The sequence below is a fragment of the Ochrobactrum sp. AN78 genome (assembly GCF_029909885.1).
GTDB lineage: Bacteria > Pseudomonadota > Alphaproteobacteria > Rhizobiales > Rhizobiaceae > Brucella > Brucella quorumnocens.
In genome coordinates, this window is sequence record NZ_JASAMU010000006.1 from 284,887 (window position 1) to 342,557 (window position 57,671).

Here is a 57,671-nt window from a genome sequence, read left to right on the forward strand (position 1 = left end):
TTTGTGTCCGAGAACGATCTTCTTCTGACTTTCGCGCTCGACATAGATCACTTGCTCGATACGCACCGAGCCGTCCTTACGTTCTTCCCAGCGTTCAGTTTCTACCGTCGAGGAATAAGGCAATTCTTCATGCAGGCGCAGATAAAGCTTTTCGCGGGTAATTTCCGCCGCAAGCTGGCGCATCGGCATGTCCGAAATCTGGTCTTCAGGATAATACCATGGGCCGTTCGGAACGGTCTCCGCCAGGAACTTTGCGAGGTCCTTGCAGCCCGAACCATTGAGCGCCGAGATCATGAAGGTGCGGTCAAAGGCGACCTTTTCATTTGCCTTCTGCGCAAGTTCAAGCAGCTTTGGCGGCTCAACACGGTCTACCTTATTCAAAACCAGCACTTTCTTCTGGCGCACGTTGACCATGCTTTCGAGAAGTGCTTCGGCGTTCTCGTTCAGGCTACCCTGCGCGTCGAGGATAACGAGGATGATATCTGCATCCTTCGCGCCCCCCCAGGCCGTTGTGACCATCGCGCGGTCCAACCTGCGCTTAGGCCGGAAAATACCGGGCGTATCAACGAGCACGATCTGTGCGTTGTTCTCGATGAAAATGCCGCGTACCAGTGCACGCGTTGTCTGCACCTTATGCGTGACGATGGAAACCTTCGTACCCACGAGCTGGTTGACCAGCGTGGATTTTCCGGCATTTGGCGCACCAATCAGCGCAACAAAGCCTGAACGGGTCTGTCCGGTTTCAGTTTCGCCGGCTGACGGCGTCGTCGGAGTGTTCATTGCTTATCCTTTTGAGAGCGGACTTGTTCTTGAAAGAACAGGCATCGCCCTATCTTTTGTTTTGCGCAATTCCCGGCGTAAACCGGTCCCCACTTTCGCTGGAATTGCTCTATGTAATCTTGGCAGCAGGAAACGGTCCTCGCCCAAACCGCTCTGCCGATGCGACGGCCCACCACTGTCGCTGTTGATCCGATTATAGCCGAATTTCACTTACTGCATAATTCCTTAAACTCGGATCAGTTTAGGGTAAAATTATGCGGCAAAATTAACTGTTAGAGCGACCTTTGTGCACCCGGCAGAGCACAAGGCGCTCTAAAAGAATGCTGATTCACGCGTCACGCAGAACTGTCCCGCTTCCAGACAGTTTCCCTGTAAAGCATTGCTTCTGCGGCAGCCTGCTCAGCAATGCGCTTGGAACGCCCCTCGCCTGTTTCGGGCGCAAATCCCTTCACAGCCACTTCAACTGTAAAAAGCGGATCATGATCAGGGCCACTGCGGCTTACAATTGCGTAGACAGGATGCACATTGCCTTGCTGATGCGCCCATTCCTGTAGTTCTGTTTTTGCGTCGCGACGTGCGGCTCCGGTCTCGAGAGACCGCTTCTGCCAATAGCGTTTGATGAAACCGCGTGCTGCTTCTAGTCCGCTGTCCATATAAATGGTCGCAATCAATGCTTCGACGACATCGGCACGAACATTAAGCAGACGCTTGTCATTGAGGGATTTGATGTCGGAGCCGGTATGGATCAAATCGGCAAGACCAATCTCATCGGCAATTGCGGCGCAGGTTTCGGCATTGACCAGCGCATTAAGGCGAACTGACAATTCCCCTTCCGGCGCATCTGGAAAGGCTTCGAAAAGCATCTCAGCAACCACGAGACCAAGCACGCGGTCGCCAAGAAATTCCAACCGTTCATAATTGGCACGTGAAGGTGCCTGGACGCTCGAATGGGTGAGCGCACGTTCCAACCGTTTCAGATTGAGAAAACGGTGTCCCGTGCGCTCCTCCAGAATTGCTGCTGTTTTATTCTCGGAGACCATTTCAGTTTCCGGTTACGGCAGTATGCGGCTCACCACTCACCCAAGAAATGAGGCGGCTAAAGCGAACATCAGATGGCCATTTCCAGATTTCGAGCGGGCTCGACTTGTCTGCAATCGAGAAGAAAATAATGTTTGCACGACCGACCAGATTTTCAAAAGGCACATAACCAACGCCAAAACGGCTATCGAGCGAGTTGTCGCGATTGTCGCCCATCATAAAATAATGACCGGCAGGCACTTCGAATACGCGCGTATCGTCACCGATAGAATTTGGTGCCAGATCAAGCGTATCGTAAGTCACACCATTCGGCAGTGTCTCGCGGTAGACTTCAACTGGACGATTGACTTCGGTCACATCAGGATTGTCGATTGTGCCAACCCGCTCGCGCTTAACAGCCACATCATTGATGTAGAGAACGCCGCCACGCATCTGCACGCGATCACCTGGAAGACCGATCACACGCTTGATGTAATCGACATTGGTGTCGCTGGGCAGCTTGAACACTACGACGTCACCACGCTTGGGCTCAGTTCCCCAAATACGACCGGAGAAGAGGTCAAGACCGAACGGCAGTGAATAGCGCGAATAGCCATAGGCATATTTCGATACGAACAGATAGTCGCCTTCCAGTAGCGTTGGGCGCATGGAGCCGGACGGAATACTGAAAGGTTGGAAAAGCAGGCTGCGAATAATCAGTGCCAGCAGGAGAGCTTGCACGATAACGCTGACGGTTTCGCCAAGGCCGCCTGATTTTTTAGTTTCACTTTTGCTGGACACGCTCATTGTATCTCCGCTTGCCGATGTGCGATCTAATAACGGCTAAGGTTGCTCGAAGCAATCCAATCACCGCTACCTCGCACGATTATGAGCAGGAGTTTACCTGCCACAATCGCAATTGTTTGGCGCATGCCGCTATCGGAAAGGCGTTTTCGCTTTTCCGCAGCATGCATTATTCGGTTTCTGGCAGCGCTTCGATAATGACAAAAGCCTGCGCAAGAGGAAAATCATCGGTAATTGTCAGATGTATGGCAGCGCGTTTGCCTTTTGGCAGCATGCGTTTCAGTTGCTCAGCCGCGCCGCCGGTGAGCTGCATGGTCGGCTTGCCCGAAGGTGTATTGACAACCCCCATATCACGCCAGAAAACGCCATTCGAAAGGCCAGTGCCAAGCGCCTTGGAACAAGCTTCTTTTGCGGCAAAACGCTTTGCATAGGATGCAGCGCGCTGTTTGCGGCCATCTGATTTAGCTTGTTCTAGCTCGGTAAAAACCCGTTGGGTGAAACGATCACCGTGCTTCTCAAGGGTCTTTTCGATGCGGCGGATATCAATCAGATCACTACCAATGCCGATGATCATATTTTCTGCGGCCCCCGGACATGGTGCTTGTTGTGCTTTTCAGCAAGTCGTTCGAGCCTGCGACGACGGAAAGCAGTGACCGCAAAGCGCGTCACAAAATAGGCGACCACCGCAAAAACTGCGCCCAATATGGTCGAGCCGAACAACATCGGCTTGAGTAGAGGTGTCCAGACTTCTCCGAACTTCATCGTCTGAAGAGCATGTCCCAGATGCAAAGGCGGCGCGCTTTCAATATCGCCGCTGATGACAAAGCGGCCAAGCTCATAAGTGCTGCCCCAGATGAACGGGAGCGTCAGCGGATTGGCAAGCGTGGTTCCCAGCGCTGCTGCAGCAATATTACCGGCCAGAAAATAAGCCAGAACAATTGCTATAATCAGATGAAAGCCAAAAAACGGCGTAAAAGCCGAGAAAACGCCAACAGCCAGACCTGCAGCCACCGCATGTGGAGACGCAGTAATGCGTAGCACGCGCTTGCCGCCATATTTAAACGAGCGAGCGAATGAACGACGCGGCCAGACCAGCAGCCTTAGGCGCTCTTTGCGGGTCGGCGGATTTCGACGTTGGAATAACATAAACTTCTCATACTGTTCTCTACGCACCGAGACAATTGTTATTATTGTTCAAGAGATGCAGCAGAGATCCTATCGCTGCGCTCAAACGGCGCTCCATCAAGACGCGGCAAATAGAACTTCGGTGATACACCCAGCATACGGCGAAACATTGTCGTAAAGGCAGAAACACTGTCATAGCCCAGATCAAGCGCCACGCTTGTGACCGCTTCGCCTTCCGTAAGGCGCGGAACTGCTGCAAAAAGGCAGGCCTGCTGGCGCCACACTGACAAGCTCACGCCTGTTTCGCGCTGAAAGTGGCGGGTGAATGAGCGTCGGCTCATCGCCATACGATCCGCCCATTCATCAATTGTCGCGCGTGCTGACGGCTTTTTCACGAATTGACGACAGAGATTTTGCAGACGCGGATCGGCCGGGAAAGGCAGTCCGAGCGGCCTTTGTGGCAAGGTGTGCAAGTCTCTGAGGATCAACTCAATCACCAGAGCATCCCGACTGCCCGGCTCAGGGATGCTGTCGACCGACGTCGCATCGATGATGAGGCAACGCATCAGGTCCGTCATGCCAACCACGTGCAAATAGTCGGGCACACCCGAAATGGCGTCGAGCGCAATATAGATTGAGCGCATAAAGACATCGCCGACAATTTCGACGGAATGTTTTACACCAGCCGGAATCCACATGGCATGATCCCCAGGGATCAACCAGCGACCGGCATCCGTCGTGACCAGAACCACGCCTTGTGAAGCACACAAGAGCTGCGCTCGACTGTGGCTGTGACGCGGTACAAAATAGCCATCCGGATATTTCGTCGGCAGCGCGATCACCGGTCCGCTCAAGTGTTCCAGCATCTCAATGCGCTGTTCATGGAACTTTTGCAGGTCCTCACTGCCCGGCAACAAGAGCCCCGGTGGCGATTTCAGCTTCATCTGCTTTGGCCCACTCTCGAAAGTAATGGACCAAATCACGAAAGCAGGCGCGAAACAATATAATTATGAAGGGGTCAGGTTAGAAATATTCGAAAACATTCGAATTGGGTTCCCTGCCCAACCAACGCAAATTATGAGGAAATTTCCCTCACGGATTATCTTCGGAGTAGGACTATGAGCATGAGTGCTGCCGAGCAGCCTTCAAACACTGGCGCAAACAATACGGTTCTCGCCATTATTCTGGCCACGAGTATGGGCCACTTCCTGAACGACATGATGCAGTCGCTCCTTCCGGCCATCTATCCGATGCTCAAGGACAATTACAGCCTGTCGTTCTGGCAGATCGGCTTGCTCACCTTCACCTTTCAGGTCACGGCTTCAATTTTGCAGCCAATCGTCGGCATCTATACCGACCGTCGTCCTATGCCCTATTCATTGCCATTCGGTATGGGCTGCACGCTGATCGGTTTGATCCTACTTGCGTCCGCGCATCACTATTCGGTTCTGCTTCTCGGTGCAGCCTTCATTGGCTTCGGTTCATCTGTGTTCCATCCGGAAGCCGCTCGCGTTGCACGTCTTGCATCCGGTGGTCGTCATGGTTTCGCACAATCGATGTTCCAGGTGGGCGGCAATTTCGGCTCGTCCATCGGCCCGTTGCTTGCAGCTTTTATCGTTCTGCCCTTTGGACAAGCCAGCGTGTCGTGGTTCTCGATCGCAGCACTGATTGGCATGGCGCTGCTCTGGTATGTCGGAAACTGGTACAACCAGCACAATCTCGCCAATAAGAGCAAGCCGAAGCCTGACAAGACACTGCCATTGCCGCGCAACAAGGTTATTGCGTCGATCTCTGTGCTCGCCATGCTGATCTTTACCAAGTATGTCTACATGGCCAGCCTCACGAGCTACTACACCTTTTATACGATCAGCCATTTCGGCGTGACCGTTCAGGCATCGCAGTTGCTGCTGTTCCTGTTCCTCGGTGCGGTTGCAGCGGGCACAATTGTCGGTGGTCCTATCGGCGACAAGATCGGTACGCGCACCGTGATCTGGGTTTCAATCCTCGGCATCGTTCCGTTCACGCTGGCATTGCCTTATGCGAACCTCGAAGTAACAGCCGTTCTCACTGTTATTATCGGTTTCGTGCTGGCTTCCGCCTTCCCTGCAATCATTGTTTTCGCACAAGAGTTGCTGCCGGGACGTGTGGGAATGGTGTCAGGACTGTTCTTCGGCCTTGCATTCGGCATCGCCGGCATTGCGGCAGCGGCGCTGGGTGTGGTGGCAGACCGGACGAGCATCGAGTTTGTCTATCAGATATGCTCTTATCTTCCGCTTCTCGGATTGCTGACTATCTTCCTGCCGAAGATCGAGAAAGCTCGATAAGGACGCATCGATAGTTTAAAAAAGTGGAGCACCGTTCATCCCCCAACGAACGGTGCTCCTGATGCCACTGACCTTTTGACGGCCCGGTGCAGCGGCAGCTCTGAATAGAGTGAAATGCACCCTACTTCTTTGTTCTGGCGCACATTGCGATGCCTTTGCCGCAAAGTGCGCAATCTCTCACACGGCGAAGCTGAAGCCGTGCATGCTCTCTCTGCGAAACTCATCAAACGTCGCTGCTACCAAGCGGATCAGCGGCTTTCCATCTTCTGTTGCGCTGATGACGCCGTTGCGCACTTCCACCAGACCGTCAGCCACCAGTGGGCGCAACAAGGCCAGCTCGTCGGAGAACTCGACGCCCGGAGCGGCTATGTTCAGATCAACGCGGAAGTTGCACATAAGCGCGGTGATAATACCTGCACGAAGTCTGTCAGTGTCGCGCATTGTATAGCCACGCACAGTTGCAAGATCCCCCGCCGCGACGCGCTTGCTGTATTGCCCGACATCGGAAATATTCTGCGTGTAACCAGCTGGATATTGCGAAATCGATGAGGGGCCAAACCCAATCAACGTATGACAACGATCCGTCGTGTATCCCTGAAAGTTGCGATGCAACGTGCCATTTTCTGCTGCAATGGCCAGGGTATCGTCCGGTAATGCAAAGTGGTCTATGCCAACCGGCTGATAGCCGAAGCCAAGAAAACTTTCAGCAACAGCACTTGCCTGTGCGAACCGTTCGTCGGCATCGGGCAGAATGCTTTCATCAATCAGTCGCTGATTGGCACGACGCTGTGGCAGATGCGCATAACCAAAGCAGGCAATGCGATCAGGTGTCATCGCCGCAACGCGCTCGCAGGTTTCGCGAAGACTTTTCACCGTCTGAAGCGGCAGACCATAGATCAGATCGAAGTTCAGTCTATCAATGCCCACTTCACGCAGCAGCGTCGCGGCTCTTATTACCGTTTCAATAGGCTGAATGCGGCCAATAGCCTTTTGCACATCGGGATCGACATCCTGCACGCCAAGGCTGGCGCGGTTTACGCCTATCAACGCCAAGGTCTTCACCAGAATAGGATTGACCGTACGCGGATCGAGCTCAATCGCATGTTCCATATCTGGATCGAAATCGAACGCCAGACTCAAAGCCGCCATAATGCGCTTGAACTGCGTGGTATGCAGAATAGAAGGAGTGCCCCCGCCCCAATGTAGATGCACAACCTTTGGACGAGCTGTCAGGCCTGTGTTTACTGTTTCAATCTCGCTTAACAGCGCGACAACGAAATTCTCGATGACATCTTCGCGGACCGCCATTTTGGAATGACAGCCGCAATAGTGGCAAATCTCTTTGCAGTACGGCACGTGGATGTAAAGCGAGACGCTTTCTTCCGGGCCGATCTGGCGCAACCAACTGCGGGTGCTGTCCGGCGTGACTGGCGCGAAATCTGCAGCGGTCGGGAATGATGTATAGCGCGGAACAGCAAGTGCTGCATAACGTCTTATCGTGGCTTCATGCATGATGATTCCGCCCCGCGCGTTTTGCGTTCTGGTGATAACCTGTCGCTACTACGCGTACTGGACGAGGACGCAAACGGGCATTCTGCGGGGCAAGTCGGCATGATGCGGCAAGGAAGCCCACATACTTGACAGCCGATATTGTAATTGCCAGCCACAATGACACCTGTTCACCTCGTTAAGACAGAGCAGCATTTGACTGTGCTGCGTCAATTTCCACGATCAGGTGTAGTGGCGGTTCAAGAAACCTTCATTGATTTAAATCAACGAAATGAAAACAAATAAATGGCGATCAGAGCGGCTTGGTTTACGACTTAAGTTTTGGAACCGCTCTATCTATTCTTTTGAAACATTCTCCAAGTGGAGAAATGCTCAGACGGCTTCAATATCCATACCGGCAACGGCTGCAAGTGAGCGACGCGATAATATCTCAACGGTGTTTGCATCAAGCAACTGAATCAGGCCCTGTGTCTTTAGCTTGGTAAAGCTGCGGCTGACAGTTTCAATCGTCAGGCCGAGATAATCGGCAATATCCGTACGGTTCATCGCCAAATGAACGAGATTGGCCCTATCGCCTCGCTTTTCAGCACGCGCGGCCAAAACCAAAAGAAAGCTCGCAAGCTTTTCCACCGGAGCAAGACGCCCCAGCACAAGCTGGTTGTCGCGCGCAGTGCGCAGCGCTTCACGCGTCATCTGGTGAAGACGTTCCCTGAGCTTCGGAAAGCTAACCATCAATGCTTCCATTTCCTTGGAAGAAAAGGCGCAAAGGACCGAAGGGACAACAGCCTCCGCCGATTGCGAATAGACATCATCGTCAGCCAGACCGAGATAGTCGCCAGGAACCAGAAAACCGGCAATCTGGCGGCGCCCATCAGGCAGCGACGTATAGATGCGCAACATGCCCGAAGTCAGGCTGAAAACTCGGCGTTTCGGATCGCCCTCTTCCACTAGCATTTCGTTTGCATCAAGCTTCTTGGAAGTCATGATAGCTTCAAGCGCGCCAAGATCGCCGTCATCGAGTGCAGAGCAAACCGCCATACGACGTACATCGCAATCAACGCACACACCGCATGGAGCCCGATATGGAGATTTTGGATCAAAAATTAGAGGCGCAACAGCCACGACATATTCCTAAACAGGGGGATGGGCATGGGCTTGCCCTTCCCCCTAAATTAAGGGTGCAAAACAAATACCGCAAAGCGCAATTTCGCCGCAGGGTGGAAATCGCGTCTAGTAAAATCAATACAATAGTAGGAGCCGCTTAAATATTGCGACTACCTGGCTTAATCGCAGGGATTGCAGCCAATTCTGGCGGCAAATTGTCTGGCGAATAGGCTGGCACTTCATATTCGGCAAGTGAGATAAGCTTTGTGCCGACGTCTGCCTTGCCCGCTGAACGATCCACGATACAAGCGGCGGCTACGACTTCGATGCCAACGTCCTTCATGCAATCAATGGTTTCGCGAATCGAAAGCCCCGTGGTGACGATGTCTTCCACGATCACGACGCGCGATCCTTTCGGCACATCGAAACGACGTAAACGGAATACACCATTCTCGCGTTCCACCCAGACCGACGGCACCCCAAGGTGCCGCGAGGTTTCGTAGGACGGAATAAGCCCGCCGATTGCAGGTCCAACGACATAGTCGATCTGTCCGAGGCCAGCCGCCTTGATCTTCTCGGCTAATGCCTTGCAGAGCTTTTCGGTCTTGTCGGCATGCATGAAAACGCGTGCCTTCTGCAAGAAGATAGGGCTGCGCAGGCCAGAGGTTAAAATAAAATGGCCTTCAAGGATCGCTCCCGCTTCGCGGAAGACAGCAAGGACGTCTTCGGTTTTCATTGTGCCTTATCCGTTCACGCGCCTTGCGCCACTGACGCTCGCGCTTTCTTTCAATTGAGAAATAATACGATTGAGGTGTTTAAGGTCCCACACTTCAACGTCAATAATCATTTCAGTAAAGTCGGGCGCTGTCCGCACCATTGAGAGATTATGAATATTGGCGTCGTTCGACGCCACGATCTGCGCGATTTCAGCCAAAGACCCGGGCGAATTGATTGCAGACACACTGATCCGTGCCGGGAAGCGTTCATGCATCCCCTCATCAATGTCCCAGCGCACATCAATCCAGCGCTCCGGCTGATCATCATAAGCGGTCAGTGCGGGTGACTGAATCGGATAGATCGTGATCCCTGCTCCCGGCTGCATGATACCAACGATACGGTCGCCCGGCACAGCGCCTTCCGGTGCAAAACGCACAGGCAAGTCGGAATTGGTGCCACGGATCGGCAAGGCCTTGCGCTTTGGCCTTTCGCCATCAGCCACAGCTTTTTGCGCACCTTCAGAACCTTCCGGCACCTTGAAGATCATGCCAGCGGCGTTCTGAATATTAAACCAGCCCTTTTCGCCGGTCTTGGTAGGGTTGTTCTGCGAGGTAACACGCGTATCCTGATAGTCAGGATAAACTGCTTTCACAACGTCGGTAGATGGCAGTTCACCGCGACCAACTGCGGCCAGAACATCTTCAACTTCCTTGCGAGCCAGACGCGGCAGACCAGGTTTGAGAATATCCTTGCTGAAAGGTTTTCCTGCACGCTCGAAAGCGCGCTCAAGAATACGCATACCGAGGCCGGAATACTGTTTGCGAACCGCCGAGCGCGTTGCGCGACGGATTGCGGCGCGCGCTTTGCCCGTTGCAACAAGCGACTCCCATGCGGCAGGTGGGACCTGCGCTTTGGAACGAATGATGTCGACTTCGTCGCCATTCTTGAGCTCTGTCATCAACGGCATAATACGGCCATTGACCTTGGCACCAACACAGCTGTCGCCAATATCGGTATGAACCGCATAGGCGAAATCGATTGGCGTCGCCCCGCGCGGAAGCGCAATGAGACGACCTTTGGGTGTGAAACAGAATACCTGATCCTGAAACAATTCCAACTTGGTATGTTCGAGAAACTCTTCAGGGTTATCGCCCTCGGAAAGCTGCTCGATAGTCTGGCGCAGCCAAGCATAGGCATTGGTTTCGGTTGATATCTGATGCGGATTACTGGCACTGCCGCGATCCTTATAGATCGAATGGGCCGCCACACCGAATTCTGCAATTTCATCCATGACACGCGTGCGGATCTGCAGTTCGATACGCTGGCGTGATGGGCCAATGATCGTTGTATGGATGGAACGATAGTCGTTCTGCTTAGGTGTCGAAATGTAGTCTTTGAACCGACCTGGAACCATCGACCAGGTGGTATGGATCAGACCGAGTGCGCGATAGCAATCCTGTGTCGATTCAACCATGACGCGGAAGCCGAAAATATCGGACAGTTGTTCAAACGACAGGCCCTTGGTTTCCATTTTACGGAAAACCGACCAAGGCTTCTTCTGACGGCTCTTAACGCTCGCCTTGATACCGTTCTTTTGGAAAATCTCAGACAAGTCTTCTTCGATCTTCTGTAGAAGACCACGGTTCTTTTCAAGAAGCTCTGCAAGCCGATCCGTTACCGCACGCCATGCATCCGGGTTGATATAGCGGAATGCAAGTTCTTCGAGCTCTTCGCGCGTGTCCTGCATACCCATGCGGCCAGCGAGTGGCGCATAGATATCCATGGTTTCTTCAGCAATGCGCAGACGCTTGTCTTCGCGCATCACGCCAAGAGTACGCATATTGTGCAGTCGATCTGCAAGCTTCACCAGAAGCACGCGCACGTCTTCGGAAATAGCCAACAACAGCTTGCGCAAGTTTTCCGCCTGCACTGCCTTCTTGGAAACCAGATCGAGCTTCTTGAGTTTGGTCAGACCTTCAACGAGCTTACCAATCTCCGGGCCAAACAGCTGATCGATTTCCTGACGGGTAGCTGTGGTGTCTTCAATCGTGTCATGCAGAAGAGCAATCGCAATCGTTGCTTCATCCAAATGCATATCTGTGAGAATTGCTGCGACTTCGAGCGGGTGGGAAAAATATGGATCGCCGGACGCACGCTTCTGGCTGCCATGCTTCTGCATGGCGTAAACATACGCCTTGTTGAGAAGCGCCTCATTGACGTCAGGCTTGTATCGCTGAACACGCTCTACAAGCTCATATTGGCGCATCATTTACAGAAACTCCCTACCAGTCACGTACGCAGCGGTCATTTTGACCGGAAATCACTAAAAAATATAATAATTTGCGAGTTTCCGGACCTGTTTTCTGCCAACAGGCTTAATTTCAGTCACAAACGTCTCAGTGGCAAGCCAAAAGCTAATCTCAATTCCCAGCCTGCCATGCACATAAAAACGTGCGCCACAGCCTGGAAGCCGAAGCGCACGCAAAAAACCAAGGCCTGTTTGTATTCAAGTATTCAATGAGGCAAAACTCATTTCGACGTTTGCCTGAAATACTTGATCAGCAGAGCGACGATTAGAAGTCGTCGTTCTTTTCTGGAGCAACGAGGCCTTCAATACCAGCAAGCAGTTCTTCTTCCGACATACGGTCGAAGGAAACGACATCGTCTTCACCAGCTTCGGCAATCCCTTCAGCCAACGCATCGGAAGCATCGGTGATCTGGGCAGGAGCAGCAGCTTCCGGTTCGTCAACTTCAACGTGCTTCTGCAGCGAATGGATCAGGTCTTCCTTCAGATCATCCGGTGAAAGTGTCTCGTCAGCGATTTCACGCAGCGCGACAACTGGGTTCTTGTCGTTGTCGCGGTCGATCGTGATCTGGGCGCCCTGAGAAATCTGGCGGGCACGGTGACCGGCCAGCAGAACCAGTTCAAAACGGTTCTCGACCTTATCTACGCAGTCCTCAACGGTGACGCGGGCCATAGGCGGTCCCTTTCATTTCTTAAACTTTAACGGAATTTTTCTTGCACATAACGCTTGTGAGCCGAAATTACAAGCAAAAGCGCAAAACACCAACGACAAGGCTCAGAAATCTAGGCTAAGATACAACTGTTCATTAATCTGTCTGACAAATACACGATCTGGATCAAATTGGAACAATAGATTTTGATCGATTATCGATTGCTATATCGAAATATCGCGTAAAAGTAATTAAGATTGATCAAATAACAACCATCAGTTGCTTGTTTTTCTATAATATCTCCGTAGAACGCAATAAACGTCATTGGTAAAAATGAATACCCCCGCCGTTTAAGAAACAAATCTGAATACGCGGTCGCAGGCCCACTCCCTACCGGCCGCAGAGTGGATATATTGCACGATGTTCGATTCTCGTGAAAAAATTGCGCTATTTATTGACGGCGCCAATTTATACGCAGCTTCAAAAACACTCGGTTTCGATATTGATTACCGTAAACTTTTGAAGGCATTCCAGAAACGCGGCTATTTGCTGCGCGCCTATTATTATACGGCTCTGGTTGAGGATCAGGAATATTCATCGATCCGTCCACTCATCGATTGGCTCGATTACAACGGCTATAAGGTTGTCACGAAGGCAGCCAAGGAATTTACCGACTCGACAGGCCGCCGCAAGGTAAAAGGCAACATGGATATCGAACTTACCGTCGATGCCATGCAGCTCACCGACACCGTCGATCATTTCGTAATCTTCTCTGGCGATGGCGATTTCCGTTCGCTTGCCGAAGCATTGCAGCGCAAGGGTCGTAAGGTATCCGTCGTTTCCACTCTGACGACACAGCCTGCGATGATATCCGATGAATTGCGCCGTCAGGCCGATCATTTTATCGATCTGGTTTCGCTGAAAGCTGAAATTGGCCGCGATCCTTCGGAACGCCCACAGCAACAGCAGCGCCGTCAGGACGAAGATCTTGACGAAGACTACTGATATGCGCAATCGTCCGGTTCGTGCAGCTTCATAATTTCGAACTTCATGAACCCTTTTGCATCATTTATAAAAAGAGCGCCTTTCAGCGCTCTTTTTCTTTGAACAGTATTTTCGCCTCAGCCACGATCGCGCAGAAGACGGGATTTCTCGCGATTCCAGTCGCGCTGCTTCTCAGTCTCACGTTTGTCGTGATTCTTCTTACCGCGCGCCACGCCGATTTCCAGCTTAGCTCTACCACGATCGTTGAAGTATAACTTCAACGGAACGACGGTCATGCCTTCGCGTGAAACCGAATTGAAAATCCGTGCCATTTCGCGACGGCTAATCAACAGCTTACGCAAACGGCGCGGCTCGTGATTAAAGCGATTGCCCTGCGTATACTCCGGAATATAGGAATTGATCAGCCAGAACTCACCGTTTTCAAAGCTTGCATAGCTTTCAGCAATGTTGGCCTGATTGGCGCGCAAGGACTTAACCTCGGTGCCGGTCAGAACCAGACCAGCTTCGAGCGTATCAGAAATCTCGAAATTGTAGCGCGCTTTACGGTTTTCAGCGACCATTTTGCGGGCGGGAGAGTTTTTCGGCTTATTCATAATGGCACCATATAATGCTCATTGCCGGAAATGAAAACGCTCTCGCATGAGCAAGAGCGTAAAAATCACTCAACCGGGCAAAATTAGCAGCCTTAGAGCGTATTTTCTGCTGATGGATCGCATAGAAACACGCTCTGAAAGCTCGTTTAAACACATTATCCAACATCCAACGCAAAACCGCTTCGCACTTTGGCTGGAAATACTCTAATTCGTGAGACCGGCGTGCTTCATGGCCTGATCGATCTTCTCAGCGGTTGCTGCTTCGATTACAACCATTGGCGAGCGAAGAACATTTTCAACGCGACCAAGGCGCGACAGAGCATATTTCGGACCCGAAGGATTGGGCTCGATGAAGAGCGCCTTGTGCAATGGCATCAGACGATCCTGTAGTTCCAGTGCCTTGGCATAGTCACCAGCCTGGCAGGCATCCTGAAATTCTGCGCAAAGACGTGGCGCAATATTAGACGTCACTGAAATACAGCCGACGCCGCCATGTGCATTGAAGCCGAGAGCGGTCGCATCTTCGCCGGACAGCTGGATGAAGTCCTTGCCACACGTGCCGCGCTGTTCGGAAACACGCTCAATCTTGCCTGTCGCATCTTTCACACCGATGATGTTCTTGTGATCACGCACAAGCGTGCCCATGGTTTCCGGAGTCATATCAATGACGGAGCGGCCCGGAATGTTATAGATAATGAGCGGTATCGAGATCGAACGTGCGACCCGTGAAAAATGCTCATAGAGGCCGCGCTGGTTCGGCTTGTTATAATAGGGAGTGACGACAAGAACTGCATCTGCGCCCGCTTTTTCGGCATGCTGAGCAAGTTCGATTGCTTCGACAGTATTATTGGAACCTGCACCCGCAATCACCGGCACGCGACCTGCTGCTACTTCAATGCAGGCCTCAATGACGCGCTTATGCTCATCATGGGACAAAGTCGGCGTTTCGCCCGTTGTGCCAACGGGTACGAGACCTTTAGTGCCTTCTTCAATCTGCCAGTTCACGAAGTCACGAAAAGCTTTCTCGTCGAACGCTCCTTCACTATCGAATGGCGTGACAAGTGCAGTAATCGAGCCTTTCAGCATCAGTGAACTCCTGAGAAATAAAGACAGAACCTGACAATACCACACTGGCTTTTAACCGCGCCAGAATAGCTGCAAGGCGATGCACCATAGTCTCGCAGTGCAAATCCGGCAAGCGGGGGGCTAGCCCAAATCAGCTTCCAAATGACAGTTTTGCGAAAAATTCCTCTGCTTTTTTGTCAATCTAATCGACCTGATCGCATAGCATTTGCTCAAAGGTCATGGAGCTCTTAGGTAAATGATCGAAAAGAAAAACATAACCATTTATTAACCAATGCTTCACGCATCGGCATCATAGTCTTATACAGAACAAACACCCTATCGATCAGGCTTAGAAAAGCCAGATTTGAACAATATTTTACCCGCAATCAGGCACTCTATTCTCGTTAGATCATGTGTAAGAAAAATATAGATATGCCAATAAAGCAAAGAGCGCTCTTTTCGAGTGGATTGATTATTGCTGCTTCGCTTCTTGCGGGACAGATGGGGGCTGCCTATGCCCAGTCATCTTTGCCAACGGATGTTCCCACACCGCTGGTACGTCCGTTTGCGCCTACTGCCACACATGAATCTCCGATCAATCTGGTTACGCCAAAAGCACGTCCCGCCACCCCCGATCCGGTTATCACGTCTTCCTTCAATCGTGTTGAGAACCCGGCGACAATCAGTGGAACATTGAGAAGCGGCCTTGATGCGCTCTATTCACGCGATATTCCGGGCGCGATCGCCTATCGCAACGGCATGACAAAAGGCTCGCTTGACCGTCAGATATTGACCTGGTCGATAGCGGCATCTGGAATGGATGGCGTGCCGAGTGCTGAAATTGCAATGGCTGCCTCGGAACTGCCGGGCTGGCCGGGTATGGGCGCATTGCGTCGCAATTCGGAACGTGCACTTTTCAAGGAAAATGCGCCTGCTGCAACTGTAATTGCCACTTTCGGCACTACACGCCCGCAGGCAACTGAGGGTATGATCGCGCTTGCACGGGCATACTTGGCCACTGGAAACAACACAAAAGCACATCAACTTCTCGCCCCATGGTGGGCAACCGAACGCCTGTCGGCTGATGTCGAGACGCGAGTGCTGAAAGAATTTGCGAGCGTTCTCACACGCGATGACCATCAACGCCGCCTTCTGCGCTCCCTTTATAACGATCGCATGCAGTCGGCTAAACTTCTGGCGGGCCCCGCGCAAGCGCAGTCACTCTATAATGCTTATGCAGCATTGGCACAGAAGTCACCGAACACAGCAAAGGCTATCGCCGACGTAGATCGCTCGTGGCACTCGAATCCTGCATACATGTTCTTGCAGATTCGTTTTCTGCGCCGTGCAGATCGTTTCAGCGAAGCAACAGACTTGATGCTGAAAGCTCCGAAAGACTCCGCGTCACTGGTTGATCCAGACGCGTGGTGGGTGGAGCGTCGCATCCTGTCGCGCGAGCTTCTCGATATTAACAAGCCACAGCTCGCCTATAGGCTAGCGGCGGCACATGCCGCAGAATCACCGACAATGGCTGCTGAAGCGGAATTCCATGCCGGTTGGTATGCATTGCGTGCATTAAAGCAACCGAAGCTTGCAGCACCGCATTTTGCCAAGATAGCCGAGATTTCCTCACGTCCAATTTCCGCTTCGCGCGCCTATTACTGGCTCGGGCGAGCAGCAGAGGCGGGTGCTGGTGGTGATGCGAACGGTTATTATCGCCGCTCTGCACATTTTGGCACCACATTTTATGGACAGCTCTCTGCAGCCAAGCTCAGTGAGAAAGCGCCCGAGCTCGCCTATCCAAGACCATCCGATGCCGAACGTGTGCGTTTCTCCGGCCGCCCCGCAGTACAAGCCATCAAGCGTCTTGAACAGATCGGCTACGGAAACCGCGCAACCGCTCTTTATACGCAGCTATCGCAAGAACTCAGCAGCGTGGGAGAATTGGCGCTCCTCGCTGTGATGGCGGAGAAGAACGAGAATCATTATCTCGCTCTTCGCGTCGGCAAGACCGCCGCCTTCCGTGGACTGGACGTTGGTGCGCTATCACACCCGATCGGCGCCATTCCGGCACATGCAAATATCAGTGGTTCCGGCAAGGCGCTTGCTTATGCAATTGCTCGCCAGGAAAGCGAATTCAATGTTGGCGCGGTTTCAAAAGCTGGTGCACGCGGGCTGTTGCAGCTAATGCCAGCCACCGCGAAGAGCGTCGCAACCCGCAATGGAATGGCCTATTCTGCGCCCAAACTCACAACCGATGCGGCCTATAATGCGACGCTTGGCGCACATTTTCTTGGCGAACAGCTCGACCGATTCAATGGATCTTACGTACTAACCTTTGCCGGTTATAATGCCGGGCCCCGCCGAGCTGCCGATTGGGTGGAAAAATATGGCGATCCGCGTGGCAAACCAATCGAAGAAGTTGTCGACTGGATTGAGCGCATTCCATTTTCTGAAACGCGGAACTACGTTCAGCGCGTGATGGAGAATTATGAAGTTTATAAAGCACGCCTTACAGGCAGTGCCGATATACGCACTGACCTGATCTATGGCCGACGTTAGAGCGCCGAACTGATTCAACCGACCCAAACGCGCTAGAATTCAACTTTTCATGTGGAAGTAGCAGTAGGCTTATTCTAAGCCTGCGTTTTTTTGGTGCGAGTTGGAGCCTTCGATTTCGAAGCAGCTTTCTTTGGCTTTGCGTTCTTCTTGAGCACTGCGCGCTGTGTGGCCTCGGTAAGTTTGCTTGCTTGAACAGTCCAGTTTTCGCGAGCAACACGTCCGGAAAATCCAATATGGCGTTCAATCCAAGCAGATTCTTCCATATTCCACTGGGCTATCTGCGCATAATGAAATACGCCGAGCTTTTGCAGCATTCCTTCCACTGCCTTGCCAATACCGTTGATTGCAGTCAGATCGTCCGGCTTTCCGCGCAAAGGTGTATCAAGCAGCTCTGGACGATCAGGATCTTGGAATTCCGCGATCGGCTCTTCAACCAGAACTTCTTCTATAGATTCTGGATCGGATTCGAGCTCTTCTGTTTTTGCCTGTGGCATAGGTTCTTCGACCGCTTCCGCCACTACTTTGAACTTATCTTTCAAAGGCTCTTCCGCCACGACGGCTTTGGTCGACGCGACCGGCTCTGGATTTTCGTCGACCGCGGGCTTTGAAAGCGCTGCCGCGATAATGGTGTTTTCCTTATCGGTGTCCGCAGCTTTCTTGCCTCTGATAAGGCGTCCCAAAACGCAGCCAATTACAAAAGCAACTGCAATAAGAATCGCCAGTTGAATGATCAACATCGGCATATAGGTTCCCTCATACTCTACGCACTTGCGTGCGGCCACGACGGCCACAGCGGCAAATCAAAAACCCCGCACCCATTGGCAAGTCCGCCCAGGGACCACCAGAAATCTGTCCGTTCTTGTTCACTTGGCAGCGGTAAGCCAACCCACTGCCACACCAATCACCGCCGAAAGCAAGAGAACTGGCCAAAACATCTCCGCTAGATAAAGCATATGGAATCCGCCTGCCATTCAATCCGAAGCACCTGTCAATATATACAGGAAAGGCAGCGAAGCGCCCGGTGTCAATTGGATAAAGAGAAGAAACGGGGGATGAGGCCGCATATTGGCAAAATGATATCAAGGCTTTGTAATATTGGAGCTCGATAATTGCAGCCCATGGGGTAAAGGCGCATTCAGAACAGCATTCAACTCACTATACGTCGCATCGTTGAGTGCAGCCCCCTTGACCGAGAATGTCGCTTCTGAGATTTCGATTTCAGCCTCGGAAAATCTCTTGGCTAGATCAATCACGAAGTACACACAATCCTCGAACTCGGGCTGAGCGCCGCGTGCAAGCGCCATTTCATCGTCAACCAATCGGCCTTGTCCTGCCGTTTCAGCTGCACTCATGATCAAATCACGCATCGCATTGTCGGGAATGAACCCCGAGAGAACGATGCCCTCCCCGCTTTTGGTTAGTTTAAAAACGTATGGAGTTGCTGCCTGAAGAATGGTTGTCAGATCGGAAAAATCGCCGACGCCATTGACCTGTTGTACAGACTTAACCGCGACCTTCCGCGATTCTGGGTCTGGAGCCATGCCTTTTAAGATCACATCACGGCCATCGACATCAAAGCCAGTCCAGGCATAAGGCGCGAGCGCGTGCCCCGTGCGTTCAGCTATATCGGCTTCGACCCGGCCTGCACCAAACCATAGCGCCAATGAAGTTAGCGCCGCAGTCCATGTCACACCTGGCCAAAACCACTTCAACATAAGTCCGCTTCTCCAACTAAATAGATCCGTCTTTATCGATGCCACCAGAGAAACCGTCATGTCTCAAAAAGCAAGACCTATGCTGAATTTTGAGCAATTCCCACAAAAGTGGAAGCCGACTTTGCGTAGGATTATGGGTGGAAACAACTGATTGTTCCAACGTTTCCATCTTAGCGGAATCGTTTTGAAAATCGCAGACAACAAAAAACCCGGCAGCCATGCTGCCGGGTTTCCTGTAACCAATCCGTAAGGATTAGAACGAACGCTGGAAGCGAACCATACCCTGCCAAGCGTCCTGACCGTCGAGGACAGAATTCTTGTCGTCCCACTTGGTGTAGGAAACTTCTGGAGTAATGGTGAAGCCTGGAACCAGTTCGTAAGCTACGTTTGCAGTAGCTGCGAAGGTCTTTGCGTCTTCGTAAGCGAGCTGAAGGTTAAAGGTAGCCTTGTCGGTTGCCTTGAACTTCGCGCCACCCCAAACAGCCCAATCGCCACCCCAGGTGCCGTAGAAGCTGTCGATTACGCGAATGCCACGGAAGTTGCCGTTTGCATCAACAGCGCCGTAGTAGGTGTCGTCATTCGACTTGTAGCCGCCCTGTACCCAAACCGAGAACTGGTCAGTTACGTTTACGTCCAAACGAACCTTACCGGCCCATTCTTCGTTAACTGCATCGTATGCGCCAACAGCTGCGATCGAGCCCCAGCCCTGAGCGTACTTCAGGCCACCAACAACGTGTGGTGTGTAGTCATCGATAACGCCGTTGAAATCAACGTCTTTGTCGTTACCCTGTTCAAGAGCGATTACAGCCGAGAAGCCGTTGCCGCCAGTGAAAGTGTAGCTGATTGCGTTGGTGCGGTAACCGCCAGCAAGGATCACGTCGTCGTTGATGACGTCGCCGAGGTAACCAGTGAAGGTTACGAAGTTCGACTCATCGAGACCGAGGCGCAGGCCGCCGAGCTGGATGTATGCGTAACGAAGATCGCCCGACGAACCGTTGGTGCCGTCGTTCCAGTCGTAACGAGTTTCAGCAAAAGTCTTGAGGGTACCGAGTTCGGTTTCCGAAGCAGTCGAGAAACGAAGCGTGAAACGTGCCTTCTGAGCGTAGGTGTCACGATCCTTGCCACCGAGGGTGATCGAATTACCATCAACACCGCGGCTGATGCTACCGCCACGAGCGTAAACGTCATCGCCACCAGCAACGTCGTAACGAACATAGCCCGATACGCGCAGGCAGGTTTCGGTGCCTGGGATGTAGAAGTAGCCAGCGCCGTAAGCATCGCAAACGCGGACATATTCAACTGCTTCTGGCTCTGGTGCGACGATTGCGTCGGCAGCCTGAGCGCCGGAAGCTGCAACCAGAGCTGCAGCGGAGCCGAGGAGAAGGCTCTTGATGTTCATTTCTGACCTCCAGTCAAAGTTAAAAATGGGTCTGGGCATTCTGATTTGGCTGAAGGACAACCTGTCCCCATCCCCTGATGAAAAAGTCGCCCCGAAGCGCTCCTTCTTCTGGATGTGAAGATACTCGCCAACTTTTTCGTTTCAACATCGAATATCACTCCCAACCTTTCTGGAGCCTCTATGAGGGACGGTTGTTGCAGAAATGACACGAAATTGCCCCCTTTGGAGTGTGGATTTTAGGTTTTGTTAATGTTTGTAAACGCCAATTAACGGGTCTTAATGATTGAAAACATGTATTTTTTGACTCTTACGCACAGATTGGCGCCCGAATCCTGCTGCTACTGAGCCAAATATGGCATCCGTCCCCACTTAATAAGCGCGATAAATCCTGCGACTGCTTAAAACCATCCGAATCTCTTTCTGGACACGGAGTGTGCCCGTTGTTTCAGATGAGGGCAAAAGCCCGTAATTCCGGCTTATTCACACGCGCCTATATATAAAAGGTGAAATTATGCTGGGAATTTTACGGTTAGCTGCGCAAATCGCTTGAAATGATGAAGCGTACCGGCTATCTCGCCTCTACCGGAGAGGTGGCCGAGTGGTCGAAGGCGCTCCCCTGCTAAGGGAGTAGACCTCATAAGGGTCTCGTGGGTTCGAATCCCATCCTCTCCGCCATCGCCAAACCGGCGACCTTTGACCCTCCAGGCAGTGTTTTTCCCTTAGAATAGCTTACCATTGCCCGCCTAACAGCGCATGAAACCTCCGTTTTGAGGCTTGGCCGATTCTTGTCATTTTCTGATTCAAAAACCTGAAATCAATCAAGGTATTGTATTTATTTCCCTTTTTTGACCGCGGTCGATTCTTGACTGGAGGTCAGAAATGAACATCAAGAGCCTTCTTCTCGGCTCCGCTGCAGCTCTGGTTGCAGCTTCCGGCGCTCAGGCTGCCGACGCAATCGTCGCACCAGAGCCAGAAGCAGTTGAATATGTCCGCGTTTGCGATGCTTACGGCGCTGGCTACTTCTACATCCCAGGCACCGAAACCTGCCTGCGCATCCATGGTTATGTTCGTTACGACGCAGCTGCTGGCCGCGATCCATACAACAGCCACGACGCAAAGACCTGGAGCAAGAACACACGCTTCACGCTTCGTACGTCGACTGCTTCGGAAACCGAACTCGGCACCCTTAAGACCTACACTGAAAACCGCTTCAACTTCACGAACGGCGATCAGGGCGATCACACACTGAACTTTGCTTACATTCAGCTCGGTGGTCTGCGTCTCGGCCTCGATGAATCGGCATTCCACACCTTCACCGGCTACCTCGGCGACATCATCAACGATGACGTGGTTGCTGCTGGCGTCTACCGCACCAACCTGATCAGCTACACCTTCACTGGTGGCAATGGCTTCTCGGCAATCGTATCGCTTGAACAGGGTGGCGGCAGCTACGACGATCATGGTGACTTCGACGGCGACGGCGATTTCTCTGAATCGAACGTAATTGACGACTACATGCCACACGTAGTTGGCGGCCTGAAGTTCGCTCAGGGCTGGGGTTCCATCGCCGGCGCAGTAGCATACGACTCGCTGCTCGAAGAATGGGCCGGTAAGGTTCGTTTGGACGTAAACGTCACCGAACAGTTCTCCGTCTGGGTACAGGGCGGCTACTCTTCTTATGAAGACGACATCGGCATGTACGGCAACTGGGGCGGCGATTGGGCTGTCTGGGGCGGCGCAAAGTTCAAGGCTACCGACAAGGCAACCTTCAACCTCCAGGGCGCTTACGAAGATTGGGGCAAGACCGCAATCGCAGCAAACGTTGCGTATCAGCTGGTTCCTGGTTTCACCATCACGCCAGAAATCAACTACACCCGTTGGGATAGCGATCATCCACTCCGTCAGGCTGGCATTATCGAAAACAAAGATGCGTTCGGCGGCATCATCCGCTTCCAGCGTTCGTTCTAATCAGAACTACGCTTAAGCATCTGACGCCAGCGGGAAACCGTTGGCGTCAGTCATTCGGGGAGCGTTCACGAAAAGGTGAACACTGATTCTTGTGAGATGGGGATCTCGACGGAATCGGAATGAGGGAGTTGCGGGGACGAACAATGGGGGGCAATGGGTTCTAATTAAGGATCGAAACATGTCTCCACATAAAGTTAGCTCACTTATCTTGTACTCGATGAATTATTTCTTTATGCATGCTTCCCATAAAAAAGTGGGGGACTTGCTATGATCGTCGTTGGGGGCACGAGGATCGATGGAGGCGAAGGTTATTCGCCGGTTATCGATTACAACCTTGAATATACATCCGTAAAAAGCCTGAAGCACCGGCTCGTAGAGCAGTTTTCTTTGGCAGAATTAGCCGGAAAGTATATCAACATCCTTTGGGATGATGGCTCACACAAGTATAATGTGAAATCGTTCCTTGGTGAGATCGACGAAATTTTGAAAGGCATTCGCTTTTCTGGTTTCGATCAAGAAATGCTCGACTCCGTCATAGGTTCGCTTCGTGAGCGCGGCAACAGCAATGCAACCATCAATAGAAAGATGGCTGCGCTGAGCAAGCTGCTGCGAAAGGCGCACAAAATGGGGGACGTTTACAGTCTGCCGGAGTTTGTCCGACAGAAAGAGCGGGCGGGACGCATCCGTTTTCTCGAACATGAAGAAGAGAAGCGCTTATTTGCTGCTGTCAAATCGCGTTGCGAGGATAGCTACCGCCTGTCGGTTTTCCTTGTCGACAGCGGCTGCCGTCTTGGCGAAGCAATTGGCCTCACCTGGAATGATATTCAGGAGCATCGCGTTACATTCTGGCTGACCAAGTCAAACCGCAGTCGCACTGTTCCACTGACTAAACGTGCACGAAAATCTACTGAAATTGCGCATGAGCGGCTGAAGGGGCCCTTCTCCATGCTCAATCAGGTGCGGTTCCGCCAAATATGGAATGATGCGAAAATCGAGGTAGGACTTGGCACTGATGACCAAGTCGTTCCACATATTCTGCGCCATACATGCGCGTCGCGTCTCGTTCGCGGCGGCATAGATATACGGCGTGTGCAGATGTGGCTCGGTCACCAGACTCTGCAGATGACAATGCGTTACGCCCACCTTGCCACACATGATCTCGATTCCTGCGTCAAGGTTCTGGAGATTCGCTAAGGTAAATCTCCCAAAGAGAGGGTTTCGCGACATACGCGCGAAATCAAGTAACGAAGCTATGTTAAGTTATGTGTATTCATGTGCCATCGATACATGAATAATGGACTATGTCGGTTTAGTGGAAACATCGATTGCTGACCTATGGAGCATCACGAGCACGTTTTTCTCCGGGCACGAGCGCGTCGTTCGACTGGTGATTGACGATAAGAGCTCGCACAGTTCTTGATGACAGGCAGTCGTGTAATTTCTGCGAAGAACAGCTGCGCGCCACCGACATTGAACCATTGCAACAGATACTCGCGCCGTAATATTTCGATACGACATACGTTCGGCTTGAGAACCGTCTCTAGCGTTAGAGATGTTCTTGAAAGCACTCACAGCAAATAGTGTGAAGCGGCTTTCGCAAGGGCAATACGTAAAAACAAACATTTACAACGGTTCCGACGATTTAATCTTAACTGGAACCGCTTTAAACGATCAGCTAAACGCTAACTCCCTCCGCAAATTTTCCAAATGCTGCGATCTTGTCTTTGAGACGAATACAGGTGAGCCGTTTTTGCATTTGATGCAGATAGAGATCGTGTGACACGTAATCATAAATTTCGAATAAGCGATGTGGCAAGGCTTGTCACAAGTTGCTATGCCTGTCTGATCCTTTATCGGGTGCCGGGGCACTGAACCAGTCGGTGAGATCGCATCGCTGTTACCATTCTGCTGCTCTGTCCCATCAGACCAAGTTGACCGGAAACACTATGGCATCGCCTCGTCTTACGCCGCTTGTTGAAAGCCTCCCCTCCACTGTCCCTTTTGTTGGCCCAGAAACGCTCGAACTTCAGCGTCGCAAGCCTTTTTCGGCTCGTATAGGCGCAAATGAAAGCAGCTTCGGCCCTGCTCCCTCTGTCATAGAAGCCATGCGACAAGAGGCTTCCGAAGTCTGGAAGTATGGTGATCCGGAGAACTATGCGCTGCGTCATGCAATTGCAGCTCATCACAATGTAAAAGCCGAAAATGTCATGCCAGGTGCAGGCGTCGACGCTTTACTTGGTCTTGTGGTGAGGCAATATGTTCAGCAAGGCGACAAAGTCATCAACTCGCTTGGCGGCTATCCGACATTCAACTATCACGTCGCAGGTTTCGGCGGAACATTGCTGACGGTCCCATATAATCAGGATAGGCCTGACCTAGACGCATTGATCGAAAAGGCGCGTAAGGAAAATCCGGCGCTGCTTTACATCGCCAACCCAGATAATCCCATGGGTACTTGGCACGACGGGTCGGATATTCAGGCGTTTATTGAACGCATTCCAGAAACCACAATGCTTATTCTCGATGAGGCCTATTGCGAAACTGGCCCCGCATCTGCATTCCCAGCCTTTGAACTGGATCGCCCGAACATTCTGCGCATGCGCACTTTCTCAAAAGCTTATGGACTTGCAGGGATTCGAGTTGGCTATGTTCTGGGCTGCGCCGATGCGATCAAGTCTTTCGACAAGGTTCGCGATCATTTTGCCGTTAATCGGATTGCCCAAGCTGCAGCAATCGCGGCGTTGAAAGATCAGAATTATTTGCGTGGTGTGGTCAATAAAATCCATGCTGGACGAGATCGAATCGAAATTGTTGCGACGCGTCATGGGTTGAAGCCTATCCCCTCAGCTACAAATTTCGTCACTATTGATTGCGGGCATGATGGAACTTTCGCAACTGCCATTCTCAATGGGCTAATTGAGCGCGATATTTTTGTCCGCAAACCCGGTGCTCCGATGCTGGATCGTTGCATTCGTGTGAGCGTTGGCATCGATAAGCAGATGGACATATTTGAAGCAGCACTGCCTGAAGCAATTGCTGACGCCCGAAAAGCCCTGAACATCGCCTAACTGCGGAGAACCCAATGTCTGATCAACACGATACCCAACCTCGCAATGTTCTGTTTGGTACACTTGCCGGCCTTTGTGGTGCTCTCGCAATAGCCGCGTATGCGGGTGCGGCGCATGGAGGTGAGAATCATTTAGGTGCGATAGCGCCGCTGCTTATCGGCCACGCTCCCGCCCTTCTGGTGTTGTCATTGATTGTTCCTAACAGCCGTATTGCGAATATTGGTGGTGCGTTATTAGTGGCTGGACTGGTGCTATTCTGCGGTGATCTGTTCATGCGAGACATGACAGGCAACCGACTTTTTCCAATGGCAGCCCCTACTGGGGGAAGTTTGATGATTTTGGGCTGGCTTGTGGTTGGCATCAGTAGCTGGTTCAAGAAAGCCTGAAACCGTCTCACTTCGCAGGAACACTGCTACTTAGTTAAACGTTACGGCAACGGCGCTCTAAAAGAAGAAGGGGCCTTGCAGATCTGCAAGGCCCCTTCTCTCTAAAACGGTGTAAGTTCAAGCCGACTTATAAGCCGTCCCAGATTTAAAATTTTTAAGCAGAACACGGTTTCCGTCATTTCATTTAACAGGAAACGCTCCGAAATTACGAGTTGCCCTTTAGCCGTGCGTTGCAAAGGCTGTAGTAACCGCCGCCCTTCTGAACCCACTTCAGACCGCCCAATGCATTTGCATCCTTGGCTGCATGATACTGCTCAAGGCAGGTATGCATGCGGGCCTTGCCTGGAGATTCGCTCGAAAACTTCGACGAAACTGCTGTCGGAAACTTCACGCCGCGTGGTGCGGCTGCGGTTGGTGCCGCAGGTTCCGAATTACCGTCGGTGGTCAGAGCAACTGGATCAGCGCCTGGGCCACATTCCGATTTGCGGAAATCATTCCATTTCGTGCCACCATCGGTACCGGCATCTTTAGCTGCCTGATACTTGGCGCTGCACTGCTTCATTGTGAGGCTCTTCGCCCCATCATCCGCTGCTGGTGCGGCTGCATTTTTAGCTGGTGCTGCCGCTTTCTTCGCTGGCGCTGCAGGTGCCGCTGGAGTGGCTGCGGCATCGTCACCGCATTGCGTCTTGCGGAAATCATTCCACTTAGCATCGCCCAGTGTTCCAGCATCTTTGGCCGCTTGATACTTCGCACTACATTCTTTCATAGTCAGCGCACTTGCCGGTGATGAAAAAACAAAGGCAGATGCGCTCAAAATGATTGCTGTGCCAGCCAAGGCTGTGATGGTACGAATAGACATCTCGTCGCTCCCTGTCGGATACGGGCTATTGAATTCGTTGCTCTTGAGCGCATTTCGATCTGATTTTTCAGATCTGCGCGCCTCAACTCTTTGCTTCAATGCGCATCTTTTCCGAAAACCGTTTCACACTTTTCGGGATGCACTCCAGAACGGCTCAGTTAAGATTGAAACGTCCTAACCGTTCCGCCTCTACGCATTATCCTTACGCAAAATTGCCGCGCAGTTTTGCCGGAAATGCTTTTTTGGTTCATTCGCAGATCGCTTATCGCGACAATCAAAACATCAGTCTGCTTTGCCGGTCTTTATACCTTTTAAAGTTTCGCATCCACCGACTAGCTTGATGCCAGGCAAGTTGACTGTCAATCAGTTGCTTAATATTACCACTGTCTACAATACAAAATTTCTAACTGTCATTCTTTAGACGTTACGTAAATTTGAATGACACAAAGTAAATATATAGTAGTTCCAAACTCTTGTCCTGTCTTTATTGGAACAGAGTTAAAATGCGGGGACATCCAAGTGACACAACGGATCATGATCATTGGCGGCGCTGGCTCGGGGAAGTCTACCCTTGCAAGCATGCTCGGAAAAATCAGTGGTCTACCTGTGATTCACATCGACACCATTTACTGGGAAGCCAACTGGGTTATGCGCCCGCGCAACGAGATCGGCCGTCTTACGAACCAGGTTGCTGATCGCGATGAATGGATATTCGAAGGCAATCATAGCGAAACAATGGCGCACCGCGCATCACGTGCCGATATGCTCATATTTCTCGATATTTCGACGCCGCGACGGCTCTGGCGAATCATAAGGCGAACGTTTCGACATTACGGCCGGTCGCGCCCGGATATGGCTGAAGGCTGTGCAGAACGCTTTGATTGGGAATTTTTCAAGTTTGTCGCCAATTATCGTAAAAATGGCCGTATTCGGGCGCTTTCTTTTGTTGAAGAGGCTTCTTCCCATCTGCAAAAATATCATTTGCGCACGCCGGGCGATGTGAAGCGTTTTCTCGTTAAAGCACAACACGAAATATTCTTAAAAAATTGACGCTTAGGAATTGCGTGAAATCAACAAAGCCCCACCTAAAATAACAATATTTCAAGCAGTGCGGGCATGTTCTCTGAATGCTATATCTGCGATGTCTCCCAAGACTTGACGCTGGCGCGTGGAGCACTCGCCCATCAGTACAGCGCGAATTTACATGCACTCAGATGGCGGAACTTTAGTTCGAGCCATTTGTGCAATCTTGTCCGGATTACCGGTTTTCGCAGCTCTGGAGTTAAACGTGGCCGATATCGCAGATAGCGCCTCCCCGCTTGCTGATGTTACCAGCGCAATGGGTTTCGATCGTCACCGTCTTTACGAAGACGCGATCGCCATGCTGATTGGCACTTCCTTCATTGCGCTGGGCATTACGCTCTATAGTCAAGCGACGCTGATGACGGGTAGCACCGCTGGCATCGCCCTTTTGATCCAGTATGCCACCGGCATTGGATTTGGCCTGCTTTATTTTCTGATTAATTTGCCATTTTATTATTTTGCAGCAAAGCGTATGGGCTGGCCATTCACGATCAGGACATTCATCGCAGTCGCGCTGATGTCGTTCTTCGCAAAAGTCATTCCGTTATGTGTCGATTTCAGTTCGATCAACCCGCTCTTCGCAGCACTAATGGGGGGAACCTTGATGGGAATGGGGGTATTGGCATTGTTCCGTCACCGCTCCGGTGTTGGTGGCGTCAACATTCTCGCCCTTTATCTGCAGGATGCCTACGGCATTCGTGCTGGCTGGTTTCAGCTTGGACTCGATGTCCTCATCATGTTTGGATCGCTGTTTTTCATCCCTCTTGAAAACATGCTGCTTTCACTGGTGGGTGCGATAGCGATGAACGCCATCATCGCGATTAACCACAAGCCGGGGCGTTATCTCGGTATTAGCTAATAAAAAAGCCGCCTGATAAGGCGGCTTTTTTGTCAGTAATCAAGCAATCTTAGTGCGCAGTCATCCATTCGCGCGCACCGCGAAGAGCTGCAGCAAGCTCTGTCTTGCTCATGGTCGCCGCCACCTGATTGCGCATGCGCTCAGCTTTCTGATTACCACGAATGGCTGCGATGTTGAGCCACTTATGCGCTTCGACCACATCGATTTCACAGTCACGACCGATAGCGTATTTCAAACCCATCTCCAGCAGAATGCGATCCTGGGAACCTGCTTTGTCGTGCTGCGTAACGCTCTGAAACTGTGTCATTTTTCTTTGTCCCTGTTAAATCCCGAGAACCGTCCGCTCTTTGTTTCCGAGACTGGCTTTCACCGTCTTGGAACTGTCGGATCTGTCGTTCCGTTCATGGTCTTTAAGATAAGCGACAGGATTAAAATGCGCGTTAAAACAGATGCTTAACAAGGGGACAACGAAATCCCAACAAGGAGTAAACTTGGGAATTCGTTAAACATCCAAACCATCTGAATTACAGCGTTTTTCGGAAATAGGGATGTTTTTCACCTTCTCGCTTGGAAACCAGATGATAACCATGGTGCAGATTGATGTGCCAAAGCGTGTTCAGAACTGAATGAATGAGATCGATGTTCTAGCTTTTATTTACCCCGTATTTGGCTTCAAAGCCGCTTCACACTTTTGGCGATGCATTCTGGAAACATTGCTATCAGCGAATTCGAGCACGCAAATTATCCCTCTTCCGCTCCGACCAAAACTCGATTACGTTTACGTTTGCGTAAGTATTCTGCAAGGCCTGAAACCTTGTGGCATTTTGGGAGGAATGCATGATCCGCAATTTTATTATGGGAATGACTGCAGCTGTTGCATTGACGGCGGGTCTGTCTGCTCCAGCATTTGCCGATGAGGCAATTGTAGGCACATGGAAGCGTCCAAACGGCACGATCATCAGCTACGCTGCATGTGGTGGCGGCAAATACTGCGGCACCGTGCAGACCGGTGAGTATAAGGGCAAGTCAATCGGCTCGATGTCCGGTAAAGACGGCACCTATAAGGGCGAAGTCAACAAGCTTGATGAAGGCAAGACCTATACCGGCAAGGCCAGCGTTAAAGGCAACACGCTATCGCTATCCGGATGCGTTATGGGCGGATTGATCTGCAAGAGCGAAAGCCTGACACGCCAATAAGCAATGCATGAGAGCAGCAATTAAAGCACCGATCTGACAGAAGCAGATCGGTGCTTTATTATTTTTCCGCGCATCTGAACCGAGAGGCCGTTCGGGATGCGCTGTAGAAACCGCTATTTAGCGAGCCTTCTGGCCGAACAGGATTTTCTGAGCTTCCTTGTCATTTGCCAGATTAGACTTTTCTCGCTCTTCTTTGCCGACCACAAGGCCACGCTGCACAGCCGGACGCGTGTTCATCGTTTCATGCCAGCGCTTGAGGTTTGGGAAATCTTCCAGATTCTGATCATAATTCTTGTAAGCATTGATCCAGCCGATACTCGCCATGTCAGCAATAGAATATTCGCCTGTAATGTATTCCTTACCTTCAAGCTGACGGTTCAGGACGCCATAGAGGCGATTAACCTCATTGGTGTAGCGATCAATACCGTACTGCACCTTTTCCGGCGCATAGACACGGAAATGTCCGGCCTGCCCCGACATCGGCCCAAGTCCGCCCATCTGCCACATCAACCATTCATCGACGGCCACACGCTTGCGTTCATCGGTCGGATAAAACTTGCCGAACTTTCGACCGAGATATTGCAGAATGGCACCCGATTCAAACACCGAAATTGGCTCGCCGCCCGGGCCTTCAGGATCAATTATGGCTGGCATACGATTATTCGGCGCAATTTTGAGAAAATCCGGCTGAAACTGATCACCTTTGCCGATATTCACATATTTGACTTCATAAGGAACACCAAGCTCCTCCAGCATAATGCTAATCTTGAAGCCGTTCGGTGTAGGCCAATAGTAAAGCTCAATGGGTTTTGTCTGTTCAGCCATGGGTATCTGTCTCCCGCTTTCTTGGCTTTGTCCGCATTTCCGATGCGGGCTAACATAGGCTCCGTGTAGCCCGGCACAAGAGCGAAGCGATCAAGTTAATGAAACATCAATATTTTTGAACGCCGGATGAATGCGGCTCTCAGGAGCAGTTCAGGTGAGACCCGTAAACTCAAACCCGTAGAACGAACAATTTCGATAGTCGGGGGAACCATGCTGCTGTGGCGCGTTACAATAGTCTGTTTGATGATCGCGGGAATTGCGATCATTGCTGGCCTTTTTGTTGATCGAAAATATGACGTTTATCGTGATCAGCCAGTCGTTGCCCCCGTTACAGCGATGCACCTCAAGCATATGAGCGGGGGCCAACAATTATGATGTCCCGCTTTCGTATCTCCGTAAGTATTGCACTTCGCGTTCTGCTGTTCACTGCCGTATTCACTGGGCCTGCAGCAACATTCGCCTATACGCAAATCGGCCAGAAAGCACATATGAGCGGGGCCGGTCTTGTGCTTTATGTGAGCCTGCAAAGAAGTGCGTAAACAGGGACATGCGACTGTCATGGAGTTTGCTATACTAAGCCATGACACAGCGAATCGAACAAACTTTCATCCCTGATATCAAAACCCCTCCCTTTGTGGAGCCGGAAGTTTTTACCGATGCAGGCGCGGCGGTTGCCGCGCTGCGCAAGCTTTATGATCGCAATACCGAATTTCTGCGCAAGGCTTTTGAGCAACTTGCACGGGGTGAAGTTCGCCCGCAACGCTATCGCGCATTTTATCCTGAAATCTGCCTATCTACTTCCAGCTTTGCCCACGTGGATACGCGTCTCGCTTTCGGTCATGTGACCACACCCGGAGACTATTCGGCCACGATCACGCGGCCCGATCTCTTCGATCATTATCTCAACGAGCAAATCCGCCTTCTGATGCGCAATCATGGCGTAGCAGTCACGGTTCGGGAATCGGCCACGCCACTTCCTATTCATTTTGCTTTCATTGAAGGTACTTATGTCGAGGCATCGGTTGCCAATGCCTTCACGCATCCGTTGCGCGATCTGTTCGATGTACCGGATCTGGCGGCAACCGACGACAAGATCGTCAATGCAGATTTCGATCCAATTCCCGGTGAACCAATGCCGCTGGCACCTTTCACCGCGCAGCGCGTGGACTACTCGCTGCACCGCCTTGCGCACTATACGGCGACAAGCCCCAAGCATTTCCAGAATTTCGTCCTGTTCACCAACTACCAGTTCTACATGGATGAGTTTTGTGATTATGCCCGTAGGCTTATGGCAGAAGGCGGCGGTGGATATGAAAGCTTTGTCGAGCCCGGCAATGCGATAACGCGCGCAGGTGAATCGGCGCCCAGCAGCGGAATTCCACTACAACGCATGCCGCAGATGCCAGCTTATCATCTGCAACGCGCTGATCATTCTGGTATTACAATGGTCAATATTGGCGTCGGCCCTTCCAATGCCAAGACCATCACAGACCACATCGCGGTGCTGCGTCCACACGCATGGCTAATGCTGGGTCATTGCGCAGGTCTGCGCAACAGTCAGCAGCTTGGTGATTATGTGCTGGCGCATGCTTATATGCGCGAAGATCACGTCCTTGATGACGACCTTCCTGCATGGGTTCCTCTGCCAGCGCTTGCCGAAATTCAGGTGGCACTTGAAGAAGCTGTCGAAGAAATCACCGGTCTTGAAGGCTATGATCTCAAGCGCATTATGCGTACCGGCACGGTCGCGACAATCGATAACCGGAATTGGGAACTTCGCGATCAGCGCGGTCCGGTTCAGCGTCTTTCGCAAGCGCGTGCGGTTGCGCTGGATATGGAATCGGCCACGATTGCCGCCAACGGCTTCCGCTTCCGCGTTCCTTACGGCACACTTCTCTGCGTTTCCGACAAACCGCTCCATGGCGAACTGAAACTGCCTGGCATGGCGACAGAATTCTATAAGCGTCAGGTCGCTCAGCATTTGCAGATCGGTATTCGCGCGATGGAAAAGATCGCGGCAATGCCGGATGAGAGACTGCATTCACGCAAGCTCAGAAGCTTCTACGAGACAGCCTTCCAATAAAAATAAGTCAGGAGGGCAATAGGTGAGTGGGGTAGTATGTTTTTCGCGAATACATACTGCCCTCTCTCCATCATGGCGCCGTAATCAGCGACTAGATGCGTATCATGTCAAAACGCCGCGAAAACCTTTCACTTTTTCTGCTAATCACCGCTGTTCTGGTGTCAGTTCCACTTGTGCTTGGCTTTCTCGGATCAGCGCATCCCGCGCTTGATTCATTCGCTCATTTCCGTCCATATCTTGCAATTCTGATGGCATTGCTCGCAATCCCGCTTTTGTTCACAATGATGCGGCGCGAAGGTGCAATGATCCTGTTGTTTGCGATCCTTGCATTCAGCACGACACTTGGTGCGGCACGCAATTTGCTTGATGGATCAACCTCTGCACAGGCTAATGTTCCTTTGGCAGGTGCGCGCTATAGTCTGGTTCAGATCAATCTGCGCTACAATAATCCTGAGCCAAAGCGCGTGTTGCAAATGATCGCGCAGGAAAAGCCTGACGTCATCACCTATCAGGAAGCTGGTTCAGACTGGGCCACGTGGATCGACATTCTGAAGGGCACCTACCCTTATCATTTTGAATGTCACAAAGACGGGAGCAATATGGGTGTCGGCATTCTGTCACGCCGCCCCTTCAGCGAAGGTAGCGAGCAGACCTGTCTTGGTGACGACCGCCTTGCCATGACTTCCATCGATTTCAGCGGCACAAGGGTCAATGTCGCAGCTTATCACTCGGTCCTGCCATGGCCTTTTAGTCAGGCGACTGTCATCAATGCGCTGGTGCCGGAACTGCAAAAGATCACCGGTCCTTCAATCATTGCCGGTGATTTCAATGCTACGCCGTGGAGTAATGCAGTCTATCGCATCGAAAAAGCGTCGAGTACAAAAGCCATCACCGGTATTGGTGGCACATGGATGCCCCAAAGTCTGCCTGTAAAACTCGCATCTTTCATTGGCCTGCCAATTGATCAGATTTTGGTGAGTCCTGACATCGAAGCCCCTGTCGCCGCTTCACGCGAAGAAGCTGGTTCCGATCACCTGCCAGTAAGGCTAGAGTTTTCAGTTCCCTTGCCTCAACGACAAGATGAAGACGAACCAGAAACCCAATCAGTTATGCTCCAATAAAAAAGGCGGTTTAAAACCGCCTTTTGTTAACTCTGCTTTCCCGTGAACATTACATGTTTACGTAAACCGGTCCCTCGCCGCCTTGTGGCGGAACCCAGTTGATGTTCTGGTTCGGGTCCTTAATATCGCAAGTCTTGCAGTGGACGCAGTTCTGCGCGTTGATTACAAAACGAACATCCTTGGCCTGCGGATCAGCCGCTGAATTGCCATCAGCATCAACCCACTCATAAACACCTGCCGGGCAGTAGCGTGTCGATGGTCCTGCAAAGACGTCGTGTTCAGATATCTGCTGCAGCTTCATGTCCGCGACCTGCAGATGAACAGGCTCGTTTTCATCGTGATTGGTGTTCGACAGAAACACTGATGAGAGGCGGTCAAAAGTCAGCACACCATCCGGCTTTGGATAGGTGATCTTTTTGTGCTTCGCTGCCGGTTCCAGTGCCTGCGCGTCGGTCTTGCCATGCTTCAACGTACCGAAGAACGAAAATCCGAAAAGCTGGTTGGTCCACATATCGAGGCCACCGAGCGCCACACCCACGACCGTTCCGAACTTGGACCACAATGGCTTGACGTTGCGGACTCTTTTGAGGTCCTTGCCAATTGCACTGTCGCGCCAGCTGTTTTCGATCTCGATCGGCTCATCATTGGCTCGACCAGCGGCAAGAGCCTCTGCGATCTTATCGGCAGCAAGAATGCCCGAAAGGACTGCATTATGGCTCCCTTTGATGCGTGGTACGTTCACAAAACCGGCCGAACAGCCGATTAGTGCGCCGCCAGGGAAGGAAAGCTTTGGTACCGACTGGAAGCCACCTTCAGTAATGGCGCGAGCGCCATAGGACAACCGCTTGCCGCCCTCAAAAGTATCCCGGATCGCTGGATGTGTCTTGAAACGCTGAAACTCTTCGAACGGAGCCAGATACGGGTTCTTGTAGTTGAGATGCAGCACGAAGCCGACCGCAACCATATTGTCTTCGAGGTGATAGAGGAATGAGCCGCCACCGGTCTTCATATCGAGCGGCCAGCCAAACGAATGCTGCACCAGACCCGGCTTATGCTTGGATGGATCAACCTGCCAAAGTTCCTTGAGGCCGATACCAAATTTTGCTGGCTCGCGACCTTCATCAAGCTTGAACTTCGCTATCAGTTCCTTGGCAAGCGAACCGCGCGCACCTTCCCCGATCAGCACATATTTGCCGAGCAGAGCCATGCCGCGTGTATAGTTCGGACCGTGTGTGCCATCGCGTTCAATGCCCATGTCGCCAGTTGCGACACCAATCACAGCGCCTTCATCATTATAAAGCACTTCAGTCGCCGCAAAGCCCGGATAGATTTCAACGCCAAGTTCTTCAGCCTTGGTACCAAGCCAGCGGCAGACATTGCCAAGAGACACAATGTAATTGCCATGATTGTTCATCAATGGCGGCATGGCGAAATTCGGTAGACGCACCGAGCCTGCAGGACCGAGCAGCAGAAAATGATCTGCGGTTACTGGTGTTTTGAACGGGTGTCCCTCTTCATCACGCCAGCCCGGCAGCAGTTGATCGATACCACTTGGATCGACGACTGCGCCTGACAGAATATGAGCGCCGACTTCCCCGCCCTTTTCAAGAACGACGACTGAAAATTCGGGATTGATTTGTTTGAAACGGATAGCCGCAGCAAGGCCAGCAGGGCCCGCGCCAACAATCACAATATCAAATTCCATGCTCTCGCGCTCGGGAAGCTCCTGGCTCGCGATTGCTGGGGCTTCGGACATTTGTGCCTCCGTCGGGTTTACATTTTCCCCTCACTATTTCAGCGCGGGCAATGCATCCAATTGTTTTTGCTCATGAACCTATCGCGAATGGGGATAAACCATATTCGGACAGGCCTTGTTTCCCCTTAAAACGCTTTCAATCCGAATACATCAGATCGCGCCCTAACGTTTTGTTCTAACGCGCATCATATCCGAAAACGCTCTTACTATTCCGCATGCGCTCCAGTTGCTTTACCCTCTCGCAGAGTTAAAGACTGTCGCATATGCGTCCAATTGTCCAAAATCACTGCAAAAAGTACCTTCATAGTATTTACCTTAACGTAAACGTCAATTCTTAAACGGCCAACTGTCTGATTGTGGGCTATTGTGACGCAACGCATCGTCCCTTCATAAAAATATTAGCTCTCAGTTTTGGGAGACATGCAGGTTGGTTTCTACGCATGTCTTTATCCGAAAACCGGTTCCTACTTTGGGGAGACATGCTTTAATCACTCTATAAACCGGAATTATGCGCTGCGCTCTTGCAATCGACGTCAAAATTCGCCACCTCAATCTGTGAGGTAAAAACATGATCGATGACCGGGAAACACTGGATATGGAAGGTCTGCTTCGCTTTTACGCGGAAGCGGGCGTCGACATGCCACTTTCCGACACGCCAATCGATCGCTTTACAGAACCACAGCGTCAGCTGGCACGGTCGGCACCAGCGCAGGAAGACAGATCTACGGCGCAAACAGACCGCGCGCGTCCGCAACAACAGCAGCCGCGCCAAGCAGCAGTCCCCTCACCCACAAGCCGCCCTGTGCAGGCTGCAACTGACGTTCCAGACGGCGCGCAGATCGCGCTTGCCCGTGAAGCAGCTTCCCAAGCTGCAACGCTGGAAGAACTGCGCGAAAAGCTCGCAGCATTTGATGGCTGCAATCTAAAGTTCACTGCAAAAAACCTCTGTTTTGCAGACGGCGATCCATCGTCAGACATCATGTTTGTCGGTGAAGCGCCGGGGCGTGATGAGGACATAGAAGGACTACCGTTCGTCGGTAAATCCGGACAGCTGCTCAACCGAATGATCGAGGCCATTGGTCTCAAGCGCGAGAATGTCTATATCGCCAACACAATTCCATGGCGTCCGCCGGGCAATCGTACACCCACGCCGGTCGAAACTGAATTGTGCCGCCCATTTATTGAACGACAGATTGAACTTGCGGCACCGAAAATACTGGTCGCACTGGGCGGTCCTGCCGGTAAGGCGTTGACGGGGGCGGCTGAAGGTATTTTGCGCCTGCGCGGCAACTGGAAAGTGCATCGCACGCCTTCAGGCATTGAAATTCCTGTTATGCCAACACTGCATCCGGCTTATCTGCTGCGCACGCCCGCACAGAAGCGCTTTGCCTGGCGTGATTTTCTCGCTGTAAAAATGAAGCTCGCCGAATTAGGCGATTGATATTCCTTCATTTCGGTGGCATCGGCAGCAAGACTGTCACCAACATGCCGCAAACATGCAGTAGTTCGCATTTTGAACGGTGCCTGACGGTAACAGGTATTCTTTAAATATAGTCCGTGTGGACAATATAGGCCTTCGTGGAGTTCATCATGGCTGGACAGCTCCTGCCCATTGCCGCCTTGTTGGCAAGCACATTTCTCATGCTGCTTGCAGGTGGGCTTGCGGGTATTCTCCTGCCCATCCGTGGCGGGATCGAAGGCTGGTCGACCACGACTATCGGTTGGATGGGAACTTCCTATTCACTGGCTTTCACAATGGGCTGCATCCTGATCCCACATCTGGTGCGACGCGTCGGGCATGTGCGCGTGTTTTCAGCCTTGCTGACACTCCTCTCCATTGCACTGCTCCTGCATTCACTGATCATAAGCCCTTATGCCTGGATGATCTTTCGCGGCATCGCAGGCTTCTCGCTTGCCGGCTCCTACATGATTATCGAAAGCTGGCTGAATGAACGCGTTACAAATGAAACGCGTGGCAAGATTTTCTCGTTCTATATGATCATCACCATGCTTGGTCTGATGTGTGGACAATATATCCTGCCATTTGGCGATGCGACGACCGTTACGCTCTTCATCGTCTGCGCCATCATCTATGCAAGCGCCCTGCTGCCAACCACACTTTCAAGTGCGCAATCGCCAAACCCGCTTACTCAGGCTTCACTCGATTTGAAAGGCCTCTATCGCCGCTCTCCGGCTGCCGCCATTGGCTCTTTCATTGCTGGTATTGTGGCTAGCACATGGAGCTTTCTCGCTGCGATCTATGGCGAAATGAATGGGCTTACAACCTTTGGCATCGCGACCATGCTTGCCTGCGCCATGATCGGTGGCGCAATTTTTCAGTACCCGATCGGTCGCGCCTCTGACCTCGTAGACCGTCGAATTGTGATGGTCATAGCCGGTGTTATCGGGTTTGTCCTGTCGGCTGTCATGCTGTTGATTCATCCAACATCGCCTTACGCGCTTTACATCATGATGTTTCTGTTCGGCTCTGTGCTCTACCCGATCTACAGTCTCAATGTAGCGCACGCCAATGACTACGCCGATGCCAATGAATTTGTGAAAATCTCCGGCGGATTGCTGATAATCTATGGCTGCGGCAGTGTGCTTGGACCGGCAATTTCAGGCCCTATGATGGATCTCATCGGCGCGTCTGGCTTCTTCGTGACCATGGCCGTTGCCTATGCTATCTACGGATTACACGCCTTCTGGCGTATTCGGCGGTTCGAGCGTCCTGCAATCAGTGATCAGAAAACTGAATTCAAGTTCCATACGCCCGATGGTCAATCGACACCCGAAACAATGCAGCTTGATCCGCGCGCTGAGGGAACGCCGGGGCAAGCATGAGGTTACTGTGACTGTTGGGGGGTATTCGCCTTGTGCGGTTCAATCGCCAGCTGATGCTCGCGGTAGATGATATATCCGCCGGCTGCCATGACAATGGCACTGCCTATGAGCATTTCAAAAGTCGGAATATCACCAAAAAACAGAAAGCCTATCCCCAGGCCAAGCAGCATTGATGTGTATTCAAATGGTGCAATCGTGCTCATCGGTGCATGCCGATAGCATTCGGTCAGAAGGATTTGAGCGATACCACCAGCAATACCCGCACCAATCAGCATTGCGAGCTGTGGTCCGGTCGGCATAACCCAGCCGAACGGAACACTGACCAGCGCAATAACACTGGCGGAAATCGAGAAATAGATAACGATTGTCGAGGTGCGCTCTGTCTGCACAAGGCGACGCACCAGCATCATCGCAAAAGCAGCCATGACCGCCCCCCCAAGAGCCGCAAGCGCACCCATGGCTTCGTTATGTCCGACATTGCCTTCAGCAAATAAGGTCATGCGTGGCCAGATGATGATCATTACGCCCAAAAGGCCGATAATCACCGCACTCCAGCGATAAAGCCGGACGACTTCATGCAGGATTAGAGCGCCCAGCACCACAGCAATTAGGGGAGACGCGTAATTGATTGCAATTGCTTCAGGCAAAGGTAGCTTGGTCAGGGCATAAAAGCTCAGTGACATCGCACCCACGCCAACCATTCCGCGCCAGAAGTGACTGAAGCCGTGACGGGTTTGAAGAATGCCGGAGAGTTGCCCGCGCAGAGCGAAATAGACAAGGATCGCCAGTACTGCGAAGAATGAACGGAAGAAGATCAATTGACCAAGTGGAATGCCCTCAGCAGCTTTGAGCAAGGTCGACATGCCCACAAAAACAGCGACAGAAGCGACTTTAAGGCTGATCCCCAACATCGGGTTGTTCTGAAGTAGATCAGGCTCGATAGTTTCGCTGACCTGAACATTTGCGGAGGCCGCGTCCGGAAGGGACTTCACAACGCAATTCCTTAATCGGGAGATATGGAGCATGGCGGGAAATTACAGTTATCGCGCTATCCATAGGCCTGTTCGTAATAAAGTTCCAGCCAAGCAGAGAGCGGCATGTAAAAAATATTGAGCAACTTCGCTTTTCTTGTCGTTTGCTAAAAAGCCGGATACGACTCTTGCATCGAAGTGCTTGGAGCGCCTTTCGATTTGATTGACCCCGATCGGCGCTCTCATGATTTATTTCAACGCGCATCTTGCCCGAAAACCGTTTCACACTTTTCGGGATGCGCTTCAAAGAAGAGTTTCGCAATGCGTACTGAAACTGGTCAGACATTCCGCCTCGAAGACTATCGCCCAACGCCTTACGCTATTCCAGAAACGAAACTCGACTTCATCCTTGAGCCGGAAAAGACAATCGTTCGCGCCCAACTGACCATCGAGCGCCGAGCGGGCACGCCTGCAGGAACGCCACTTATTTTGGACGGCGATGAGCTGAAGTTGATCAGCTTGAGCCTGAACGGAGCATCGCTTAGCGACAACGGCTATTCAGTGACGCCCGATCAGCTCGAAATCACCGACCTGCCCGATACAGACCGTTTTACGCTTGAGATCGTCACCGAAGTTAATCCGACGACAAATCGCCAGCTCTCAGGGCTTTATCGGTCGAGCGACGTCTATTGCACACAGTGCGAAGCGGAGGGTTTCCGTCGTATCACCTTTTACTATGACCGGCCGGACGTGCTTTCCGTTTATACGGTAAGCATTGACGCCAAGAAGACAGCCGCCCCAATTTTGCTCGCGAATGGCAATCCCGTTGGGCACGGTGTTGTGCCAAGCGATGCCGATCGGCATTTTGCCGTCTGGCATGACCCGCATCCGAAGCCGTCCTATCTCTTTGCCCTTGTCGCGGGTTCGCTCGATGTTGTGAAAGACCATTTCACCACGCAATCAGGACGCCCAGTCGATCTCGCTATTTATGTCGAGCATGGCAAACAGGATCGCGCGCTTTACGCCATGGATGCACTCAAGCGTTCCATGCGTTGGGACGAGGAAAAATTTGGTCGCGAATACGATCTGGACGTCTTCAATATCGTTGCAGTTTCCGACTTCAATATGGGAGCAATGGAAAACAAAGGCCTCAATGTCTTCAACGATAAGTATGTGCTCGCTGACTCCGATACGGCAACAGACGTGGATTATGCAGGCATCGAAGCTGTTATAGCGCATGAATATTTTCATAACTGGACCGGTAATCGCATCACCTGCCGCGACTGGTTCCAGCTGTGCCTCAAGGAAGGTCTCACCGTTTATCGCGATCATGAATTTTCTGCGGATGAGCGCTCGCGCCCTGTGAAGCGCATCGCGGAAGTGAAAATCCTGAAAGCGCAGCAGTTTCCGGAAGATAGCGGCCCCCTTTCGCACCCGGTTCGTCCGCGCGAATATAGCGAGATCAACAATTTTTATACGGCGACAGTCTATGAAAAAGGCTCGGAAGTCGTGCGCATGATCCGCACCATCATCGGTCCTGAATTATTCCGCAAAGGCATGGACCTCTATTTCGAACGCCATGACGGAGAAGCGGCGACCATTGAAGACTTCATCAAAGTTTTTGCTGACGTTTCTGGACAGGATTTCTCACAATTCTCGCTTTGGTACGATCAGTCTGGAACACCCAAAGTCGAAGCGAGTTTCGACTTTAATGCTGAAAAAGAAACCTTCACCATAGAGTTTGCGCAATCGCTCGCACCGACTCCTGGGCAGCCAACAAAGAAGCCAATGCATATTCCGATCGCCTTTGGCCTTCTGGGATCAAACGGCAAAGATATTCTGCCCTCATCAGTCGAGGGCGGAGATGCTCATGATGGTGTTATCCATCTGCATCGGGCGTCGGAAACCATCGTCTTTCATGGCATCAAAGAGCGCCCCGTCCCGTCATTACTACGTGGCTTCTCCGCGCCAATCAATCTGATCTCCCCGCTTGATGCGGACGACCGTATATTCCTGGCATTGAACGACAGCGATCCTGTCGCTCGTTGGCAGGCCCTGACTGGCATTTTCACGCAAGCCCTGCTCGACGGTGCCAAACGTGTGCGGGGCAGCCATGAACCGGAAATTGACAACAGGATCATTGAACTTGCAGGGCGCGTTGCCTCCGACGAAACGCTTGATGCGGCCTTCCGAGCACTTTGTCTGACCTTACCGACTGAAAGCGATATAGCGCGTGAGATGGGTCACAATGTTGACCCTGATGCAATTCGCGCAAGCCGCGATCACCTCATCACGGCAATCGTATCCGCTTATGCGGGCAATTTCGCATCGCTTTATGCAAGCTTGCAGCAGGAAGGAACGTTCTCGCCAGATGCCGTATCAGCTGGCAAGCGCGCATTGCGCAACGTGCTTCTCGACTATCTCAGCCGACACGAAAACACCCCTGCCCGCGCTGCCCAGCAGTTTGCTGACGGCGATAACATGACCGATCGCGCAGCCGCTCTCAGTGTATTGGTGCATCGCTTTGGTGACAGCCATGAAGCTCAGGGCGCTCTTGCATCATTTGAAAAGCGGTTTGGTGACGACGGGTTAGTAATGGACAAGTGGTTTATCGTGCAAGCAACACGCCCCGGCGAAAAAGCGCTTGATGCCGTTCGTGCGCTTACTAAACACAAGCTCCTTTCGTTCGACAATCCAAACCGGGTACGTGCACTGATCGGGGCTTTTTCTGCAAGCAACCCAACCGGGTTCAATCGCAAGGATGGTGCGGCTTATAGTTTCTTCGCCGATATCATTCTCGCGATCGATCCGGAGAATCCGCAGCTTGCAGCGCGCCTTCTCACTGCTTTGCGCTCATGGCGCTCACTCGAAGATACGCGTCGTGAACATGCGCGTGCTGCACTGGCTCGCATCGCCGGAACTCCTAAGCTGTCGACCGATCTTCGCGACATCGTGGACCGAACCCTCGCCTGATTCGCGAATCATATATTGCTACTTGCTGATTCGTTACGCTCGACCCCAAAATGGGCCGGGCGCAACCGTTCTGCCGTCATCCAAGAAAAACCGCATAAAACCTGCAAAGACTTACGGCTTTCATGAGTCTTTTCATGATGTTAGATGAGCACTCTCTCAAACTGATTCCGCTTAACAGGTTGAGATTCAACAGAAAAACCAATTGCGGCGGCGGTGTTTTTTACATCTCGTTAACGAATTCACTGGACAGCGCGAATCACTTTTGATTCATTGAAGCTGTTCGGAGATGGCGTATTCCGAAACATTTTGAGTAGAGATTTCAGTTCAAGCAGTTTCGGGCGGACAGCGCTTCCGGCGCATCTTGGGAACTGTCACGGCAAATCAAGAGGGGCCAACAGATGGCAAGCACCGACGCGTACGACGCGACGGCGGGGAAGCATCGCGACTCCGGACGGAAGCGGAAGAAAGGCAGGCTCTCGGGGCATGCCAAGCTTCTTGCGGGTCCTGCCTACGGTAAGTTCGTGGCGGTTGAGCCCGTATTGCGTCGTCTTGTTCCGGCCCTCATCATCATCTTTCTCATCATACTTGGCGTGGCGCGCGTGTTCTCGATGTTATCGTGGCGCGAAGACATCGAATTGCAGCACAAGGCAGCCTTGTCCGCCGCGACTGCCAATCTGGCGCAGATGATCGAGCGTGCAGCCAATGGCACGCAGGCTGGTGCGCAAATGGCGCCCAAAGATCTTGATAATACCATTGCGGAATTTCGCTCCCGCGGTCTTTCTTCGAGCGGCATGACGATTGCTCTGGTCAATGACGATTCAGTCATCGTCACAGCCTCCGGCCCCGCAACCAACATCGTTGGCAAACAGGCCGATGATGTGTTTAGCGACATCCAGCCCCTGTTTATGTTTGCGGAACGTGCTGGCGTTTTGACAGTCGTCATGAACGGAGAAGCTGCCTACGGCACAGTGTCAAAACCAATGACTGTTCCTTACGCTATCATTGCAGCGGAACCGGAAAGCACGATATTTGCTGAATGGAAACGCGCCGTATCGCTTAACGTGACGCTCTTTGCAGGCACGACCGGAGTGATGTTTGCAATTCTCTATGCCTATTTCAGTCAGGCAGCGCGTGCCCGCGAAGCCGACGATCTTTCCGGCCAGATCCAGCGTCGTATCGATATGGCGCTTGCGCGTGGTCGTGGTGGTCTGTGGGATTGGGATATGGCACGCGGACGCATCTACTGGTCGCGCTCCATGTATGAGATGCTCGGCTATGAGGCGCAGGATGCTGTGCTTGCCTTTGGCGACGTGTCTGCAATCATCAATCCAGAAGACGGCGATCTTTATTCGATTGCGGAACAGGCAGCGGCTGGTGACATTTCGCATGTGGATCGCGTTTTCCGTATGCGCCATGCGGATGGTTCTTGGGTCTGGATGCGGGTTCGTGCCGAGATCGCGTCCGAAAATGATCTGCACCTCGTCGGCATTGCATTCGACGTCAGTGAACAGCATCGCTTTGCGCAGCAGACGGCAGAAGCCGATATGCGTATCCGGGAAGCCATCGAGAATATTTCCGAGGCATTCGTTCTCTGGGATTCCAATAACCGTCTGGTGATGGCCAATTCCAAGTTCAGCGAATACGCAGGTCTTCCGGTCTGGACACTCAAGCCCGGCGTGCCGCGCAACGAAGTTGATGCGCATACGCGTCCATTCAGCTTTGAACGTCGCATGGCGAACGAGCATAATCGCGCTGGTGGCCAGACTTTCGAACGTCAACTGAGCGATGGGCGCTGGCTACAGGTCAATGAACGCCGTACACAGGACGGTGGTTTGGTTTCCATCGGCACCGACATTACCCAGATCAAGCAGCATCAGGAACGTCTGGTGGATAGCGAACGACGCCTGATGGCGACCATTCACGACCTGTCCATTGCCCGTAAAGGTGAGCGCGACCGCGTACGTGAACTATCAGAACTGGCTCGCAAATACGGTCAGGAAAAGGAACGCGCGGAAGCTGCAAACCGCGCCAAGTCCGAATTCCTTGCCAATATGTCTCACGAGTTGCGCACCCCGCTCAATGCAATCATCGGTTTCTCCGAAATGATCCAGGCTGGCACTTTCGGGCCACTCGGCTCCGACCGCTATGAGGAATATATCAACGACATTCACACCAGCGGTAATTTCCTGCTCAACGTGATCAATGACATTCTCGATATGTCGAAGATCGAAGCGGGCCATTTTTCGCTTGATCGTGAGGAGATCGACCTCTGTCCGCTGATCAATGAAACTGTGCGCATGATTTCTTTGCAAGCAGATGAAAAAAACATCACAGTTGAGACGCGTATTGAAGAAGCCATGCAGCTCAATGCGGATCGCCGTGCCGTCAAGCAAGTGCTGATCAACCTTCTATCCAATGCGGTGAAGTTCACGTCTCACAATGGACGCATCACTGTTCGCGCACGGAAGACTGGATCAGCTCTGTTCATGACTATTCAGGACACTGGCGTCGGTATCCCGAAATCCGCTCTGCGGAAAATCGGTCAGCCGTTCGAGCAGGTCGAGAACCAGTTCACAAAATCGCATACTGGCTCAGGTCTAGGCCTTGCGATCACCAGATCTCTTGCTGAACTCCATGGCGGCTGGCTGCGCATCCGCTCAACTGAAGGCATTGGAACCGTAGTCTCGGTATGCATACCTGACCGGAGACAGGCCATTGCCTCCAGCCAACATACTGAAACCCACGCAGCATAATCAGTTTATCAGCTTGTCAAAACTGGTTCGAACATTCGAGGCCAGTTCCGTCAGGTGATGCTCCACGCGTTTAATGTCCGGCAGCTCGGCAGCGCGACAGAGAATATCAATCATTCCAGGAATGAACTCTTCACGCGTGGCGTCACTGCCAAGGCAGAGACGTATTGTTTGGCTGAGATTGGTATAGAAGCGATGCGCTTCAACCAGAGCATCAATTGTTGCTGGATCGGCGAATGAGGGATCAAGGCCAGCAAGCACTTCGTCAGTTGCAAGAGGACGCGGGGTCTTTGCGACCTTTCCAACGAGAACCGCGAACTGCGCTATGAATTCAAGATCGACAATACCGCCGGGTTTCAGCTTGAAATCCCAATCGTCGCGCGGTGGCTTTTCCTGATAAATGAGGTCGCGCATTTCACGCACGTCCTTGGCTATTTTAGCCGTATCGCGCTTGGTGGATAACACATCCTCTATTTCACCCTTGATGAAATCTATGAATGCAGCGTCGCCATGAATTGGGCGTGCGCGCGTCAGAGCCATGTGTTCCCATGTCCAAGCCTCTGTGCGCTGATATTTTCCGAATGACTCAATATGGGTTGCGACAGGGCCTTTGTTGCCCGATGGGCGCAATCGCATATCGACTTCGTAAAGCACACCTTCGGCAGTCGGAGCGGAGAGTGCAGCGATGAGGCGCTGTGTGAGCCGGATATAATATTGTGACGGAGCCAGCGGCTTCTCACCATCGGATTCTTCAGTATCCTTGTCATGTTCATAGAGCAGGATCAGATCGACATCAGAGCCTGCGGTCAGTTCGCGGCTACCGAGCTTGCCCATCGAAAGAAGCACTACCTTAGCACCCTTAACCTTACCATGACGCCGTTGCAGTTCGGCTTCAACAACCTCGAAGGCCTTACCGATCATCAGCTCAGCCAGATCGGAAAAGGCGCGCCCAGCACGGACGCCATCAATTGCACTTGTCAGCAGACGGATACCGATCAGAAAGCGATGTTCAGCCGCAAAAATACGAAGGCGATCCAAAACTTCTTCAAAATCGGTTGCAGCGCCCAGAAATGCTCGGAGCCTCTCTTCAAGATAGGTGCGGGTTGGTACTTCGGAAAAAATCGCCGGATCAAGCAAACCGTCGAAAACATGCGGCTTCCTTGTGATGATTTCGGCAAGTCGTGGCGCCGCACTCATGATCATCACGAGCAGATTGAGAAGACGCGGATTGGATTGCAGCAGACTGAAAAGCTGAATGCCCGCAGGCAAGCCTTGCAGAAACCCATCGAAACGCAAGAGCGATTCATCGGCGCGCTTGGTAGCAGCAAAGGCTTGTAATAAGGCTGGGGTCAGTTCAGTGAGGCGTTCGCGCGCTTCTGCTGATTGCGTGGCGCGATAGCGACCAAAGTGCCATGTGCGGATAACGCGGCAGATATCGCTGGGACGTTCATAGCCCATCGAGGCCAGCGTTTCCAAAGTACCCGGATCGTCTACATCGCCGGTGAAAACGAGATTGCCACTGGAGGAACCAAGCTCCGGCGCTTGTTCGAACAGCGCGGCATAGTGCTTTTCGACAACCTTGAGAGCTGACAGAAACACTTCGGAAAACTCTGCGGTATCAGCGTAACCCATCATATGAGAGACGCGAGCAAAGCCTTCATCGTCTTCCGGCAGAATATGGGTCTGTTCGTCGGCAATCATCTGAATGCGATGTTCTACATCGCGGAGAAAGAAATATTCTTTGGCAAGGCAATCGCGGGCTTTTTCGCTGATCCAGCCGCGCTCTGCGAGCTTTCCGAGCATCGGGACAGTTTGATTACCACGCAATTCAGGGAACCGTCCGCCTGCAATCAACTGCTGTGTTTGCACAAAGAATTCGATCTCGCGGATGCCACCACGACCGAGCTTCACATTATGGCCGCGAATGGCAATATCGCCGTGCCCCTTATGGGCGTGGATCTGCCGCTTGATGGAATGGACGTCAGCGATTGCCGCGTAGTCGAGATATTTGCGCCAAACGTAAGGGGCTAGCTCAGCCAACACCTGTTTGCCGGACTCACGATCCCCGGCAATAGGGCGCGCTTTGATCATCGCCGCACGTTCCCAATTCTGCCCGCGCCCTTCATAATAGTGAAGGGCTGCACCAACTGGGATCGCTAAAGGCGTCGAACCTGGATCAGGACGCAAACGCAGATCGACGCGGAAAACATAGCCGTCTGCCGTGCGATCCTGAAGAATGCGAACCAGACGCCGTGTCATCCGCGAAAACGTATCAACGCATTCGTAGGGATCACCGATAGCAGGACGCGTTTCGTCAACAAAGACGATAAGATCGATATCAGAGGAATAGTTGAGTTCACGCGCGCCGAATTTGCCCATGCCAAGCACAATCCAACCGCATTCCTTATCAGGGCTCTCACGGTCGGGCAGTTTGATTTTGCCCGCACTGTCCGCGTCGCGAAGCAGAAAGCGGATGGCGGCACCCGTGCAAGCTTCGGCCAGATCGGTGAGCCAGCCCGTTGTCGTTTCTGTATTGAAGATTTGCGCCAGATCACAAAGCGCGATCAGCACATGCACCTCACGTTTTCGCTGGCGCAGACTGCTCATCAAAGAAGCTTCTGTGACGCCCTCTTCCGTGCCGGATGCGGTAATCTCGGAAAGAATATCGGCGAGTGCCTCTTCGGGCGCGGCTGTTGCTATTCTATCAAGAATGCGCGGCTTACGGATCAAGGATTCACGAATAAACGGCGACAGATCAAGAACGGCTGCAAGAAAGCTCCTGGCTTTCTCATTGTTCAGCAGTGCGATGACGCGACCAAGCTCGTCTTCCTTTGCCCGTTCTTCAAGATCAGTCAGAAAGGATTGTGCTCGTTCAGAATCAAGCGGTGCCAGCCCACAAAGGTTACGGTCGAAAAGCAGTTCCTTTGAATTTTCAGCCGCCATGATCCCCTCTAGCATGTCACTTTATAGCTGTCCCAACGATTCAGTCTTAGTTGGAACCGCTATAACTATTTGTTTTAACGCTTTATCCTACGCAAAACCGGCTCCCACTTTTGCCGAAAATGCTTTAAGATTGTGCGTCCTTCGGCAAGGGAAACTCAAGTACTGCACGCAGGCCGGGTCCATTATCTTCCAGACGCAGAGCACCACCGTGCAATTTCATAACCGCCTTGGCAAGGCTTAAACCAAGCCCCGATCCCGGCTGTGTACGGCTTTCCTCAAGCCGTACGAACCGTTCAGTCGCTTGCTCGCGTTTGTCTTCTGGAATGCCTGGGCCGTTATCAGCGACCACGATGCGCACCCATTGTGAATCACGCTCCATGGAAAGTGTAACGACAGCAGGGTTCTCGCCTGAGAGCGCATATTTGATCGCATTATCAACGAGGTTGGAGACGGTCTGGCCCACAAGCTCACGGTTGATATGCAGCGGCGCATCATCAAGCGTGCTAAGTGTCAAAGTGGCACCCGCATCTTCGGCAACCGGCTCGTACATTTCAGCCACATCACTGACGATAGATGCGACCGACATGTTTTCCAAATTCTCAGCCGAATAGCCTGCTTCAAGACGTGAGATCATCAAAATCGCATTGAACGTGCGGATCAGCTGATCAGATTCACCGATGATATCTTCCAGCGCCTCACGATATTCAGGACCAGCCTTCTTCCCTGATAACGCCTCTTCAGCGCGGTTGCGCAGACGTGTGAGTGGTGTCTTGAGGTCATGCGCAATATTATCGGAAACTTGCTTCAAGCCTTCATTCAGTTCAAGAATGCGCCCAAGCATGACATTGAGATTGCTGGAGAGACGGTCAAACTCATCCCCGGAACCATTAACCGGCAATCGCCCTGTCAAGTCGCCATCCATAATGCGCTGCGAAGCACGCGAAACTTCATCGATGCGCTTAAGTGCACGCCGCCCAACGAAGAACCAGATCAGAAGCGCACCGACACCCATAATGCCGAGAGCCAACATAAGCGAACTGCGTACAAGATCGCGGAAACGCTCCGGCTCGCCCAAATCGCGACCTACCAGCAAGCGCATTCCATTAGGCAATGCAATCACAACTGCAATCGCACGGTGTTCAGTCTCGGTTCCCTGCTCACCATAGCGGCGATATTTGAAGGCGCGCTCGACAATCCCATCCGTATCCAGCACGCCCGGTTCAACACCTTCAACATTGCCGGATAGAATACGACCAGACGGGTCTGCGACCAGATAGAGGTAGGCGCCGGGTTGACGTGAACGGTAATCAATCGTGCGCACAAGTTGCGGAATACCACCCCGCGCATAGGCCTTACCGATGCTTGCGACTTCTTCGCCCAGCGCTTCCTGAGTCTGACTGTTGATAATGGAGGCGGAAAGATTGGTCATATAAAAGACCAGTGCTACCGCTCCTACGGCAAACAAAAGGAGATAAAGCGTCGATAGGCGCGCTGCCGTCGTGCGCATAAGCGCAGAGAAACGACCCATCATTCCACCTTGGCACTCGCAGTAGAGGCTTTAGTGCGCCCGGCTTTGAGCATATAGCCCGCACCACGAACGGTATGCAGCAATGGACCGTCAAAGCCTTTTTCGATTTTGCTGCGAAGTCGTGAGATGTGCACATCAATCACATTGGTCTGAGGATCGAAATGATAATCCCAGACATTTTCAAGCAGCATCGTGCGCGTTACCACCTGTCCTGCATGGCGCATCAGATATTCAAGCAAACGAAATTCTCGTGGCTGGAGGGTAATATCCACGTCCTGCCTGCGCGCTGTGTGGGCAAGCCTATCGAGTTCCAGATCGCCAACGCGGTAGATTGTATCTGCTTCGCGTGGGCTTGAGCGGCGTTGCAGAACTTCAACACGTGCAAGCAGTTCAGAAAATGCATAGGGCTTGGTCAGGTAGTCATCACCGCCTGCGCGCAAACCAGTTACGCGGTCATCCACTTCGCCGAGGGCGGAAAGAATGAGTACCGGCGTTTCCATGCCTTTGGCACGTAATCCGGCGACTACAGAAAGACCGTCACGCTTGGGCAACATGCGATCAACGACCAGCACATCATAATTGCCGTTTTCAGCCAGCGCATAACCGATTTCGCCATCGCCGGCGATGTCGGCAGAATGTCCGGCCTCAGTAAAGGCCTTCTCAAGATAGCGGGCCGCTTCGCGGTCGTCTTCAATAACGAGAATCTTCATGGCGATACTATAAACCGGATCGTTGGAGAAAATGAAGCAATGCCAGGCGGGTTCTCCGCCTGGCATTTTATTTTCAGATACTTTGCCTCACGCAACCATTATCCCTGATCGATCGGAAGGGCTACGAAACGACTCTGGTCGTTGCTCTGAAGCTGCAACAGCACAGCCTTACGACCAGCCTTTGAGGCTTCAGCAATTGCGTTGTCTATATCCTTGGCGCTCTTAACAATCTGATTGTTAACCGAAACAATGATGTCACCGGAACGAATGCCACGGTCAGACGCATCGCTATCGGGATCGACATTTGTGACAACAACGCCGTCACCGTCTTCCGACGGCGTGACCGTCAAACCATACGAGTCGAGCGTTTCGCCTTGCTCCGTATCACTTCCGCCAGACTGGCTGTCCGCCTTGCCCAGATCCTGTGGCATAGCGGCAATCGTAATGTCGATTTCTTCAGCCTTGTTCTTGCGCCAGACCGTCAAAGCAGCCTTTTCACCCGGAACGATATTGGCAACCTTACGGGCCAGATCACGTGGATCCTGAACCGGTTCACCATTAACCGCCGTGATTACATCGCCAGACTTAATGCCTGCCTTTGCCGCAGGACCATCCGCCTGAGGAGAGGCTACCAACGCACCCTTTTCTTCTGCAAGACCAAGTGAAGCAGCAATATCCTTGTTGACTGGCTGGATCTGCACGCCAATCCAACCACGCTCAACAGAGCCCTTTTTGATCAGTTGGTCGACGACCTGCTTGGCAGTCGATGCAGGAATTGCGAAGGCGATACCTACACTGCCGCCTGAAGGCGAGAAGATTGCAGTGTTGATGCCAATGACTTCACCTGAAAGATCGAAAGCTGGGCCACCGGAGTTGCCTTTGTTAACAGCAGCATCAATCTGGATGAAATCATCGTAAGGACCTGCACCGATGTCACGACCGCGGGCCGAAACGATACCGGATGTGACCGTACCACCAAGACCAAACGGATTGCCAACAGCAACGACCCAATCACCGACTCGGATCTTGCTGTCATCGCCGAGCTTTACATATGTGAACTTGCGCTTGGCATCATCGATCTTCAGCACAGCAAGATCGGTACGCGCATCAGTGCCGATCAGCTTCGCATCGAGTTCGGTGCCATCATCAAGAACGACGCTGTAGGCATCACCGTCAGAAACAACGTGGTTGTTTGTAATGAGGTAACCGTCTTCGGAGATGAAGAAGCCGGAACCCTGTGCCACAGGACGTTCGTGACCCGGACGCGGCTTGCCACGATTGCCCGGACGGCGGTTATCTGGACGTGCGTCACCGCGCGGCTCCATTCCAAAATCACGGAAGAAGCGCTTCAGCGGATGGCCGTCTGGCAACTGATCGAAACCGGGAGGTGTCCCGAACTGCTGGCCACGGCTATCCGCTTCCTGCACATCCTTCTTGACGCGAACGCTAACGACTGCCGGGCGCACTTTTTCAACCAGATCGGCAAAGCCTGCCTGCTGAGGCGGAGTGACACTGACTGCTTCGGCGCGGGCGTTGTTCATCACGCCCATTGGGCCAGTTGCGACGAACGCACCGGCAAGCGCGGCTGACAGCGCTACCGCTGCAACACCCTTGCGATACTTTGAAGTTATAATCTTCGACATCTGTCTCTCCTTACGAGCAGCAATCTCGGACGTAGAATTCCCACCAAGGCAAATCCGGTCCTATAATCCTTTATAGAGCTCAAGATAGTTCGGGCTACCTTACCGCTCAATTTCCGGAAGATGAAAGTTTTGTAAGGTTTGAGAAAAAAATCAGAATAGAATATTAGCTCACTTATCGTCGAGAAGCCTGGAAAGCTCGGCTTTTTCTCGCGCCGATAGCGGCTTTTGGACTTCGGTTGTAGTGTTGCGCCGACGGAACGCAATGGTCAAAGCAATCCCGCCAATCAAAAGAATCAGCACCGGGAAGCCCCACAGAAGCGCTGTCTGTGCATTTAAGCGAGGTTTAAGCAGAACGAATTCGCCATAACGATCGACGACAAAGTCCATCACCTGTTTATCAGAATCGCCAGAAGTCAGGCGTTCACGCACGAGAACACGCAGGTCGCGCGCCAGTTCGGCATTTGAATCGTCAATCGATTCGTTCTGACAGACCATGCAGCGAAGTTCCGCAGATATCTCTCGCGCTCGTTTTTCAAGCTGAGGGTCGCCGAGCACTTCATCTGGATTGACTGCCAGAGCGGCTGATCCGCTAAATACCAGCGACAATCCCAGAAGAAGCAAGGAAAGACGTTTGCATATCCTCATGCTGTCGCCTCTGCTTCCTTTGATGCGGACTTGCGCGCCTTTGATGGAGCGCCGACACGCAGGCGACGGTCAGCGAGCGAGAACATCGCCCCCACCATCATGATGAGCGCGCCGTACCAGATCAGCGTTACATCCGGCTTCCACCAAACGCGCACCACGATGGAGCCATTGCCAGGTTCATCGCCTAAAGCCACGTAAACCTGACTGAACCATAAAGTACGGATGCCTGATTCAGTGGTTGGCATCTGACGGGCCGGGAAAAACCTCTTAGACGGTTCGATCAGACCCAGATCACGATTTGATGCATCCAGCAGTGTAAACGTGCCGCGGTTTTCTGTGAAGTTTGAACCGGTCAAAGGACGTAGACCTTCAAAGCGTAGCGAATAATCCGCAACCTTTGTCGTATCCCCCGGGCGCATCAACAGTACACTTTCGGTACCATACGTCGTGACGCTTATAATACCGAGCAAAGTCACGCCAAGGCCAATATGCGCAAGAGCTGTCCCGAATACCGAGCGTGGCAGTCCTTTAAAGCGCAACAGCGCTTTGCTCGCGGAAACCTTGCCGATACCGGCCTTCAACCAGAGATCAGTCAAGCTCCCAAGGATCAGCCATACAGCAAGACCGATGCCGAGCGCTGCGAGCACGGAATGAGCCTCGCTGCGCCAAATCACAATACCGACCGTAATGAGTGATAATGCGAATGCAGTCATCAGCCGTTGCGCAACGCCGTATAGATCTCCTCGCTTCCAGGCAAGCAGCGGACCAAAAGGCACAGCGAACAGCAGTGGGATCATCAATGGCCCGAAGGTCATGTTGAAGAAGGGAGCGCCGACCGAAATCTTGTCACCAGTCAACACTTCCAGCAAGAGTGGATAGAGCGTACCGATAAGAACGGTTGCGGCAGCGGTTGTGAGAAAGAGATTATTGAAGACCAAGGCGCCTTCGCGCGAGATCGGTTGGAACAATCCGCCCGAAGACAGGCTCTGAACGCGAAGAGCGAAAAGCGACAGAGAACCACCGATGAAGATGGCAAGAATAGCGAGAATGAACAGGCCTCGTCCCGGATCGGTCGCAAAACTATGCACTGACGTCAACACGCCGGAACGCACAAGGAAGGTTCCCAAAAGCGACAGTGAGAAAGTCAGGATCGCGAGCAGCACTGTCCAGATTTTGAGGGCCGAGCGTTTTTCCATGACAATAGCTGAATGCAGCAGTGCCGTTCCAACCAGCCATGGCATGAAGGACGCATTTTCGACCGGATCCCAGAACCACCAGCCGCCCCAGCCGAGCTCGTAATAGGCCCAGTAAGAGCCCATTGCAATGCCGCCCGTCAGGAACATCCACGCGACCAGCGCCCAAGGGCGAACCCAACGCGCCCATGCCGCATCAATACGACCTTCGATGAGGGCAGCGACAGCAAAGGAAAAGCATACAGAAAAGCCAACATAGCCGAGATAGAGCAACGGAGGATGGATCGCGAGACCTATATCCTGAAGGATCGGGTTCAAATCGCCACCTTCAATCGGTGCTGGAATAATGCGCGTAAATGGATTGGAAGTGAAAATGATGAAGGCCAGAAAGGCAGTTCCAATCCAGCCCTGAACGCCAAGAACGTTCGCACGCAGGGTTTCTGGCAAATTGCCGGAAAAGGCTGCAACCAGCGCACTGAAGAAACTAAGAATCAGCACCCACAGCAACATAGAGCCTTCATGATTGCCCCAAACGCCGGTAATTTTATAAAGCATCGGCTTTTGCGAATGGGAGTTTTCGACCACGTTAAGGACCGAAAAATCAGAGACGACATAGGCGAATGTCAGAACCATAAAAGAGAACGCAATCAACGCAAAGACGGCCAGTGCAGTTGGTACTGCAACCCCCATCAACTGCATGTCTCTACGCCGCGCACCTACGACCGGCGCGATAGACTGAACCACTGACAAAGCCAGTGCCAGAACAAGCGCGAAATGGCCAATCTCGACATTCATAAGCTTTGTCCAATTCCGATTACTGGTCCGTTTCCCATCATTGACCTTCCCAAACGCCCTTTTTCTTCAGGCTGTCGGCGAGGTCCTTCGGGACATAATTTTCATCGTGTTTGGCGAGCACATTATCAGCTCGAAATACACCGTCGGAACCGAAGCGGCCTTCCGCGACGACGCCCTGTCCCTCACGGAAAAGATCAGGAGCAATTCCTTCGAAGACGACTTTAACGGTCTTGATTGTGTCTGTGACGGTAAAGCGCAATTCGCTGCCTTCTCGCATCACGGAGCCTTCTTCAACAAGGCCTCCCAAACGGAACCGGGCACCCGAAGTGATTTCCTGTTCAGTCAAATCGGCAGGTGTTCGGAAAAATCGAATGTCCTGATTAAAAGCCATAAGCATCAGGCCAACCGCGACAGCGAGAACAGCCAAAGCACCGCCGATCAATATCAGGCGCTTGCGCTTTCTCTGGCCGACTGTACGGGTTAAACTACCCTTTGGCTTTGTGTTACGTCCACTGCTTTCTGCGGTCGCACTCATTGTGTTGCGCTCCCTGCTTCCAAACCCAGTCCTGCGGCATAGCCTGTTAGCTCATCCCGCTTTTCACCATCCAACGCCGCAACTCCACGTTTCAGCGCATCAAGTGCATCATCCCGGCGATTAAGGATCATATATGAGCGCACAAGTCGCTTCCAGCCATCGATATCCCCGCCATTTTCGCGAAGACTTTCGTCCAAACGTTGAACCATACCTTCAACCATAGCCTGACGATCTTCAGGGCTCATGGAGGCCGCAGCGTCAACATCCTCGGTTGTAGGACCGTTCGCAGGCGCTTGCGGAGCAATTCCGCGGATACGCGCAATGGTCTGCTCAACCTGTGCACGCCAAGGCGCATCTGCCGGTGCTCTATCAAGGAACGTCTGTAGCCTTTTTACCGCGTCATCTGCATTACCATCCTGCATCTCGCCTTGCGCGAGGTAATATTGAGGCCGGATGTCATCAGGCTCAAGCGCAGCCGCTTTTTCAAACAGACCTTCTGCCTCGGCGGTAATTGGCCCACCGGATACTGCGATCAAAGCTTCGCCAAGACCAAGAATTCGTTGGAAGTTTTCACCTTCAAGGCGAATCGCGGAACGGTAGGCATTGACTGCATCAGCTCCGCGACCAATCCGCAGATAAATCGGTGCCAATACATCCCATCCGCGTGCATCGCCGGGGTTTTGCGCAAGATGCGCTTCGGCACGAGCAATAAGTTCATCAACCGAGCTATTTTGCGGGCTATTCGCCAGACGTGCCGCCAATGGCATCGAGGGCGTGTCAGGCGTTCCGAAAAGCGGGTAAATGCCCCAGGCGATCAAAGGAACGGCCAGAACCGCTGCGAGAGCCAGCACCCGACCGGATCGAGCTTTCTGCATATTGGCAGCCGATTCCGCACTGGCCTTTTCGGCATTCAAGATGCGTCGGGAGATTTCGATACGAGCCTGTTCGGCACTGGGAGCGTCGATCATGCCACGCGCAGCGTCGGCCTCAACCTCGCGCAACTGGTCGCGATACACTTCCAGGTCGTTCTTTTCAGGGGGCAAAAATTCCTGCTTGTTCCGTGTCAACGGCAACAAAACAGTCAATGTAGCTGCAAGAGTCAGCAGTGCGGCAGTCAACCAGAATTCCATGGCTGAGACTTAATCTCAGCCGAGGGAAAAACCAACACTAACCTGCCTGAAGTTGCAGACTAGGGCAATTCGCCGCAAAGGCTTAGAGCGCCGCGCGTCCTTTCGGACGCACAAAGGACGCTCTAACTCTTTGATTTTACGCATCGTGCTTTAGAGCGATCAGTTGAGCGGCGTCCAGCTGCCATCGGCGTTACGGCACGCTGTACCACGCGCGGTTTGCAGTTGGTCTGCAATCGTAAAAGTATGGGTATATTGGCGGCAGTTTTGCGAACCGACCTGGTAAGGCTGTGCCGCAGTTACATCCCCAGATGTCGATCCGCTGCCACTCCATGAAACTGCTTTACCAGCAGGCGAATATTCAAGGGCCCTATATTCCGCTTCAAGTGCCTTCTTGCGGTCATTTGCGGTCAACTGCCCTGCCGAACCACCCAAAAGCCCATTCCCGAGCGGTGCCAGCAAGTTCGGACGCGTTTCTGTCGATGAAGACGACCCACCAAGCGAAGTCAGTCCCAAACCTTTTCCACCACCGGATGTTCCGCAGGCAGCAAGCATGAACGCCATCGAAGCGATCAGAAGAGGAGCAGAAAACCTTGATACCATTATCATAACAAACCGGCCTTCATAAAAAGTGAGCATGCATACTATCGTAGGATGCAGCTAATAAGTCTAACCTTCTAGTTCGCCTCGTGGCAAAAACAACTATCAATCTTCAGTTAGCGGCAACACAACGCGAACTTGTAGTCCGCCCAAGTTGCTTTTGTCCAAATGCAAGGTGCCACCATATTCCCGCACAGTGTCCTGAACGATTGCCAATCCAAGCCCCGTGCCCGGTTTGGTCTCATCGACACGATTGCCACGTTTGAGTGCTTGTTCGATCTTGTCAGGAGCTAGGCCCGGACCGTCATCCTCTATCAAAATCTCAAACTGCCGTTGCGCATCTGCGGCCGGTCGCAAAATAATCTTAATCTGTCTGCGGCCCCATTTACCTGCATTCTCCAGCAGATTACCGACAATCTCTTCCAGATCTTCTTTTTCGCCAGCAAAAACGGCGTCCGGCAACACATTTCTGAATATGATTTTGAACGCCGGGTTGAGCTTTGCAGTCACCCGTTCCATCCGCTCAAGCACTGGA

The 57,671-nt window shown here is 52.3% G+C and carries 49 protein-coding genes and 1 tRNA gene (2 of these 50 only partly in view); 19 read left to right on the top strand and 31 right to left on the bottom strand.

Annotation, left to right across the window (positions count from 1 at the left end; all coding sequences use genetic code 11):
- From era to QBD00_RS13950, 6 genes are all read right to left on the bottom strand, one after another.
- Nucleotides 1-780, bottom strand: the 5' portion of a protein-coding gene (gene era, locus QBD00_RS13925) for a GTPase Era (protein WP_095446318.1). The gene continues 156 nt to the left of window position 1, outside the view; 780 of the gene's 936 nt are visible here — the first part of the coding sequence; it begins with the start codon at nt 778-780; its stop codon lies off the left edge, out of view.
- Between the two features lie 335 nt (nt 781-1,115).
- Entirely contained in the window at nt 1,116-1,820 is a 705-nt protein-coding gene (rnc, locus tag QBD00_RS13930; RefSeq protein ID WP_151091435.1) for a ribonuclease III, read from the bottom strand.
- Nucleotide 1,821: 1 nt separating this feature from the next.
- Nucleotides 1,822-2,604 (bottom strand): signal peptidase I, encoded by a 783-nt coding sequence (gene lepB, locus QBD00_RS13935; protein ID WP_095446316.1) that lies wholly within the window; start codon nt 2,602-2,604, stop codon nt 1,822-1,824.
- Between the two features lie 166 nt (nt 2,605-2,770).
- The gene (acpS, locus tag QBD00_RS13940; RefSeq protein WP_095446315.1) at nt 2,771-3,175 is read right to left on the bottom strand and encodes a holo-ACP synthase; all 405 of its coding nucleotides are present in this window, start codon (nt 3,173-3,175) and stop codon (nt 2,771-2,773) included.
- Nucleotides 3,172-3,747 (bottom strand): type IV secretion system effector BspA, encoded by a 576-nt coding sequence (gene bspA, locus QBD00_RS13945; RefSeq protein ID WP_095446314.1) that lies wholly within the window; start codon nt 3,745-3,747, stop codon nt 3,172-3,174. The genes acpS and bspA overlap by 4 nt, the downstream gene beginning before the upstream one ends.
- Before the next feature lie 41 nt (nt 3,748-3,788).
- Nucleotides 3,789-4,640, bottom strand: coding sequence for an AraC family transcriptional regulator (locus QBD00_RS13950; RefSeq protein WP_264232095.1), 852 nt, complete (start codon nt 4,638-4,640; stop codon nt 3,789-3,791).
- A 204-nt stretch (nt 4,641-4,844) separates the two neighbouring features.
- Here QBD00_RS13950 and QBD00_RS13955 point away from each other — a divergent pair, with 204 nt between their 5' ends.
- Nucleotides 4,845-6,050, top strand: a complete 1,206-nt coding sequence (locus tag QBD00_RS13955) for an MFS transporter (RefSeq protein WP_024897329.1) — start codon at nt 4,845-4,847, stop codon at nt 6,048-6,050.
- A 177-nt stretch (nt 6,051-6,227) separates the two neighbouring features.
- Here the strand turns inward: QBD00_RS13955 and hemN are convergent, their stop codons facing one another.
- Together hemN and QBD00_RS13965 are read right to left on the bottom strand one after the other, a co-directional pair.
- Nucleotides 6,228-7,562: an oxygen-independent coproporphyrinogen III oxidase gene (gene hemN / locus QBD00_RS13960; protein WP_318579782.1), complete on the bottom strand. Its 1,335-nt coding sequence runs from the start codon at nt 7,560-7,562 to the stop codon at nt 6,228-6,230.
- A gap of 369 nt (nt 7,563-7,931) precedes the next feature.
- Nucleotides 7,932-8,597 (bottom strand): helix-turn-helix domain-containing protein, encoded by a 666-nt coding sequence (locus QBD00_RS13965; RefSeq protein ID WP_318579783.1) that lies wholly within the window; start codon nt 8,595-8,597, stop codon nt 7,932-7,934.
- Nucleotides 8,598-8,641: 44 nt separating this feature from the next.
- Here QBD00_RS13965 and QBD00_RS13970 point away from each other — a divergent pair, with 44 nt between their 5' ends.
- On the top strand, nt 8,642-8,824 hold the full coding sequence (locus QBD00_RS13970) for a hypothetical protein (protein WP_167388287.1): 183 nt from the start codon (nt 8,642-8,644) through the stop codon (nt 8,822-8,824).
- On the opposite strand, the gene pyrE is transcribed toward QBD00_RS13970, so the two are convergent.
- The 3 genes from pyrE to rpoZ all read right to left on the bottom strand — a co-directional run bounded on the left by pyrE (nt 8,821) and on the right by rpoZ (nt 12,358).
- Complete coding sequence (pyrE, locus tag QBD00_RS13975; RefSeq protein ID WP_318579784.1) at nt 8,821-9,399, bottom strand: orotate phosphoribosyltransferase; 579 nt, start codon at nt 9,397-9,399, stop codon at nt 8,821-8,823. The two genes, QBD00_RS13970 and pyrE, sit on opposite strands and share 4 nt — an antisense overlap.
- A 6-nt stretch (nt 9,400-9,405) precedes the next feature.
- Entirely contained in the window at nt 9,406-11,649 is a 2,244-nt protein-coding gene (locus QBD00_RS13980; RefSeq protein ID WP_318579785.1) for a bifunctional (p)ppGpp synthetase/guanosine-3',5'-bis(diphosphate) 3'-pyrophosphohydrolase, read from the bottom strand.
- Between the two features lie 304 nt (nt 11,650-11,953).
- Nucleotides 11,954-12,358: a DNA-directed RNA polymerase subunit omega gene (gene rpoZ / locus QBD00_RS13985; RefSeq protein WP_024897324.1), complete on the bottom strand. Its 405-nt coding sequence runs from the start codon at nt 12,356-12,358 to the stop codon at nt 11,954-11,956.
- Between the two features lie 397 nt (nt 12,359-12,755).
- Here rpoZ and QBD00_RS13990 point away from each other — a divergent pair, with 397 nt between their 5' ends.
- Nucleotides 12,756-13,340 (top strand): NYN domain-containing protein, encoded by a 585-nt coding sequence (locus QBD00_RS13990; RefSeq protein ID WP_094576525.1) that lies wholly within the window; start codon nt 12,756-12,758, stop codon nt 13,338-13,340.
- A 116-nt stretch (nt 13,341-13,456) separates the two neighbouring features.
- Here the strand turns inward: QBD00_RS13990 and smpB are convergent, their stop codons facing one another.
- Both smpB and dapA read right to left on the bottom strand, forming a co-directional pair.
- Nucleotides 13,457-13,933, bottom strand: a complete 477-nt coding sequence (gene smpB, locus QBD00_RS13995) for an SsrA-binding protein SmpB (RefSeq protein WP_094576523.1) — start codon at nt 13,931-13,933, stop codon at nt 13,457-13,459.
- A gap of 204 nt (nt 13,934-14,137) precedes the next feature.
- Entirely contained in the window at nt 14,138-15,019 is an 882-nt protein-coding gene (gene dapA, locus QBD00_RS14000) for a 4-hydroxy-tetrahydrodipicolinate synthase (protein ID WP_095446307.1), read from the bottom strand.
- A gap of 480 nt (nt 15,020-15,499) precedes the next feature.
- Between dapA and QBD00_RS14005 the strand changes: the two genes are divergently transcribed.
- Nucleotides 15,500-17,560, top strand: coding sequence for a lytic transglycosylase domain-containing protein (locus QBD00_RS14005; protein WP_318579808.1), 2,061 nt, complete (start codon nt 15,500-15,502; stop codon nt 17,558-17,560).
- A gap of 74 nt (nt 17,561-17,634) precedes the next feature.
- Here QBD00_RS14005 and QBD00_RS14010 read toward each other — a convergent pair whose 3' ends face one another.
- From QBD00_RS14010 to QBD00_RS14020, 3 genes are all read right to left on the bottom strand, one after another.
- Nucleotides 17,635-18,303, bottom strand: coding sequence for an endonuclease (locus QBD00_RS14010; RefSeq protein ID WP_318579786.1), 669 nt, complete (start codon nt 18,301-18,303; stop codon nt 17,635-17,637).
- A 336-nt stretch (nt 18,304-18,639) separates the two neighbouring features.
- Nucleotides 18,640-19,275 (bottom strand): BON domain-containing protein, encoded by a 636-nt coding sequence (locus QBD00_RS14015; protein WP_318579787.1) that lies wholly within the window; start codon nt 19,273-19,275, stop codon nt 18,640-18,642.
- Between the two features lie 253 nt (nt 19,276-19,528).
- Nucleotides 19,529-20,674, bottom strand: coding sequence for a porin (locus tag QBD00_RS14020; protein WP_151091429.1), 1,146 nt, complete (start codon nt 20,672-20,674; stop codon nt 19,529-19,531).
- Between the two features lie 584 nt (nt 20,675-21,258).
- Between QBD00_RS14020 and QBD00_RS14025 the strand changes: the two genes are divergently transcribed.
- The 5 genes from QBD00_RS14025 to QBD00_RS14045 all read left to right on the top strand — a co-directional run bounded on the left by QBD00_RS14025 (nt 21,259) and on the right by QBD00_RS14045 (nt 26,096).
- Nucleotides 21,259-21,349, top strand: a tRNA-Ser gene (locus tag QBD00_RS14025).
- 204 nt (nt 21,350-21,553) lie between these two features.
- Nucleotides 21,554-22,642, top strand: a complete 1,089-nt coding sequence (locus QBD00_RS14030) for a porin (RefSeq protein ID WP_318579788.1) — start codon at nt 21,554-21,556, stop codon at nt 22,640-22,642.
- Nucleotides 22,643-22,909: 267 nt separating this feature from the next.
- On the top strand, nt 22,910-23,836 hold the full coding sequence (locus QBD00_RS14035) for a tyrosine-type recombinase/integrase (RefSeq protein WP_095446301.1): 927 nt from the start codon (nt 22,910-22,912) through the stop codon (nt 23,834-23,836).
- 752 nt (nt 23,837-24,588) lie between these two features.
- A complete protein-coding gene (locus QBD00_RS14040) occupies nt 24,589-25,710 on the top strand; it encodes a pyridoxal phosphate-dependent aminotransferase (protein WP_318579789.1) in 1,122 nt (373 codons plus the stop codon).
- Between the two features lie 14 nt (nt 25,711-25,724).
- Entirely contained in the window at nt 25,725-26,096 is a 372-nt protein-coding gene (locus QBD00_RS14045) for a DUF423 domain-containing protein (protein WP_318579790.1), read from the top strand.
- A gap of 205 nt (nt 26,097-26,301) precedes the next feature.
- On the opposite strand, the gene QBD00_RS14050 is transcribed toward QBD00_RS14045, so the two are convergent.
- On the bottom strand, nt 26,302-26,955 hold the full coding sequence (locus tag QBD00_RS14050) for an antifreeze protein (protein WP_095446298.1): 654 nt from the start codon (nt 26,953-26,955) through the stop codon (nt 26,302-26,304).
- Between the two features lie 534 nt (nt 26,956-27,489).
- On the opposite strand from QBD00_RS14050, the gene QBD00_RS14055 reads away from it, so the two are divergent.
- Both QBD00_RS14055 and QBD00_RS14060 read left to right on the top strand, forming a co-directional pair.
- On the top strand, nt 27,490-28,005 hold the full coding sequence (locus tag QBD00_RS14055) for a DNA topology modulation protein FlaR (protein ID WP_318579791.1): 516 nt from the start codon (nt 27,490-27,492) through the stop codon (nt 28,003-28,005).
- A gap of 238 nt (nt 28,006-28,243) precedes the next feature.
- Nucleotides 28,244-28,897, top strand: a complete 654-nt coding sequence (locus QBD00_RS14060; protein ID WP_151091426.1) for a YitT family protein — start codon at nt 28,244-28,246, stop codon at nt 28,895-28,897.
- 49 nt (nt 28,898-28,946) lie between these two features.
- Here QBD00_RS14060 and QBD00_RS14065 read toward each other — a convergent pair whose 3' ends face one another.
- Entirely contained in the window at nt 28,947-29,204 is a 258-nt protein-coding gene (locus QBD00_RS14065; protein ID WP_024897309.1) for a sel1 repeat family protein, read from the bottom strand.
- A 530-nt stretch (nt 29,205-29,734) separates the two neighbouring features.
- Here QBD00_RS14065 and QBD00_RS14070 point away from each other — a divergent pair.
- On the top strand, nt 29,735-30,094 hold the full coding sequence (locus QBD00_RS14070; RefSeq protein ID WP_095446295.1) for a DUF2147 domain-containing protein: 360 nt from the start codon (nt 29,735-29,737) through the stop codon (nt 30,092-30,094).
- A 117-nt stretch (nt 30,095-30,211) separates the two neighbouring features.
- Here the strand turns inward: QBD00_RS14070 and QBD00_RS14075 are convergent, their stop codons facing one another.
- Nucleotides 30,212-30,919, bottom strand: coding sequence for a glutathione S-transferase N-terminal domain-containing protein (locus QBD00_RS14075; protein ID WP_095446294.1), 708 nt, complete (start codon nt 30,917-30,919; stop codon nt 30,212-30,214).
- A 371-nt stretch (nt 30,920-31,290) separates the two neighbouring features.
- Here QBD00_RS14075 and QBD00_RS14080 point away from each other — a divergent pair, with 371 nt between their 5' ends.
- From QBD00_RS14080 to QBD00_RS14090, 3 genes are all read left to right on the top strand, one after another.
- Nucleotides 31,291-31,458, top strand: a complete 168-nt coding sequence (locus QBD00_RS14080) for a hypothetical protein (protein ID WP_318579809.1) — start codon at nt 31,291-31,293, stop codon at nt 31,456-31,458.
- A gap of 41 nt (nt 31,459-31,499) precedes the next feature.
- A complete protein-coding gene (locus tag QBD00_RS14085) occupies nt 31,500-33,002 on the top strand; it encodes an AMP nucleosidase (protein WP_318579792.1) in 1,503 nt (500 codons plus the stop codon).
- 104 nt (nt 33,003-33,106) lie between these two features.
- A complete protein-coding gene (locus QBD00_RS14090; RefSeq protein WP_318579793.1) occupies nt 33,107-34,123 on the top strand; it encodes an endonuclease/exonuclease/phosphatase family protein in 1,017 nt (338 codons plus the stop codon).
- A 49-nt stretch (nt 34,124-34,172) separates the two neighbouring features.
- Here QBD00_RS14090 and QBD00_RS14095 read toward each other — a convergent pair whose 3' ends face one another.
- Nucleotides 34,173-35,879: an electron transfer flavoprotein-ubiquinone oxidoreductase gene (locus QBD00_RS14095; protein WP_318579794.1), complete on the bottom strand. Its 1,707-nt coding sequence runs from the start codon at nt 35,877-35,879 to the stop codon at nt 34,173-34,175.
- Between the two features lie 568 nt (nt 35,880-36,447).
- Here QBD00_RS14095 and QBD00_RS14100 point away from each other — a divergent pair.
- Complete coding sequence (locus QBD00_RS14100; RefSeq protein WP_318579795.1) at nt 36,448-37,320, top strand: uracil-DNA glycosylase; 873 nt, start codon at nt 36,448-36,450, stop codon at nt 37,318-37,320.
- Between the two features lie 149 nt (nt 37,321-37,469).
- Nucleotides 37,470-38,723 (top strand): MFS transporter, encoded by a 1,254-nt coding sequence (locus tag QBD00_RS14105; protein ID WP_095446288.1) that lies wholly within the window; start codon nt 37,470-37,472, stop codon nt 38,721-38,723.
- A gap of 2 nt (nt 38,724-38,725) precedes the next feature.
- Here the strand turns inward: QBD00_RS14105 and QBD00_RS14110 are convergent, their stop codons facing one another.
- Entirely contained in the window at nt 38,726-39,634 is a 909-nt protein-coding gene (locus tag QBD00_RS14110) for a DMT family transporter (RefSeq protein WP_264232097.1), read from the bottom strand.
- Between the two features lie 381 nt (nt 39,635-40,015).
- On the opposite strand from QBD00_RS14110, the gene pepN reads away from it, so the two are divergent.
- Both pepN and QBD00_RS14120 read left to right on the top strand, forming a co-directional pair.
- Entirely contained in the window at nt 40,016-42,667 is a 2,652-nt protein-coding gene (gene pepN, locus QBD00_RS14115) for an aminopeptidase N (RefSeq protein ID WP_318579796.1), read from the top strand.
- 398 nt (nt 42,668-43,065) lie between these two features.
- Nucleotides 43,066-45,420 (top strand): PAS domain-containing sensor histidine kinase, encoded by a 2,355-nt coding sequence (locus QBD00_RS14120; protein ID WP_095446286.1) that lies wholly within the window; start codon nt 43,066-43,068, stop codon nt 45,418-45,420.
- Here QBD00_RS14120 and QBD00_RS14125 read toward each other — a convergent pair whose 3' ends face one another.
- The 10 genes from QBD00_RS14125 to QBD00_RS14170 all read right to left on the bottom strand — a co-directional run.
- Nucleotides 45,421-48,360: a bifunctional [glutamine synthetase] adenylyltransferase/[glutamine synthetase]-adenylyl-L-tyrosine phosphorylase gene (locus tag QBD00_RS14125; RefSeq protein WP_318579797.1), complete on the bottom strand. Its 2,940-nt coding sequence runs from the start codon at nt 48,358-48,360 to the stop codon at nt 45,421-45,423.
- 124 nt (nt 48,361-48,484) lie between these two features.
- The gene (locus QBD00_RS14130) at nt 48,485-49,891 is read right to left on the bottom strand and encodes a sensor histidine kinase (protein ID WP_095446284.1); all 1,407 of its coding nucleotides are present in this window, start codon (nt 49,889-49,891) and stop codon (nt 48,485-48,487) included.
- Nucleotides 49,888-50,598 (bottom strand): response regulator transcription factor, encoded by a 711-nt coding sequence (locus QBD00_RS14135; protein WP_095447861.1) that lies wholly within the window; start codon nt 50,596-50,598, stop codon nt 49,888-49,890. The genes QBD00_RS14130 and QBD00_RS14135 overlap by 4 nt, the downstream gene beginning before the upstream one ends.
- Nucleotides 50,599-50,696: 98 nt before the next feature.
- A complete protein-coding gene (locus tag QBD00_RS14140) occupies nt 50,697-52,241 on the bottom strand; it encodes a Do family serine endopeptidase (protein WP_151091421.1) in 1,545 nt (514 codons plus the stop codon).
- Between the two features lie 168 nt (nt 52,242-52,409).
- Nucleotides 52,410-52,886, bottom strand: a complete 477-nt coding sequence (locus QBD00_RS14145; RefSeq protein ID WP_095446282.1) for a cytochrome c-type biogenesis protein — start codon at nt 52,884-52,886, stop codon at nt 52,410-52,412.
- Complete coding sequence (locus QBD00_RS14150; RefSeq protein ID WP_318579798.1) at nt 52,883-54,874, bottom strand: heme lyase CcmF/NrfE family subunit; 1,992 nt, start codon at nt 54,872-54,874, stop codon at nt 52,883-52,885. Before QBD00_RS14150 ends, QBD00_RS14145 begins: the two co-directional genes overlap by 4 nt.
- Before the next feature lie 37 nt (nt 54,875-54,911).
- A complete protein-coding gene (gene ccmE / locus QBD00_RS14155) occupies nt 54,912-55,409 on the bottom strand; it encodes a cytochrome c maturation protein CcmE (RefSeq protein WP_095446280.1) in 498 nt (165 codons plus the stop codon).
- Complete coding sequence (gene ccmI / locus QBD00_RS14160) at nt 55,406-56,539, bottom strand: c-type cytochrome biogenesis protein CcmI (protein ID WP_318579799.1); 1,134 nt, start codon at nt 56,537-56,539, stop codon at nt 55,406-55,408. The genes ccmE and ccmI overlap by 4 nt, the downstream gene beginning before the upstream one ends.
- 159 nt (nt 56,540-56,698) lie before the next feature.
- A complete protein-coding gene (locus tag QBD00_RS14165) occupies nt 56,699-57,145 on the bottom strand; it encodes a hypothetical protein (RefSeq protein ID WP_318579800.1) in 447 nt (148 codons plus the stop codon).
- 96 nt (nt 57,146-57,241) lie between these two features.
- Nucleotides 57,242-57,671, bottom strand: partial view of an ATP-binding protein gene (locus QBD00_RS14170; protein ID WP_095447860.1) — the 3' end only. It continues 881 nt past the right edge of the window; the window shows 430 of its 1,311 coding nt (coding positions 882-1,311); its start codon lies off the right edge, out of view; the stop codon is at nt 57,242-57,244.

What these genes read in the sequence shown, in the direction of transcription:
- rnc (WP_151091435.1), bottom strand. Translation starts at nt 1,820, where the DNA reads ATGGTCTCCGAGAATAAAACAGCAGCAATTCTGGAGGAGCGCACGGGA.
- lepB (WP_095446316.1), bottom strand. Translation starts at nt 2,604, where the DNA reads ATGAGCGTGTCCAGCAAAAGTGAAACTAAAAAATCAGGCGGCCTTGGC.
- acpS (WP_095446315.1), bottom strand. Translation starts at nt 3,175, where the DNA reads ATGATCATCGGCATTGGTAGTGATCTGATTGATATCCGCCGCATCGAA.
- bspA (WP_095446314.1), bottom strand. Translation starts at nt 3,747, where the DNA reads ATGTTATTCCAACGTCGAAATCCGCCGACCCGCAAAGAGCGCCTAAGG.
- QBD00_RS13955 (WP_024897329.1), top strand. Translation starts at nt 4,845, where the DNA reads ATGAGCATGAGTGCTGCCGAGCAGCCTTCAAACACTGGCGCAAACAAT.
- hemN (WP_318579782.1), bottom strand. Translation starts at nt 7,562, where the DNA reads ATGCATGAAGCCACGATAAGACGTTATGCAGCACTTGCTGTTCCGCGC.
- QBD00_RS13965 (WP_318579783.1), bottom strand. Translation starts at nt 8,597, where the DNA reads ATGGCGGTTTGCTCTGCACTCGATGACGGCGATCTTGGCGCGCTTGAA.
- QBD00_RS13970 (WP_167388287.1), top strand. Translation starts at nt 8,642, where the DNA reads ATGGAGATTTTGGATCAAAAATTAGAGGCGCAACAGCCACGACATATT.
- pyrE (WP_318579784.1), bottom strand. Translation starts at nt 9,399, where the DNA reads ATGAAAACCGAAGACGTCCTTGCTGTCTTCCGCGAAGCGGGAGCGATC.
- QBD00_RS13980 (WP_318579785.1), bottom strand. Translation starts at nt 11,649, where the DNA reads ATGATGCGCCAATATGAGCTTGTAGAGCGTGTTCAGCGATACAAGCCT.
- rpoZ (WP_024897324.1), bottom strand. Translation starts at nt 12,358, where the DNA reads ATGGCCCGCGTCACCGTTGAGGACTGCGTAGATAAGGTCGAGAACCGT.
- QBD00_RS13990 (WP_094576525.1), top strand. Translation starts at nt 12,756, where the DNA reads ATGTTCGATTCTCGTGAAAAAATTGCGCTATTTATTGACGGCGCCAAT.
- smpB (WP_094576523.1), bottom strand. Translation starts at nt 13,933, where the DNA reads ATGAATAAGCCGAAAAACTCTCCCGCCCGCAAAATGGTCGCTGAAAAC.
- dapA (WP_095446307.1), bottom strand. Translation starts at nt 15,019, where the DNA reads ATGCTGAAAGGCTCGATTACTGCACTTGTCACGCCATTCGATAGTGAA.
- QBD00_RS14005 (WP_318579808.1), top strand. Translation starts at nt 15,500, where the DNA reads ATGGGGGCTGCCTATGCCCAGTCATCTTTGCCAACGGATGTTCCCACA.
- QBD00_RS14010 (WP_318579786.1), bottom strand. Translation starts at nt 18,303, where the DNA reads ATGCCGATGTTGATCATTCAACTGGCGATTCTTATTGCAGTTGCTTTT.
- QBD00_RS14015 (WP_318579787.1), bottom strand. Translation starts at nt 19,275, where the DNA reads ATGTTGAAGTGGTTTTGGCCAGGTGTGACATGGACTGCGGCGCTAACT.
- QBD00_RS14020 (WP_151091429.1), bottom strand. Translation starts at nt 20,674, where the DNA reads ATGAACATCAAGAGCCTTCTCCTCGGCTCCGCTGCAGCTCTGGTTGCA.
- QBD00_RS14030 (WP_318579788.1), top strand. Translation starts at nt 21,554, where the DNA reads ATGAACATCAAGAGCCTTCTTCTCGGCTCCGCTGCAGCTCTGGTTGCA.
- QBD00_RS14035 (WP_095446301.1), top strand. Translation starts at nt 22,910, where the DNA reads ATGATCGTCGTTGGGGGCACGAGGATCGATGGAGGCGAAGGTTATTCG.
- QBD00_RS14040 (WP_318579789.1), top strand. Translation starts at nt 24,589, where the DNA reads ATGGCATCGCCTCGTCTTACGCCGCTTGTTGAAAGCCTCCCCTCCACT.
- QBD00_RS14045 (WP_318579790.1), top strand. Translation starts at nt 25,725, where the DNA reads ATGTCTGATCAACACGATACCCAACCTCGCAATGTTCTGTTTGGTACA.
- QBD00_RS14050 (WP_095446298.1), bottom strand. Translation starts at nt 26,955, where the DNA reads ATGTCTATTCGTACCATCACAGCCTTGGCTGGCACAGCAATCATTTTG.
- QBD00_RS14055 (WP_318579791.1), top strand. Translation starts at nt 27,490, where the DNA reads ATGATCATTGGCGGCGCTGGCTCGGGGAAGTCTACCCTTGCAAGCATG.
- QBD00_RS14065 (WP_024897309.1), bottom strand. Translation starts at nt 29,204, where the DNA reads ATGACACAGTTTCAGAGCGTTACGCAGCACGACAAAGCAGGTTCCCAG.
- QBD00_RS14070 (WP_095446295.1), top strand. Translation starts at nt 29,735, where the DNA reads ATGATCCGCAATTTTATTATGGGAATGACTGCAGCTGTTGCATTGACG.
- QBD00_RS14075 (WP_095446294.1), bottom strand. Translation starts at nt 30,919, where the DNA reads ATGGCTGAACAGACAAAACCCATTGAGCTTTACTATTGGCCTACACCG.
- QBD00_RS14080 (WP_318579809.1), top strand. Translation starts at nt 31,291, where the DNA reads ATGATGTCCCGCTTTCGTATCTCCGTAAGTATTGCACTTCGCGTTCTG.
- QBD00_RS14085 (WP_318579792.1), top strand. Translation starts at nt 31,500, where the DNA reads ATGACACAGCGAATCGAACAAACTTTCATCCCTGATATCAAAACCCCT.
- QBD00_RS14090 (WP_318579793.1), top strand. Translation starts at nt 33,107, where the DNA reads ATGTCAAAACGCCGCGAAAACCTTTCACTTTTTCTGCTAATCACCGCT.
- QBD00_RS14095 (WP_318579794.1), bottom strand. Translation starts at nt 35,879, where the DNA reads ATGTCCGAAGCCCCAGCAATCGCGAGCCAGGAGCTTCCCGAGCGCGAG.
- QBD00_RS14100 (WP_318579795.1), top strand. Translation starts at nt 36,448, where the DNA reads ATGATCGATGACCGGGAAACACTGGATATGGAAGGTCTGCTTCGCTTT.
- QBD00_RS14105 (WP_095446288.1), top strand. Translation starts at nt 37,470, where the DNA reads ATGGCTGGACAGCTCCTGCCCATTGCCGCCTTGTTGGCAAGCACATTT.
- QBD00_RS14110 (WP_264232097.1), bottom strand. Translation starts at nt 39,634, where the DNA reads ATGTTGGGGATCAGCCTTAAAGTCGCTTCTGTCGCTGTTTTTGTGGGC.
- pepN (WP_318579796.1), top strand. Translation starts at nt 40,016, where the DNA reads ATGCGTACTGAAACTGGTCAGACATTCCGCCTCGAAGACTATCGCCCA.
- QBD00_RS14120 (WP_095446286.1), top strand. Translation starts at nt 43,066, where the DNA reads ATGGCAAGCACCGACGCGTACGACGCGACGGCGGGGAAGCATCGCGAC.
- QBD00_RS14125 (WP_318579797.1), bottom strand. Translation starts at nt 48,360, where the DNA reads ATGGCGGCTGAAAATTCAAAGGAACTGCTTTTCGACCGTAACCTTTGT.
- QBD00_RS14130 (WP_095446284.1), bottom strand. Translation starts at nt 49,891, where the DNA reads ATGATGGGTCGTTTCTCTGCGCTTATGCGCACGACGGCAGCGCGCCTA.
- QBD00_RS14135 (WP_095447861.1), bottom strand. Translation starts at nt 50,598, where the DNA reads ATGAAGATTCTCGTTATTGAAGACGACCGCGAAGCGGCCCGCTATCTT.
- QBD00_RS14140 (WP_151091421.1), bottom strand. Translation starts at nt 52,241, where the DNA reads ATGTCGAAGATTATAACTTCAAAGTATCGCAAGGGTGTTGCAGCGGTA.
- QBD00_RS14145 (WP_095446282.1), bottom strand. Translation starts at nt 52,886, where the DNA reads ATGAGGATATGCAAACGTCTTTCCTTGCTTCTTCTGGGATTGTCGCTG.
- QBD00_RS14150 (WP_318579798.1), bottom strand. Translation starts at nt 54,874, where the DNA reads ATGAATGTCGAGATTGGCCATTTCGCGCTTGTTCTGGCACTGGCTTTG.
- ccmE (WP_095446280.1), bottom strand. Translation starts at nt 55,409, where the DNA reads ATGAGTGCGACCGCAGAAAGCAGTGGACGTAACACAAAGCCAAAGGGT.
- ccmI (WP_318579799.1), bottom strand. Translation starts at nt 56,539, where the DNA reads ATGGAATTCTGGTTGACTGCCGCACTGCTGACTCTTGCAGCTACATTG.
- QBD00_RS14165 (WP_318579800.1), bottom strand. Translation starts at nt 57,145, where the DNA reads ATGATAATGGTATCAAGGTTTTCTGCTCCTCTTCTGATCGCTTCGATG.